Here is a 57,671-nt window from a genome sequence, read left to right as displayed (position 1 = left end):
TCTTGACACAGGAAAGCACGATCACAGCATTCCAAGTATAGTTGCACATAGTTTAAGTGAAGATATAGAGGCTTTCTCAGCAAAAGCTTTAATAACGATCCATAAAAAGTTAACGCAAAGACTATTTCAAGAAAAGCTTTTTACAATCTACGAACGCTTCGATAAGCCACTTGTGAAAGTGATACTCAACATGGAAAAAAATGGAATATTGCTAGATACTCAAAAGCTACAGGAGCTATCCGGTAAATTTCAACAATCACTAACTGTGCTTGAGAGTAACATATATAACTTAGCAGGAGAAAGATTTAATATTGCTTCGCCAAAACAATTAAGTGACATTTTGTTTGATAAGATGGGGCTTAGTAAAAAGAAAAAGTTAAAGTCTGGATCGTATAGCACAAGCTCTGAAGTATTAGAAGAACTTGAAATAGAAGGAGTTAAAATTGCAAGTAAGATCTTAGGTTGGCGACATTTAAGTAAACTAAAGGGTACATACACTGACGCACTAGTAAAGCGGGTAGATCCCCTTGATGGTAGAGTACATACAATTTTCTCAACAACTGCAACAGGTAGGCTCAGCTCCAGTAATCCTAATTTGCAGAATATTCCTATCAGGAGCAAAGAGGGAAATCTTATCAGGCAAGCATTTATTGCTCCAAAAGGATGTAAGATAATTTCTGCTGATTATTCACAAATAGAATTAAGACTCTTGGCACATATTGCAAATATTACAGCATTTAAAGAAGCTTTTGTGAATAAACAAGATATTCACAATATCACTGCAAGACAGGTTTTTAGAGTGCAAGAAGGTGCAAATGTGGATAAGCAGCTAAGACAAAAAGCAAAATCTGTTAATTTTGGAATTATATATGGCATTAGCCCATTTGGCCTTGCGAGAAGGTTTAAAATTACCGTTCGAGAAGCTGCTGAATATATTGACTATTACTTCTCCTGTTATCCAGAGATAAAGATCTATATGGAAGAAAAGGTATCTGCTGCAAGGCAGCACGGCTATGTAGAAACCTTATTCGGTAGAAGATGCTTTCTAAAAGACATAAACAACACAATCCCTTATCTAAGGCAATTTGCAGAAAGGGCAGCAATAAACGCACCCGTGCAAGGAACTGCTGCTGACATAATAAAACTTGCAATGGTTCAACTTCATGATCAGTTAAAGTCAGGTAAAATAATTCTCCAAGTTCATGACGAGCTACTGGTTGAGGTGGAGAACAGTAAAGTACAAGAAACAGCAAAACTTATGAAAAACGTGATGGAAAATGCAGTAAAAATTTCTGTACCGCTTGAAGTGGAGATAAAAATTAGCGACAACTGGGGCTCAAATTCTCTTAATTATGACTTAAACGCTGTAAATTCTAAAAATAAACCATTTGAATTAATATGAAAGATACATTATAATTAAAGTATAGGCAAATGCAAATAGGTCAGTCATGATACCTCTGCAAACGAAGGATTTAAATCTTTCAAAGTCATCTACTCAGATAATAAAGGGTGAAGTAATTTTCGAAGAGAAACATAGAGTGATCTATGATACCTTTATAGAGTCGCTAAAAAATAAAGTACAATCTGAAGAGTTAAAGGAAGATGACAAGGCAACACTTACTTTTATGCTAGATCAAAATCAGGCTATATTTAAAAATGTCAGACCAAAAGATATAAAACAACTTAGTGAAGAGAATTTCCTTCAATTTTTACTTTCTGTACTTGAGAAAATCAGGAAAAAAAATTTAGCGAATAAAAAAAATTCAAATAAGGATAAAATAGGAAAAGTAGTTAATGAGTGCATATCTGATATATGCAACACAGAAGCTAAAGACTCTCTTATAAAGTTTGCTGGACGATTATTTGGAGTTAAGATAGATCCTAAGAACTTCTTTAGTTCTTTTAAGAATGGATTGCTATTTTCCGACAAAGGTAAAAAAGAAGATGATAAACTACCATTTAGCGATGAAGAAATGGTAATAACGTTCTTACGTAAACTTTTATTTCCTATTATTCTTTTTTCTTTTTCAGTACTAATATTTGGCACTGGCCCAATCACATCAACAATCAATGGTATTCTTCTTATATTGCCCATATCAGGTGCAATAAAGAGCCTTTTTTTTAATGACAAAAAAGGTACCTTATATAATCCTCATTCGTCAAGTAAGAAAAAGTGGAGTAATGAAATTAGTGGGGGCATTAGTAAAATTTTAGAAACCCAAATTGAGAAAAGTAAACAATCTGTTCAAGCAAGAGAAAATAGTAAGCCATCTACTGTACCTAAGCAAGTTAAGGCAAACCAAAATCAGCCCTTCCAAGAAAAAGAAAATAAACGGCGAAAAGTAACAGAAAGTCAGCATAGCTTATAACTCAGTTCCGCCTACTGTGATTGAGTTAACCTTAAGTGTCGGTTGACCAACTCCAATGGGTATACTTTGCCCATCTTTTAAGCATGTACCAACACCTGGATCTAATCTTAAATCGTTACCAACCATAGATACTTTTTTCAACACTGTTGGACCATCACCAATCAATGTCGCCCCTTTGATTGGCTGTATAACTTTACCATTTTCTATCAAATAAGCCTCTGAGGATGAAAAAACAAATTTTCCTGACGTTATATCAACTTGCCCACCACTGAAGTTCACTGCATATATACCCCTTTTTACGCTAGATATTATCTCTTCTGGTGTATACTTCCCTGGTAACATATAAGTGTTTGTCATGCGTGGCATAGTAATTTCCTTATAGCTTTCCCTTCTACCATTACCAGTTGAATTCATACCCATAAGTTTAGCGTTCATATGATCTTGCATATATCCTTTAAGAATTCCATCTTCTATCAATACATTGCAACAAGGTGCAGTACCTTCATCATCTATTCTAATAGAACCACGTAAATTAGGTAGAGTTCCATCATCAACTACTGTAATACCACCAGCTGCTACTTGCTTACCAATAGAGTTTGAAAATGCTGAAACTCCCTTACGATTAAAGTCACCCTCAAGCCCATGACCCACAGCTTCATGTAATAATATTCCCGGCCAACCTGGACCCAAGACAACTATCATCTCTCCAGCTGGAGTCGGAATTGCCTCAAGGTTTACCAATGCTTGTTCTAATGCTTGATTTGCAACTTTTTTCCACATTTTCTCAGAAATAAATTTACTATAAGAGTCTCTCCCACCATGTCCTGCAAAACCCCTTTCAGTGCGACCATTTTTCTCTACAATAACTAACACATTAAAACACACTAGAGGCCTGATATCACTTAATCTGTGATCATCTTTTATTATTTGCACAACTTGCCATTCTCCACTCAGAGTTATTTTTACTTGTTTCACGAAGGTATTTTTGGACCTTACATATTCGTTAACTTCATCGAGTAGTCTCATTTTTGAGATCAGGTCTATTTCATTTATGGGGTTAATCCTTGGATACAGATTTTTTGTCTCTTTTTTCAAGCTTGTTGAACTTGTTTTATCTAAAGATATTGAACTTCTTACTATGGAAGCAGCATGACTAATTTCTCTTTCACTAATCTCAGAAGAACAGATAAAAGACGTACTACTCTCACAAAAAACCCTTAAACTAAACCCCCTTCTGGTATTCAAATCTATATGTTTCAGTACATTATTATCAAAAATCAAGGACTCTGATTGGCAAAATTCTAAAAATAGCTCACCACAATTACTATTGCTCAAAACACTGTTAACTATTTTATATATATTATTAATATTAACATTATTATGAGCAAAAAATATCTGATCTAAATTTACATTATCTGGCATTACCTTTAAACTAAAAATTGCTTAAGTATATTATTTAATTTTAACATAGTAAACTATAAAAAGCCCGGGTGGCGAAATTGGTAGACGCGCTAGCTTCAGGTGCTAGTAACTTTTAAAGTTATGGAAGTTCAAGTCTTCTCTCGGGCACTCTTAATTTTTATATTGTTTCTTAAACAAATCAACTCCGTAATATACTTACTTGTATCTAAGCTCACAAGTTTTGTTAAGAGGAAAGGCTTACTTACAAAAAAAGCGTTTAACTATTGTACTATCTATTATTTCTTTTATCGAGTATACAGCAAGTATCAGCTTTGATATATCTTTCCTGCCTACAGGTCAGCATTTCAGTATTGTTGACACTACATTAAATACACTTTCATCTGCCTTAAATATATGGTTACTAAAAGATCATTTTTGAAATATTATCTTAATAATTAGCTTAGCGTAGAAAGTACTCTTGTCTTAGATAAAAAAAATTAATAAAAATTTGTTTTGATATCGCATTTAGTATCTAATTTCCTAATAAAAGAAGTCACACCTATACTTGCTAGAACCTTTTACCATCCCTTTCATTTCTACTACTTCTCCATCTTAGGCCATGTTATTATGACAACCAACATTGGTCGAGCTTATGATTAATGATTAGCAAGTTATAGAAGAAACCAATAGGTAAATTGCTGATGTGCATTAACAAGTTAACTTGTTTAATTTATATAGGAGTACAGTCATTATATTAATGATTTATTAACGTAATTAGTTGATATTATAATAGCTTTTATAAGCTCTTCTACAGAGTTCTCTGAAGAAAATATTAGTTTAATTGAGTCTAACTACACAAATTACATAGTTGAATACAATAGCCTTTCTGATAATTACTTCAACTTTTTTTGAGAAAGATATAAATTATATAGTATCTAAGTTTAATAAGAATAATCAAAAATTCATAGATGATATATATACAGTAATTAAGTATAGTGAAAACAGTTTGATATATAGAACATAGGAGCTGTAGAAAGATGGATAATATTATATCTAAAATCTTTAATAATGAAAAAGTGGATAAAAGTCAGCAACAAATATAGATGTTACATAAGTAGTTGCTATAAGATGAATAAGGCAACTCTAGATGAAAAAGAATTAACCTTTATGCTTAAAACTGAAGATAATTCATAAAAAGTAATGAAAATTAGAAAACTTTAAATCAGTAAGAGTACTAGTACTCCTTACCATTGCTGTAGCTCAAAAATTTTTATTCAGCAATTCGTTTATAGAGGTATTATTTTCACCTATAGTAAAGCAAATGAGAATGAAGTCTATTTTATTAACGAGGCCTTTATTAGATTCACTAAACACAAGAAATGCACTGAAAAAACATGGATATAAAGTATATATAGAACCAGTATTCACAATAAAGCATTTACAGCCTGACATATCTGCATATAAATTTGACGTAGTAATATCCACAAGCAAGAACAGTGTAAAGGCATTTAGTCAGATATGTAAGATAGGTGATCTTCCAATCATTACTGTTGGCAATTCAACGATGCAAACTGCAAAGGATTTAGGATTTTCTGATATTGTATCAGCAGATAGTAATGTTGATGGGTTGATATCGTTCATAAAAAATCACTATTCAATAGCAGTGAAGTTCTTGTACATAAGAGGACAAGAGGTATCATGCGATTTAAAAAAAAGGTTATCTGAAGAAGGTTTTTGTGTAAGAGAAGTTATACTCTACAAAACAATCGTTAAAAAAAGTTTAACTAACAGGTGCAAAAACTTGTTATCGGGTAATAAAATTAATGGTGTTGTTTTTTTTTCTTCACAGACAGCGAGAGTATTTTGTTCTTTAGTTCTAAAAAGTGGTTTATCTCACACAATAAGCAATATAATTGCATATACTATGAGTAAAAATATCGCTGACAGTTTAAAGTCGATCAAATGGAAAAAAATTATAACATCGAGGTTACCTACTAGGGAAAGTTTAATTAATATAATTAATAAGAATTACTGATGTTAAAAATTGCAACTTGGAATGTGAACTCTATACGTAAAAGAATTGACCAAATCTGCAATCTCATAATTGATAATCAAATAGATATAATTTTGCTACAAGAGACAAAATGCACAGAAAAACAGTTTCCTTACGAAGAAATAAAAAAGCTTGGATATAAATGTGCTGTTTATGGGCAAGTTGCGAGAAACGGTGTTTGTGTTTTATCTAAATACCTAATACTAGAGAAATTTAAAATTGACATTGTAGAAGGTTACCAAGAAGCACGTTATATAGAATGTGTAGTAAAGTACGATAATCAAAAGATAAGAGTAGTGAGTATATACGTCCCAAATGGCCAGAGCCCAGATTCTAATGCATTTGCATATAAGCTTAAGTTTTTTGACAATTTATATGAAAAAATAATCAATTTATTGAAAAATGAAGAGCTAACTATTGTAGCTGGTGATTATAATGTTGCACTAGATGGAATTGACGTTTTTGACCCAATTTTATTGAATGGCAAAGTGTGTTTCCATATAAGAGAACGTGAAAAATTGAGAGCAATTTTGAATCTTGGGTTTAAAGACGCATTTAGAATATCTAATCCAGATTTACAGCAGTTTACTTGGTGGCATTACCAAGATAATTCATTCCGAAATAATCAAGGAATGCGAATAGATTATATACTATTATCACCCCAAGCTGCCGATAGGTTAGAAACATGCTATATAGATGACAAATTGCGCAAGTTGAAAAATCCATCTGATCATACGCCAGTTATATGTGTTATAGGGTAAAAAGATCTTTTGAAGAAAGGAACATAATGGCTGTATAATATCATATCAAAAGCTATGATAGCCCTATATTAAACACTTTATACAACAAAGGTAAAAGACAGTTAAAGCAAAGTCCGTAAAATTAATTCTGTGAAGCAGGTGTTGAAGTACATTGAAAATCTAAAGTTTGAAGAAATAGCAGAAATTGCACTAAAAAGCTATATGGTGTATAGTATAATATGTATAGCATACAAGTTTAGAAAAGTTTATTGGCAACTTTAGGATTAATAATTATTAAATATTCAGTACTGTAAAATTGAAGTATATACTTTAATTATGTCGGGAGGCAACATGATAAACAATTTTTCTAATAATAACTCAAGCGATAGTTCAATTTATCTTGGAAAAATTATAGCAGAAAACTTATCTGCAAAAGAAAAAACTAACCAATTTAAAACTGCTGCAGAAGAAATTGAGAAGCGTGTTGCTACTAAACGCATTGAATTGCAAAATCAGGCATTGAGTCATGTTGACAGCCTGCTATCCAAAAAACTAAATCTTGAAAAAGACTCTAATAGTGATAGAGTATCTGGTTCAAAGGTACATTCTAATGAGGAAGATAACTATTTTATAATCGGTATAAATACTTTACTGGAGAAACTTTTTAGATTTTTTAACTTCACAGACAGCGAGCTTGGAGTAGATATAGATCCACAAATCTACCGTATAATAAAGGAAAAAGAAGAAAAAAACCACGTTGCTACAATTATAAAACTTATTCATGACAAACTTAAGGGATTAATCAAAAGGTCTTTTTCACAAGACTTAAGTTTCAATGAAAGATTGAACAAAGAAATGAAAGAATTACAGAAAAAATTAGGCAGTAGTGAGTTATCTCCAGAAGAGTTTGTAAAAGTGCTCGATCGTTTGGAGTTATTACAAAATTTGAAACTAAAAATTCAAATATTCCTAGTTGGATGGTTAACCTCATCAGTTGCAGAGCTACTTTCAGGTGGAATTATATCTCCAACAGAAACAACCGAAAAAGAAGATAAAAAAACGGAAGAAACATTGCCAAAAGAAGAAGTAACTAAAAAAGCTTACGAAAAGGTAGAAATTAAAGTTGATGGAAGAAAAAAGCTCCAATTCACACATGGTATTATTTCAGTGTCAAGCACTGGAATATGGTTGAAAAAGCCAATCCTTCTGACCAAAGAAGAACAAAAATTTTTACCAAAATCTTTAAAGATTACGAAGCCCACTACATACAAGGATGATATGAATAAGAATAAATCCAAGGTACTAAAACATGACAAGCAAAAAACAAAACAGGTAGAAAAAAAAGAAGAACTGAAGTTAGCTATGTGTTCATCAAAACTTATAGAGGAAAAATTTGTGGCTGGTGGAATAGCGTTTGATTCTAAAAGCCAAGGAATATCTACTGGTTACAACATAAATTTCGATGAAGATATTATTGAAACAAGGGCTACATCTATCAATAAATACAGTACTGCTAGTAGTATTAGTAGCAAAGAATCTGAGTTTACTAGTAGGTACGAAATGAATGACCTTGCTGATGAGCTTAAAGAAAAAGTAGCTGAGAGGAGTTCACAAAGAGAAAAGTCTACTGCTGTTAATAATTACCAACCAACAGGTGAATTTAGAGGTGTAAAAGTCAATAATTATGTATCCTTAATAAAGGCACTAGAAGAAGCATCATCGAAAAGTAGATAACATAAAGAGTAGGGCTTAATAGCAAATTAGATTTTGTGATTATAGGATTTATGTTTTAATAAGGTATTTTAATGAAATTGTCAAAAAACTAGATTTTAGTGTTGATTACTTTAGTAATAAAGAAAAGTACCATTTTAGTACATGACGCTAGAGTTTAGAAGTACAAAAAAAAAGAACAAAGTTTTTTAAAAGGAAAATATAAAAAAGTGTTTACACTCAAATTTATTTCTAGCATACTAGTTACCTAATGTTCTTACTAGGGGCAACATGCATGGCAATAATGGTGAAAAAGATAATTGGGGACCTCAACCTGATGGTACATGGATTCCAAGCGATAAGTATGAAAAAGTTGATATTAACAAATATAGGTTAGAAAAACGAAAATGCGAAAGTGACAAACCTAACACACAACTAGGTAGTAGCACTTCTACTAGTGCCAGTGGTAGTAAAAGTAAAAATAGTAATGTTATTTCATAACAATTTTAACAAGAGGAATTATGGGTAATTCTATAAAAGAGCTGGTTAATGTGTTTAACTTAAACAATTATTTTTGTGATAGGATTAATACTAATTTAACTGTAGAAGGCAAAAAAATTGTTGGTTCATTTGCTCATGGCACTAATGTAGCAGAATACCTACATAGAATAGGAAAGGAGATAATAAAACAGCAATATCTTGACAGAGAGGTAGTGGCAGGTAGATATTATAACTTAAACTGTTTTCCATTTGTTTTAAGTGCCAATACTAATAAAAAATATTTAGATGAAAACGTTATAGCAGTGGAACTTGCAGATTCCACAAATAAAGAAGTAATACGCAATTTAAAGATACATTTAGTTAATGAACTTGATAGAGCTGTGACATTGAAATTGATTGCACGCTTAGTGGTAAAAACAGGGATAACAGAAGAAGAAGGCCATGAATGGGTAAGAGGTACTGTTAAAATAGGAGCATTTTATGGACCTAACCCTTTGAAAAAGCATTATCTATATTGTATAGCTTTTGACGGCGAATACTTTGAAAGGGAAGGATATGATTCAGAAACTCTTGAATTGTTTAAAAAGATGTATATTCAAGAACTTAACTTAAGGTTAAGAGAATGCAGTCTTGAAAGTTTTGACTTTTATCACTATAAAGATGACATGTTATACATTAAAAATGTGAGCGATAAAGTAGTTGAAAATGTAGTAAAATATGTTAAAGGGCGAATAGCACTTAGCTTTAAAACTCCAGGCGAAAAATATTCTAAAATTGAGAATCTCAAAGGTATTCTTGGTGGTTTAATTTCTAAATGGGCAGGGAAATTTATTGATGGTTATGATTATGATATTTTTACGGATGAAAAGGAAAGAGAAGGTGGTAATTATTTTGCCCTTATACCTTTAATAAAAAGGCATGATGGTCAGCTTGAACCCCTAAATGGTGACGATGTGTATGAAATTAATGCAGCAGTGTGCAAAACCCTCATGAGCGATATTAGAGGCAAGACTACAAGACTAAGTGTTACTAATTGTAAAAGCCCAGTTCACGCTATCTCTAATAAAAAAATTGCTCAGGTGCTTCCTGAAATTATGCAATCTCCAATTGCATATAATGAAAGAACTGGATATTTTGAATTTACAGCTGATTTTGGATCTCCTAAGTCTGATTTAGAGGTGATTACTACATCTCAATATCATGGTGAGAGTGTTAGCTGTTTAGGTACTCCTGAGGTAGCTGATATACAACTTAGTTCAACATTGAGCCAGAGCAGCGATTATTTTTCTAAATCAGATTCACTACAACCTGCGAGTATTATAGAAAGTTCAAGTAGGCTATTGGACAGTAGTTCTCACTATGCACCGGCTACATTGAATCTCAAGAGTAAAAATAATTCAGATAATAGTAGTGTATGGTTTAGTAATGAATCTCATAACAATATAGACAAGAAATATTATACTAATGAGAGCAGCTCAAATCTAGCGTTACCAAAGAAAGTGTCTAATAAACATTTAAGTTCTGACGATAAGGGTGAATCACTAAAGCCATTGTTCAAACAAGCAAGGGTACAACAGCTGCTCAACCAAAGATCAGGACAAGAAGCAGAAAAAGGGAAGCCGTGTTATAATATAAATTCATCTGGGATAAGTGGTAAATCTTTAAGGGAGAGATATTCTGAGTATTCTCTAAGTAATGATATTCCAGCATGCAGGCCTATGCCCCACAGTAATCAAAAAGTACCACTGTTCCCTTCCTCTTCAGCTTCTGATAAAAATAGCGATGAGCGTTCTAAAGCAGGGTATGTAAAGAACAGAGCAAACAGTGAACCTGGAAGTGAATTTTTAAAGAAACATAGAGTTAGTTCGCTCTGTAGCAAAGAAAGAGAATCAAATAGCAGCACTCCATTAGAGTTACAGAAATTCAATACACTAAATACTGATGATAAATCCTTCATAACAAAGATGTTATCTCCCCTTAAGCAAAAAATTCCTAAGATTGCAATTACTGGAGTTCCACGTATATCATTAATGTTATACAGAAAGCATAGTCAAGAATTTAAACCTCAGGAGTTGCTTTCTGTACGCACTCCTCTTAGTGTACTATATAAAGAAATCACAAAATCACCAAAGTCAAAACTTGATCTGCCGCCAGGAAAGATAGATTTACCGAAGGCTAAAAAACATGTGCAGAAGCAAAAAGAGCAAAGTACCTGGAATATTGGTTAAGCCGCACTACTTTTTTTGATTAGCTAATTTATAATTGACTCCATCCAGCTAGAATCGTGGTCAAAATTCTTTGACGTTGGAGGGTATTACTAACTTTGCTTATCCGCTATAGGTATAGTATTGTGTAACGATACTATCGACTGAATCATCGTTCGGCAAGTCTCCAAGAACATCAAAATTTCATATCTGAAAATTATCCAGCTATCACCCGCTACAGTAAAATTCTTTTTACTGACTTTATAATATTAAATCAACTTAAAAAAAGTGAGTAAGCTCGCTACTATAATAGGCGTATAAGCACATATTATCACTACTTATCCTTACCTCGGTGCTAATTGCTGTTTTTCAGATTCTCTTTTCAACAACAAAGATATCATATCTATCTAAGAAAAATAATCCCGAAGACTGGAATTGAAAACGTTCTGATAGGTACTCTTATAGTTATCCCTGACGCATTACAGTATTCATTACAACTTATTCAAAAAATTATACAAGAATTTAGTAGTGAATCTCCTGTAATTGAGATTCACTACTATAGTTTAGTCAATGCTCAGAAATTTTCATATAAAGTAAGCAGGCCACGGTCATAATTCCTGTTTTTTAGTGCTATGTATATGGATTGATGTTATGCAGAAAATATAACCAAGAATCTAAATCTCAAAAATTTTCTATATCTACTCCACATTTAGTGCGCTACATGCTAGAGTTGCATAGCCATTGAAATCAAAGCCTTAACCTACCTAGAAAAGTTGGATTTCTCGAAGGTTAAAAACACGCGTACATATTAGTTAAGTTATACCGTTCATTTTTGTTTAGCCAACTTATTATTATCTACCAGAAGCAGAGCTGAAAACTTTAGGCACTGGCTATATGTAAAAGTCATCCAGTAAACATTACTTGCTATAGCAAAACCATGCTTTACAAGCAGAAAATTTAATAAAATTAAGCAGCTTACTATGCTAGATCTTATGCTAATTGTTAACCACTTGTTTTTACCCTAATTAAAATTGCTATTGTGTCCATCTTGCTACCAAGAGTAAAACTTGCTCTTTATAAACTTGGATACTCTTCAAGATCCACATAAATGCAATTGAGCAAATAAAAACTCGGTCAACTTGCTTTATCCAGGCAGAGTAGACGCTAAAGCAACTAGCATAGCTTTTATTGAATCCATAATGTCCAGCTTTGAGTTCATGTAAGAAATCACTAGAAAAATTTTCATAACGACTCAGCCACTCTTTTTAATATTATACTCACTCAAAAGCAACAAAAGGTTTGTTAATATTAATTAACAAAAGCGTACCTCCAAGTTTAGCATTTACCATCTTAACTTTTTCTTTTTCCTTCATCTACAGCAACTAATCCCTTTTCAAGTAGGCAAATAATGTCGTTCCAGCGATCAATACTAAAATCCAATTTTTATTATGCAACTGCTTCCTACCAAAGGAAAACTATGCATCGTAAAAACAATCACCTCTTTTTTTCTTGTTGAATTCAATTACTAACGTTTGATCGAACCAGTTTATAGGACATTTTCTAAACATCTCACTCAAAGCTTAAGCGGAGGAATCATTGTTCTTTGCCCGTTAGCCAACATTTCCCTCAATTATGTTGCAACCTTGCATTCTCTCTAGAAAATAGCCATTTATGCTAGTGGGTCATATTTATTAAACGTATAAGCATTAAATATATCTTGCCTAACTTCATGGCACTTGCCGTTTCAGTATATCTGCTACAACTTTTATATACTAATAATCATCATATTCACATTCCGGCACTTATTTGTCTCAAAAGTATAGCTCAACAAATTTTAGGAAGTTGATTTATTTATGACTCATTACATTTTAGCAAAATAATATAGACCTTAACTTACTTATAAAGCTAAAGTGTTATAGCGGCAAAATGATGACACCACTGTTTTGTAAACTTAGTAAAAAATTTACTTTTTTAACTTTATTAAAGTAAAAAATTGATTACCATTACGATAAACAAGCAGCATTATTGCTTTTTTACTATCTTGTTTTTTTGCTAAATTTACTTGATTTTGAAAACTTTCAACGTTTTCTATATCAGCATCATTTATTTGTGTAATAATATCTCCTCTTTTAAGGTCACGTAATGTAGGATTCTTATAAATATCCACACTAGTAATTACTACACCTTTTATAGATGCATTACCTTCCTTTAATTCCCTTGATAAATTTGAAATAGTTAAGCCAGTTATATAATCAGATGTCGATGCATTTTCTTTTTGATTGATATCTTGGTTATCATTCGTAGATTCTCCAACAATAACCTTGATATTAACTTCTTTACCTTTTCTTAATAATTTAATTTGTACTTTCTTTCCAGGTTCAGTTCTTGAAACTATTTGAGGTAATTGTGCCATTCTATCAACTATTTTACCATCAAACTCTAATAACACATCACCTACTTTAATCCCACCTTTTTCTGCAGGACTATCTTTTACTATACTTGCAACTAATGCGCCTTTTGTATCTTTTAAACCTAAGGACTCTGCAAATTCTACTGTTATACGCTGAACTTGTACACCTAGCCAACCATGTTTCACCTTTTTACCGTTTTTTAACTTATCAATTACCGGTATAGCTAAGTTAGATGGTATAGCAAAGCCTATACCTACATTGCCTCCAGACTCAGACGGAGAATAAATAGCAGTATTAATACCTATAACCTTTCCATTTAAATCAAATAACGGTCCTCCGGAGTTTCCCCTATTGATTGCAGCATCAGTTTGAATAAATTCATTCATGGTACCAATGCTAATGTCCCTAGACCTTGCAGATATAATTCCTGTACTTACAGAACCACCTAAGCCAAATGGGTTACCTATTGCCATAACCATATCACCAACTCTTGCTTCATCAGAATTACCGAGTGTTACAAAAGAGAAGTCCTTATCAGCCTTAATCTTAAGTACAGCAAGATCAGTTTTTGCATCATAGCCTAAAACCTCTGCTTTAAAATAAGTATCATCGTTCATAGTGACCGTGATATGTTGGGCATCTTTAATAACATGGTAATTAGTTACTATAATTCCACTTTTATCTATAATAAACCCAGACCCAAGTAGCACTGCCTCTCTGTTAATGCTAGGACTTTTGTCCATAAAAAACTGATCAAAGTACTCAAAGAATTCTCTAAAACCGTCAAAAAAATCATTTCTTGGCAAGGGAACTCTAGTTCTGTTGCTATTTCCTTGCTTGATAACCTGCTCGCTCGAAATACTTACGAATGCAGGGAGAAGTTCTTCTACCAGATCAGCAAGCCCTTGATTACAATTATATATAGAAGTATTGATATCTGCAGCTTTTTCTGTGCTCCAGTTAAATACCCTAGCATATAAAGAGAATGAAATTAAAAAACATAAAAATATAGATAAAACCTTACTTCTCATAAACTATTTCCATCCCTTATTTAAAATATCTAAGAAACTATTATTTGGTGAAAGTACGAATTTAGTGTTATTTCCAGTAAACGATTTACTATAAGCATTCATAGAACGGTAAAAATTAAAAAACTCTTCATCGGCCTTAAACACCTCATTATAAATCCTGGTTGCTTCAGCATAGCCACGCCCCCTTATTTCATAGGCTTCTTTTACTGCACTAGCAATAATTTCCCTTTTTTGTTTATCAGCTTTTGACCTAATTTCTTGCCCTATTTGTTCTCCTTTTGCTCTTATTTCTTTTGCTTCTTTTTCTCTCTCAGTTTGCATACGGCGGAATATTGCAGAACTATTCTCTTCTGGTAAATCTGCTCTTTTAATTCTCACGTCTATTATTTCTATACCAAACTTTCCAGCTTCAGAGTAAACTCCACGCTGGATTAATTGCATAACTTCCGACCTCTTTTCATTCAATAAACTAATCAGTGAAAATCTGACTATATTTTCTCTTAAGTGAGCTTCTATGATTGGATACAATCTTCTAATCAATCCTAACTCATTTTTCACAGTTTGGTAAAAAGTAACAGGATCAACTATTTTATATTTTGCATAAGCATCTACTATGATGCGCTTCTGATCTGCAGTTATGACTTCTCTTGCAGTTGTATCTGGGCTTAAATCTAAAACTCTCTTATCAAAAAATTCTACATTATTTATAAATGGCAACTTAAAATACAAACCACTTTTTTTAATATCCCTTACAACTCTACCCAATTGCATAACTATTGCTTGCTCTGCTTCCTGTACTACAAATATCGAATTAAATAAGAAAACTAGCAAAACAGCAAATATAAAAACAAAAGCAATTTTAACGTTACTAAGCATAACTATTTCCCTAAGCTTGTAAGAGGTAGATAAGAAAACACACCCTTCAAATCATCAGTGATAACAATTTTATCTACTTGATTAAAAATATTTTCCATAGTTTCGAGATAAATACGGCTCTTAACAAGAGAAGGATTATGCTTATATTCTTTATAAAGAGAAAAAAAACGATTTGCATTACCTTTTGCTTCGCTTATTATCTCATTCTCATATGCTTCCGCATCTAGCTTTATCTTTATTGCTTCACCTTTTGCTCGAGGTATAATATCATTACCATAAGCATATGCTTCATTTATAATACGCTCTTTATCTGCACGAGCACTTTGTACATCTCTGAACGAACTAATTACTTTTTCTGGTGGATCAATTTTTTTCATTTGAATAGATAAAATCTCTATACCCATTTGGTACCCATCAAGAATCTGTTGCAGTAAAGTTTTAGTATCTATAGGAATTTCTTGTCTACCTTGACCAAGTGCAAAAGAGATTGTGTTTTTACCTATTATTTCTCTCATAGCACTTTCAGCAGCATTTTTAACACTAAAACCAGGTTTATAGTCCCGCACTTTGAACAAATAATCCTTAGCATCTTTAACGCGCCATTGAACCTCAAAATTAACGTTAACTATGTTTTCATCCCCAGTAAGCATCACACCTTCACCACGATCTGCATCTCTCCCATAGGAACTACTTACCCCAATTTCTTCACGATTTACTTCTTTAACATTTACTTTAAAAACCTTACCAATGGGGTAAGGAAAGTGATAACGCAAACCAGGTGTTTCTGTATTAGAATATTTACCAAAAATAAGTTCTATACCTTCTTCACTTGGGTGAACAATATAGAAACCAGTACAAGCGTAGAAAAATAAAATAACAAAAATAATTAAATAAGGTTTTCTGCTGCCATTTCTTGTTAAACTAAGAAAAAAATACCTTACCTCAGACACAGCCTTACTGAAAGCATCTTCATTATTAGAGATTTTACTCCTTATCGGTTTCTTCCCTAAATTCCAAGGATTGTTCTCATCAAACACAATAACTAACTCTATAATTAATACACTAATATTACCCCTTTAATAGGAAATTGCAAATCTATTTTATTCACGGGTTAATCACCGGAATAGAAACTGATTGTATACTTTTCTCTATGTGATATGGTTGACTCTATAAAATTTTCTGGCTTTATTTTAAATTCCTTGTTGTCGTTTTTGAGATGCACTATGTTTCCGTAAAGATCAGTATAGTAACAAAATGATAAAATCATTGCTATTACAACTGTGATACCTAAAAGTATAAATATTCCTTTTTGTTACCTAATAAGCGCTTTAACTCAAAAAGCTTTCAGTTTCATTTTTTTATGCTTCCAGAAAACACTTTAAGTAGAGCTATTTATAGGTAAGTTAACACTAACTTAAGAATTGAAGTGTACAATATAAACATATTTCATTAATAATGAGGTTTAAAATGTTAAATCACAGCAGAACAAATCCAGGTATTATTAACGCACAACTTCAGCAAAATCAACAATACAGCAGCTCTACACCTTCTTCAAGTGACCTATTGCAACAGATGCAATTCTTAGAGAAGAGAGTAAAGTCATTAGAAGTAACAAACAAAGTGATACTTGGTTTGCTAATAGGTACGGCTATAACGGTGGGTGCTAGTTTTGCTATCGCAGCTGCTCCAGTAATTGCCAGTAGTATAGTAAGTGGGATATTTGCAACTGTAGCATTTGTGATACTTGGTACAGCTGTACATAAACACAGGGTAAAAATAAAAAATAGCTTCAAATATGCTGCAGACAAAACTAAAGATGGTGCTGTGTGCGCTAAGGACTCAGTAAAAGAAGCTGTAAGTTATATAGGGCAAGCAGCAAGAGAGGAAACTAGTTCTGCACTGAAAATAATAGGGAATAAGATGAATAATTTTGGTAAAAATATATCTAATCTAGATGAAATTTCATATTCAGTAGATCACCAATGTCAAACTGTTGTTTTAAAAACAGAAGAAAAAACGAAAAATTTCAACAGTATAAAGGAAATGTTCATTAAGGAGGTTTTTGAGGATAAAGCTGTAGGCAACTCTGTTTTAACCAAAAAGATATTCTCCGAGCTGAAGGGAAAAATATTAGAAAAAGCTTATTCTGTTGATGGTCAGCAAGGTTTCAAAAAGGATCAGTTAATTAATCAATTAGGACAGCAAGCAGATTTTGTTAGTGGGTTAAACGCTAAGAAATTACAAAATTTGTTAGCTCAAGATGACAACAATCTTTATGAAATTTTCTCTGAACATCATGATGAGATTAAGAGAGTCGTTAAAGGATGCAAAATAGAACACAAACTTTCTAATGTTATGGAAAAGCTTAATGGAACGGCAAAAAAGCATAGAAGTAGAAAAGGTTCAATACAATCTATTGACAGCTCATTAGAAAATAGTTTATCAGATGTTGGTTCTATGAAAACTGCCAGTACTACTATTGGCTCTAGTTTAGATTCTAAAAGCTTTGTAACAGTCAATTCTAATCTTCTTAAAAGATGCCCTTCATCTAGTAGCTTAAGCAGTAGTTCTGCTGATAGAAGAATCAATCTACTTGGTTCTTCTTCAAAATCAATCGTGATTACCGAATCAGATTGCAAGGTAAAAAAACAAGCTGACCTTAAAAAAACAAGCTATCTGGATAGACTAGCAAAACAACAACCTTCTACAAATATGGCTGTTAAAACTGACGTTCAATTACATACATCTATGCAAGCAGTTGCAGCTGGTAAATAAAGACAAACAAAACTAACTACTTTTTCTAAAAGGATGTTACTCAACGAGTAACATCCTCTTTTGTTTTTTTCTAACCGAAAGTTTAATTTAAAACATTCCATCTTCGCGTATTTTGGTGGATGAACATTTCAATTTTTACAGGTAATTTGAGTAATAGGTGATTTCGCATAAATAGTTTAGACGCTTTTCTGGCAGGGAATTGCTTTTAAACTAAATGGAGGTTCTGAAAGAAGCTCTGCCTATTTTCTCTTGATGAATTAAGCTAAGTAAAGTATAGTAAAAATACGTTTATGTAGGTTTCTAATGGATAGTATAGTTTTAGTTTATACAACTTTTTCAAATCTAGAAGAAGCTAGAGCTATTTCTGAGGAATTATTAAACAAAAAGTTAATTATATGTGTCAACATATTTCCTAAAGTAAATTCTCTATATTTATGGAAAGGTGAAATTCACAACAGTTATGAAATAGTGACAATTATGAAAAGCAGAAGCGATCAAGTAGATGGAATCATAAAAAAAATTGAGGCAATGCATTCTTATGATCAGCCAGCTGTTATAGTAATACCAATAGAAAAGACAAATAAATCTTTTACTAATTGGGTTAATAATGTTTTGATATAAACAAGTATTGGGGTGTAGCCAAGTGGTAAGGTAGCGGTTTTTGGTACCGCCATGCGAAGGTTCGAGTCCTTCCACCCCAGCCATATTGAAGAGGATGTAAGTGATACCACTTTTCTATAAATTGAGGCTATTAAATTACATACTAAGCAGCCTAAAAGACATAACTGTAAAGTTATTCTTACTTATAATCTACCTTTATGCATCCAGTATTGTACTCATGTTTCTTAGCAACGGCTTTTGGTATACTGCAAAATGCGGCTCTTTTAAAAGAGCATTTTATCATTTATTTCAATATTGCAAATGGTACTCCAACAATAGAGGAAACCTGAATTATGGAATTTCTTTTAGGATGTTGATAGCATTTCTTGCTCCGCATTTTCTTTATAAGTTATTTCTAAGCACAGGATGGAAACTCTTTTTAAAGGAAAAGGTAAAAAAGATACTTAAATTCATGATCAAAGGCAAAAAGAATAGTAAAGCAAACGACAGCAGTTATAAAAGCAAAGATCATTGTGGTTACAACAATGAACGTCATGCTCAAGAAAAACAAAAAATAGCCATGATAAAGCAGCTTTTAATTGAAGATATAGAAAAAATTATAGACAAAAGACTAAACGATATCTTCCTTAGTGAAAGGAGGAAATCCCATTAGTATATACAGAAACCTTTACCTGTTTTTTAGTTTGGCTGCATTTTATTTTTGCATATATCAGATTATAACCAACTAATGTACATGCGTGTACAGAGAAATCTCGGCTAAAGCCTAATAATCAAAAAAAAATAGCTTTTTGTCTTTTTATAGTGCTTATTGTATTAATTATACTACCTTGTGCTACTTTAACTCCCACAGTGTACGATACCATTCATTATATACTACCTGATGTACTGTACTATTTATCTCATAATGATAAAAAACTCTTTGAAATTGAAACCATTTGATATATGTAGTACTTCTTTAAGTTAAAAGTTCAAATTTTAAGTAATTTAAGTTTGACTATGTAATACTGTAATTCATCTGTTACATTTTAGCATAGATTAACACTAACATACAGAATAACAGTTCCCAAATCATCAATCAGGTATCATTGTTCCTCTATATTTTATTGTCCTAAAAGTTTTTTTTGGTGCCCTTAGTATATGATTGTGTATCACGCACTTGAAAGTAACAACTTGCTGATTATCTTAAAAATATCATTTTGAAGAAGGATAATACTATATCTTTTTATGCTATTACTGATAAAAATATTATTCTTACTGCTTCATCCATACACTCTTACGAGTAGGTACCAATGGATATATATTTTTAACGTGTTACCTTAATAATTGATAGAAGTGGAAAAGACCATAACCCTTAAGCCCCTCATTATAACCTTTATTATACCTTACCAAAACAAGTCAAATTTTGCAATTTTTCTTACCAGATTGCAGTTAAGTACAAGTAAAAAGATAATTTTATCCTTTACATATAAAGAGATAATTCAGATTACAGTTATTATAATAAACAACACTACATAAAACTGCTTATTAATATACACCAACATAAGTAACAACTACCTTAAGGTTACCAACTTCTATATTACCTATTCATTATAAGGAAGCAAATAAAGCGAAAAAAATAAAACAAAATGTTAACCTTTAGAGAATAAAAAACATTACCTTGGAGCAAGCAGACCCTGCCCCAAAGTTTCATTTATTTAAAAGTCATTCATTCTGCCCATGCCACCTGCTCCCATAGGAGATGAAGCATTTTCATCCTTATTTGGTATATCAACTATCATAGATTCAGTAGTAATCAGCACGCTTGCAACAGATATCGCTGTTTCAAAAGCAATACGAACAACTTTTGCCGGGTCAATAACACCAGCAGCGAACGCATTAGCATAACTCATAGCTTCAACGTTATATATAAGCTCTTTATTATTCTGCTTAATTAAATAGTCAATTATAACAGCAGACTCAAGACCAGCATTTTTGACTAACCTCTTAATAGGGACACTGAGAACTTTCTTGATAATATTTATACCTATTTGCTCTTCATCATCTGCACCTTTCAGCTTATCAAGAGCAGATGAGGCATAAAGAAGCGCAACTCCACCACCCGGAACTATACCTTCCTCAATTGCAGCTCTTGTTGCGTGCAACGCATCCTCGACCCTATCTCTACGTTCTTTAACTTCTAATTCAGTTGCTCCACCAACTTTTAGTACAGCAACACCACCTGATAATTTTGCTAAACGCTCTCTTAATTTCTCTTTATCATAATCAGAAGTTGAAGACTCAATTTGAGATTTAATCTGCTCAATTCTAGCTTTTACTCTGTCAGTAACTCTATTTTCGCTAACAATTGTAGTATTATCTTTAGTGATTTTAACATTTTTAGCAATGCCAAGGTCTTCAAGAGTTAGGTCTTCCATTTTAATCCCAAGTTCATCTTTTATGACATACTTAGCATTAGTTAAAGCTGCTATATCTTCAAGCATCTCCTTTCTTCTATCACCAAAACCTGGAGCTTTCACTGCAGCAACTTTTAGACCACCACGCAACTTATTAATAACTAAAGTACTTAATGCTTCACCCTCAATGTCTTCTGCAATGATAAGTAAAGGTTTACCAGATTTAACAACAGCTTCAAGAATAGAAAGCAAAGGCTGAATAATATTAAGTTTTTTCTCTGTAATTAAGAGATATGGATCATCAAGCTCCACAATCATTTTCTCATTATTTGTAATAAAATAAGGAGAAAGATAGCCACGATCAAACTGCATACCAGTAGTAAGCTCAACCTCTAGTTCTTTTGAACCTTTACTTTCTTCAACAGTAATCACACCTTCTTTTCCAACCTTTTTAACAGCATCAGCAATATTACTACCAATACTTCTATCACCGTTCGCAGAAATTATAGCAACTTGCGCTACTTCATCTATCTTTTCCAAAGAAATTGTACGAGCCATTGAAGCAACTTCTTTTAATACTACATCTTTTGCTTTCTGCATTCCATTCTTGATACTGATACGATCATTTCCAGCAGCAATTGACTTTGAAGCCTCCACTATCATACCACTAGTTAGTATTGAACATGTTGTTGTACCATCACCAACTTTATCATTACATTGAGAGCAACTTTGAGCAAAGATACTTGTTATTGCAGCGTTCAATGGTTTTTCAGGCTTGATACCCTTCATTACCTTATAACCATCTTTTGTAATTTCTGGTGCCCCATAAGGCTTATTAATCCCTACTGTTTTTCCTCTAGGTCCTGCAGTTACTGCTACTGTTGAGTCTATTACTGCTGCAACTTCACGAAAAGCTTGCTGTAACTGCTCACCTGATACTACTACATTAGTCATCTTTATAACCCCTTACTAATAAAAAAACTCAGAAAACTATAATAAAATTACTCGTAATACACTATATTGTGCTTTATTCTAATTTAATAAAATTAAAGACTGCTACTTAACGATAGCAAGTATATCGGACTCCTTCATTACGATAAACTTTTCATCACTATGCTCTATCTCCGTACCAGCCCATTGACGATAAAACACTTTATCACCAACTTTTACAGTTAAGGACATACGCTCACCACTTGGACTACGTGAACCCTGACCAATTGCTATAACTTCACCTTTAGTAGGTTTCTTTTCAGCACTTGACGGAAGCATAATTCCACCCTGTTTCTCTTCGCTGATAGGCTTGATTAGAACACTATCATCTAATACACTTAAGTTTATGCTTGACATTTGTTTTCCCTCATCAACAAATTAACCTACAAGCTTATATATGTACTAGCAAATTAGATTTCAAGGGCTCGAACTCTTAAAATGTTGAAAGAGAAGAAACATCTAGTATTGTATAGTAAGATTTAGACTTATTAACAGAAATTGCATGAGTTATATACCATTAGAAAATCGTAGTGTAGTAGTCCTATATGGCCCAGATACAAAGAATTTCCTGCAGGGCATTATAACAAACGATATCAATAATCTGAGTAGCCAAAAAGCTATTTATTCTTTATTGCTTAATTCTCAAGGAAAGTACTTATACGATTTTTTTCTCATTAAATGTGGTAAATATACTTTACTGGAATGTGAAAACACGTACCTGCAACAAATTATTGAGAAATTAAATTTGCTTAAAACCTACCTAAGAGTGAAAGTTAAGAATGTTAGTACACTATATAGAGTTGGAGTTTTGTTTAATACTAAATCAATAGAGTATAGTAATGAATCGCAGATTATTTTTCAGGATCCAAGGCACAAGTCTTTAGGAATGAGAATAATACACAAAGATGAAATAAGTCAACCAATTGGAGATTTTATTCAATATGAAAGAGTTAGAATTGAAAACCTTATTCCAGATGGAACGAAAGATATGGTGCAAAATTCGTCGTTTCCGCTGCAATATTTAATCGATAAAATAAATGGTATAAGCTTTAATAAGGGATGTTATATAGGTCAGGAAGTTGTAAACCGAATGAGTAGACAAGAAACACTCAGAAGAAAACTTTATCCTGTTGAAGGGAATAATACGCTTCCGAATATTGGAACTAAAATAATAAATGAAAGTAATGAGGAAATAGGAGAGCTGCGCTCTACTATAGATAAGATCGGACTTGCATTGCTTAACACTGGAAAAAGTTATACAAATTTGTATGCCAATGGAGTTAAAATATATGTGCGCTAAGATGTGGGATTTACAGCTAAAGCTCTAAGACAACACATAATACTGATTGTAAAAAACAGACCTAAAAGCTACTCGACAAGTTTCAGTAACTGCATCAGCATAGTCTGCTTCTAACCTCAAAACTTATTTTTGATCTACAAATTCAATAATAAAATTCAGTAAAAAATTAAAGGTGTTTTTTATAAGTTACATAAAATTATAGTAGCCATCTATTTTTTGAATTTTTTCTACATTTAACCAAATCGTACTTTAATTAAGCACCAGTAAAGAATTACTACCACCAATTTAGAGGGTAAAGAGTTAAAACCAGCCTACAAGTTCTCTCTGCCTTTTTTGATTTAGTAATTTTCCTAAGTATTTGTAATTAAAAGAATCCAAAAGGAGATGTTACTCCAGTAGTTAACATGTAACCATATAAACATTAAGCTTTGCAAGCGAATGGTATCATCCAAATCATTAATACCGTAGATGATCAAAGAGAAAAAGAACTAAACTACTTTCTTATACCATGCATTTTCCCTTCAAAGTACAAAATATTTAACATATCAAATTCTATACTTAATAATTAAGTTAACTCTTTATTAATTTAAAGAATAAGGTATGTAAAAAGCATAAAAAAGTTTTCTAAGTAGATTGCTAATCACACAGAAGTTTTACACATTTTTTTGGAAATTTAAGCTGCAAAAACCATTTTAGTAACTTATCGAATCTAATTTGTTCTTTAAAGCTTATCAATAGTAAACAAAATTGCTACATCAACTACTAATTACAATACATTCCAAGCACAATTCTAAACTAAAATAGGAATAATACTACAATTAATAATTAAAAGAATTTTATTTAGATATTTTGAGAACCAGAAAAGAACTCTATATCACTGGTAGTCATAATCTCAAAAGAAGAAATAGAGGATGATTATATAACCTACCATAAATTCAGCTGAATGCAAGATAGCAGTAAACGACTTTACGGGTAATAATAAACCAAAAAAAATAAAAGAGTTATTACATTTAGCAAAATAATAAAAAATCAAGATATACGCTCAACTTCCAATTGTAGCTAAAGTTACAAGTCCTGTATCTAAAGTGTCTGACAAGCGGCAACACATCAAGTTTAAAAACTACCAAGTTAAAAGCAAAACAACACACTGCTAGTGCTTGGTTAAGCTATTAACTTATAATCATGTAGCAAACCATTTACATAAACAGTATCTCTTAAATGCTCTTTTTTTCTTTTCCTATATACACAAAAATTAGATAGCATTATAAGTAAGATTTTTTCGTGTTTTGATGCTTTCGAGTTCTATATTTCTTGGGTTAAATTTTCTTTCTTTATTATTATTTTGCTATATTAGTATAAAAAAGAGCAAGGAACTGAGTGAAAAAAAAATAAATGCAGCAAATCTTGAAGACAACTTATATAAGTTAGAGCGTGAGCTTCAAGAAACAAAAGAGATTTTACTATGTAAAAATGAGGAAATAATAAATTTAAAAGTAAGCAATGCAGAACTTGAAATAACCTTGCAAAAAGAACGCGAGGAGAAGAAGAGAGAAATAAGGCTATTAACAGAAGCAGAAGAAAGGCTTACAAACACTTTTAAGGCATTGTCTCTCGATGCTTTACAGATAAATAATAATAATTTTCTGAGCTTAGCAAAGGAAGCAATTAACAATAAATTAAAAGAAACAGAAAGTGATTTTAAAAAAGGAAAGACAACACTTAATGAAGTTGTAGCTCCAATAAAAGAAAGATTGGAAAAATTTGATAGTGAAATACGTGAGCTAGAAAAGGAAAGGATAGGAGCTTATGAAGGCTTAAAAGAGCAAATTGGAGTGTTAATAAACCAAACTTCCAGTCTTGCTAATGCTTTAAGAAAACCTCACATTAAGGGAAAATGGGGCGAAATACAGTTAAAAAGAGTAGTGGAGATGGCGGGAATGATTGAATACTGTGATTTTTTTATTCAGCCGTCAATAGTTGATAAAAATGAGGATAATTTATTACGCCCTGATTTAATAATCAAGATGCCCTCTGGAAAACAAGTAATAATAGATGCTAAAGTGCCGCTTGATTCTTACCTCGATGCTATATCGCAAAATGATTTAAAAATACAAAGAGAGAAATTAAAAAATCATTCCTTGGCAATAAAAAAACATATAAGCTACTTGAGCAAAAAAGAGTATTGGAATCAGTTTGAAAATACGCCAGAGTTTGTGGTGCTTTTCTTAACAGGGGAGGGAGCTTTTAGTGCAGCATTAGAGCATGATCCTACTTTAATAGAGATTGGAATAGAAAAAAAAGTGATTATTGCAACACCGATTACTTTAATTGCACTACTAAGAACAATAGCATATGGGTGGAAACAAGAAATGATAGCCGAGAGTTCAAAAAAAATTAGTGAATTGGGCCATATTTTATATGAACGCATCTGTACAATGGGCAAAAATTTTAATAATTTAAGAAAAAGCTTAAAAAGTGCTGTTGATGATTATAATAAAACCACTGGTTCGCTTGAAGCAAGAGTGTTCCCTGTTGCTCGGAAATTTAATAAGCTTGGCATACACACAAAAAATAAAGAATTAAGTGTTGCAAAGGAACTCGAATTTTTACCACACAACTTACATGCTAAGGAGCTGAAAGTAGATTAGGTTTCTTACTCCGTCATTTAGGCATTATCTTAACCGCTATTTTTTCAATTTAAGAAACCTCTTCTTAACTCTTCAATTTCACTAACGGAAAGCTGATTCTCTTTGATATCTTTACCCGAATAATGCAATTAGATTTACATCTAAGCTTATCAAAATAATATATAATAATCTGATTAAGATTTTAGCATTACCACCTTCCTTTGAAAAGGTAGCATACAGATCCTCCAGTATGCTCAAGCTTTTTATTTAAATTCTTATTTTTCATGATCACTAAGAAACAGCATTCTCAGTATTAACATCAATAATAGAAAACCCTCTTCTCTTAAAAGAAAAGCTTCACTAAGACTTTTGTTCATTTCACTCTTCATTAAAAGAGTTTTCCCACTTAAAATAAATTTATGTTTACCATAATTTCAACATAACATCTGATCAGGAACATCGCTTAATTTGAGTAAGCTATTCATAAACCTTGTTTTCTTAGTTTGTTTCTGCATAAAGAAGTAATAAATGCCTATTAAAAATGATCTATTACTTTAAAGTAGTAGTGATTCTTTATCCAATGTAACTCCTCTACATGAATGTCTTTTCCTTTTCTATTTCCATGAAATAAACTATGTCAAATTTCATCGCCGATCTTACTAAACGTTTTTTAGCATATACATAACAGTAATTGGTTTTCTCATCCTCTTATTTAATTATTACAGCTTATTGTGTTCAAGATTAAGTTGAAAATTTATGTAGTAGCAACTCTAACCACTTAAAATTCTCAGTTTTTCTATAGACCTTTTTATTGTGCATTCTACTGCATTGAAGAGAAAACATACCAGAACTATTTCTCCATTTTTGTTGATAAATTTGAATTACAGCGTATCAACTAGATTAGACTCCAGCAAATTAACACCTTGAGAATAAAATAACATTGTGAAAATGGTTCTTAACCCTTTAGCAAGCAAAACGCGAGACTTTTATACATTGTTATGTACAATGTTTTTAAGTTTATGGCAAACTTATCTTGTACTACAGTTGCTATATTTATGTCCTTTTATCAAACTCTTTCAGATTTTTTCTCACTCTTAAAGTTACTTACAAAAGTCCTAATACTTATCCAACTTAGCTACTATAATAATAAACTACTGAAGCAAAAATTTATTCTGCAACATGCTAATGCATAATTTACAAATATTTTACTAAATTCTAACTTCACGAGTTAAAATGATATCCTCCTCCTGTCATCATAAATAGCCAATAATGGAGCCTAAAATATTGCTTTAATCACAAAAACTTAAAAGACTACGAAGTAAAAGAAACTATGTGATTGCTGGTTTCAATCCTACTAATCCTTAAAACTGGCGCTGACAATTCTTTCGCCTGATTTAAGCGCAATTTAGAACTGAATGCAGAAAAAACTTACAAGACATGTAAGCTACCATAATTTTATACAATTTATAAAAATACCTTAAGTTTTTACTATATTTTTGTCATTGAACCTACAGATCAAAAACAAGTTTTAGAGTTAGAGATAACCTTAATGGTGCACAAAATGGTTGTTAAAACTTGTCAAGCAGTTTTTACATTTGTGATCTATCTAACTTTTGAATAAATTTCATTTGCATCTCTTGTACACTACTTTCTATTTGCTTTATTTGCTCTATTAACCTTCCCTCTAAGCCAAAATTACCACTGAGCCTTGCCTTGATTTTTTCTTTTTGTAATATATTCAATTCTTTCAGTAGCACTATGTTATTCCACACAATCTCTGCTGATTTTCTCTCGTTTAATTGACTGTTCAGTACACTAGTTTTTTTAAATATAAACTTTACAACCTCAATATCATCAGACTGTTCAAACCTCTGTAATAAAGTCTCTTTATTAAATATACTTCCATTATTTACAGCATTAATCACACGCCGTTGTAATATTTTCATTTTTATATTAGTAAATTCAAAATGAGAAAACTGTTCAAAAAATATAGGATAATGTAAGATCTTAGGAAATTCTATTGCTATACGTAGAATTATAGCCTGATTTTGTTCCGCTTCAATTAGCTCTGGAGATTTATTGTAAAAATACTCACTTTTTGCTATTCTAATTTTACTATTGAAAATGTGCTTTTTAAAGCCTCTTCTTAATTCACTGGTTTTATCATAAAAGTAATCTCTGTAGTATCTTTTAATACTACTGTTACCTATAGCATTGATATATCTCATGAACTTGTGCTCAAGAATTGAATATTTTTCCGGAGTAGGTTTTTCATAGCCTCGGAGATTACTATTGACTATGTGACGCCATAGATATTCAGAATGCAGTTCTGTTGAATGATCAAGTGCAGAAAGCACATCTTCTTTTTTATATTTCAGTTCGTTACATATATCATATGGATCTTTATTTTTTGATAAAGTCACAAACTTTAATGTGTATCCAGGTTTAAGAACTGATAGAGCAAATTCTGCAATTCTAATTGCAGCATTACATCCAGCACCATCGCCATCCATGCATATGGAAATTTCTTTAGCAAACCTCCATAGATTTTTTATCTGCTCTATAGAAGTTGCAGTGCCAAGCGTGGCAACTGTATTGCTAATTCCTGCTTGATGAAGTGCTATCACATCGATATACCCTTCAACAACAAATACGTGTTGTTTTTTGAGTATTTCGCTCAAAGCAAAGTTTAATCCATATAAGTTTTCCCTTTTCTTAAATAGCTGGCTCTCTGGACTGTTTAAATATTTTGGCTTCTGCCCAGAACTTAACGCACGCCCACCAAAACCAATAACTTTGCCTGTGATATTGCATATAGGAAACATCAGCCGATTACAAAAATAATCACGAAAACTTTTATTTACTAAACCAATATCAGCCAAAATTTTATCTTCAATACCGGAAGAGTTCAAATATTCTTTCAAACCAGAGCTTGGTGCATAACCTATTTTAAATCTATCTATAATTTTAGGTAAAATCTTACGCTCTTTTAGATAAGCTACAACACCCTGATTCCTCTTCTGTACAAACCAATTTGCAGCTAAACTTAGCACTGAAAACAGTTTGTCACTTTCCTTAAACTTAGCAGCACTGAAGTTTTTATGCAACTCAACACTTGTAACTGACGCCAGTCTTTCTAATACTTCTTTAAAGCTCAAGCCCTCAGTCTGTGAAATAAACTCAAATGCATCACCACGAGCTGAACAGCCAAAACAATAATATAATCCTTTAATATTGCTCACAAAAAAAGATGGAGTTTTTTCGTTATGAAACGGACAGAGTCCAACAAAACTGTCTCCTCTTTTTATTAGCCTAACTTTCTTACCTACTATGTCAGATAATAATAACCTTGACTTTATAATATCTATGCAATCCATTCTATTAAGTTAGTAGTAGGATAAGAATTATATAGTACTTATACATATTTAACTGAAAATTTATTTCAAATTTTAAGACTAATAAAAGATCATTAGCACTAGACAACTTGACAAAAAAACAAAATAAATTATTTATATCAAATACCTTTAAGCCATTATTCTTAATATGTCAAATATAATATCAATTGCCTCAGATCATGCTGGTTATGAATTAAAATCAGAGATAAAACCTTATCTGAAAACACTAGGTTATACAGTGACAGATCACGGCTGCACTGCTGAACAAAAGAGTGTAGATTATCCAGACTATGCTATTAAGGTTGTAAAAGATATAATAAACAGAAAAGCAGATTATGGAATATTAATTTGCGGCACAGGGTTAGGCATGAGTACTGTAGCGAATCGCTTTGAAGGAATTTATGCTGCTTTATGTGATAGTGTTGAAATTACAAAATTGGCTCGCGAACACGGTAATGCAAATGTACTGTGTCTTGGCGCAGGGTTCACTAACAATGAGTTAGCAAAAGACATAGTTAAACAATTTCTCGAAACAGAGTTTTCAAAAGAAAGCAGGCATAAAAAACGTCTTGATAAGCTTAGCAATATCAGTAGAAAAAAAAACACACAAACTTATAATGAAGACGAGGTGTCAAAATTTGCTAAAATAGCAAGTGAATGGTGGAATGAGGACGGCAAATTCAAGCTATTACACATGATGAACCCTGTGAGAGGATCTTACATTATAGAGAAAATAAAAGAGTTTAAAAAATGCGACTTAAATGAAATATCACTTCTTGATGTTGGATGCGGTGGTGGTATTTTATCAGAGTCAATGGCACGCATTGGTATTAATGTCGTAGGAATAGATATATGCGAAGAAAACATAAAAGCAGCACAATCATATACAAAAAAAGTAGGGTCAAATATAGAATATATACACACTAGTATTGAAGAATTAAGCAACAGCAAAAAATATGATGTAGTTCTACTTATGGAAGTAGTTGAACATGTGAATAACTTAGAGTTTTTTATGAAAAAAGCGGTAGAGCTACTAAAACCAGAGGGGCTGATATTTATATCCACAATAAATAGAAACATTAAGTCCTTCTGTTTTGCAATAATTGGTGCAGAGTACATATTAAACTGGCTGCCAAAAGGTACACATAATTGGAATAAATTTCTCAAACCATCAGAAATTGCAAATCACCTAAGAGAAAATAACGTAACGTTACAAAGTATGACTGGTATGACATATAATGTGATAAAGCGTGAGTGGAATTTGACTCAAGACGTGAGCATCAATTATATACTGTGTGGCTTAGCGAATGGTTAACCTATTGATTTTTATTACTAGTGCAGGTACGATTAAACTTTAAGCATTACATAATGAAACAATTCGAGAATTTTTACATCACCACACCAATATATTATGTAAACGACAAACCACACATTGGCCATGCGTATACTTCTCTTTTGTGCGACGCGGCAGCAAGGTTCATAAAACTAGCTGGAAAATACGTTAAATTTACTACTGGCACAGACGAACATGGACAAAAAATTGAAAAAGCAGCCAAAATAAAAGGAATGCAGCCAAAAGAATTTACAGATAAAGTAAGCGTCTCATTTAAAAAACTAGCTGAATCCATAAATTTTCAATATGATGATTTTATTCGCACCACGGAAAGACGTCACGAGAAAGTAGTTATAGCTTTATGGAATAGACTTGAAGAAAGAGGACAAATATACTTAGATTACTACTCAGGTTGGTATTCAGTACGCGATGAAGCATTTTATCAAGAATCGGAGCTGATAGATGGTAAAACACCAACAGGTGGTGAAGTTCAATGGATAAAAGAAGAAAGTTACTTTTTTCGTCTGTCGGATTGGCAGAATAAATTACTAGAGTTATATAAAAATCAGCCAAATTTTATCTTTCCTGAGAGCAGAAAAAATGAAGTGATATCATTTGCAAGATCAGGATTAACTGACCTTTCGATCTCTCGCACTAGTTTAAATTGGGGAATAAAAGTACCAGGTAATAATAAACATATAATCTACGTCTGGATAGATGCGTTAACTAATTACCTCACATCGATAGGTTTCCCTAACATTGAAAGCAAGGAATATAAAAAGCTTTGGGCAAACGATAACTCTTTCAATGTTCATGTAATTGGTAAAGATATATTGCGTTTTCACGCTGTATATTGGCCAGCAATTCTCCTTGCAGCAGATTTACCGCTGCCAAAACAAATCGCAGTTCATGGTTGGTGGCTAAACGAAGGAGAAAAAATATCCAAGTCACTTGGCAATATTATAGATCCAATCAGATTAGCTGAAGAGTTTGGTGTTGATCAGTTACGCTATTTTCTCCTTAGAGAAATAAGCTTCGGTCAAGACGGCAACTTTAATAAGAAAAATATGGTTAATCGAATAAACTCAGAATTGACAAACAACATAGGTAATTTAGTGCAAAGAACAATTTCATTTTTACACAAGCAATGTTCGGGGGTTGTACCAACAATCAACCGGAACTTACTCAAAGATGCTGAGGGTTTACCCAATTGCAAAGCTATACTCAATCAAGTGGTGAATCATCTATCAAAGTATGAATTTAACCATATCATACTTCTGATCACCAATATCTCATCTGAAGCTAATGCTTATATAGATAGAAGCACACCCTGGACACTGAGCAAAACCAATAGAGAGCGTATGAATTTAATAATCCACAAACTATTGGAGTATATTAGAATAATCGGTATTTTATTGCAACCAATCGTTCCAAAGTCAGCAGAGATAATACTTGACCAATTGCAAATTCCAAAGAAGCAACGCAATTTAAAATCCCTATGCGGCGCATGCATAACCTCAGGCGTAACATTACCTAAACCTACACCAGTCTTTTTAAAGATTAACAATCAAGCAGAGGGCACATAGTATTACTCTTTACCATTTTGTTTTAAAATATTGAGCTTGTTATTATACCTTGATTAGTAACAGATAATTCAGTAATTTCAACATTATCAAACGGTGCTGACACAGAAGCAGTAAAATAATTATAGGAAACATAAGGTAAGTAAGGTGCGAATTTTGCTACTTAACGAGCAAGCCAACTAACTACTGCACTTACTGTTTTAATTTAAATAACCGTTAACTTTAGTTTCTTTTTTAGCTGGCTAATTTTCTAAGCCAGAAAATCTTATCTCCTTTTTTAAAATTTTCGCCAGACAGACTGCTAAAAATTATAGATTCTAAAAGTCACCCTGTTTTCTTTCTTTAAATGGATTCCTGAGATCTGTACAGTCCAAAGTCTTTTCTTGCTTTCTTCTTCTATGCCCTTGACGTTTCAGCTTATCAAGATAAGCAACAACTTCATTATTAACCTCCATATTGCTTTCTCTTTACTAACCAATTGCTTCTCAAAGTGCGTTGATTTTATTAAACATACTTTCCATTACATACCTCGCTAAAATTATTTAGCACTTAAATTCTAGCACAAATAAAAAGAAGAGTTAATTTTACTAACAAATTAGTAAATCATAGTAAAGATAGGTATTAACAAAAGACCGCTAAAGACTATAAACTGTATCTTTCCGTGTAATCTTTGAATGCACCTCGATTAGAGTCAAAATATAGCTTTACACTGCCAACTGGCCCGTTTCTTTGTTTTGCAATAATAAGCTCTGCAATGTTTCTAATTTTTTCCATTTTCTCTTGCCACTCTCGATGTTTATTGCTTCCTTCACTTGGCTGTTTTCTAAGCTCATAATATTCTTCTCTATAAAGGAACATTACTATATCTGCATCTTGTTCTATACTTCCCGAATCACGCAAATCAGCAAGTTGTGGTTTTTTGTCATCCCTCTGCTCAACAGAACGTGAAAGTTGGGATAGTGCAACAACGGGAATATTTAGTTCTTTTGCAATTGCTTTCAAACCCTGAGTTACTTCTGAAATTTCTTGTACTCTGTTCTCGTTACTTCTTTTTGTTGTTCCTCTGATTAATTGCAGATAATCGACAAATACTACTTTTACATTATACAATTGATACAGCAAACGTATTCTGGTGCGAAGAGCACTGATTGATAATGCAGGAGTATCGTCTATTATAAAAGATAGTTCAGATAATTTTGTACTAGCATTGATAAATTCATGTAATTCAAAATCACTAATTCTTCCGGTTAACGCTCTATAATAGCTAACTCCTGAATCTATGGTAATCAGTCTCGCAGCTAACTGCTCTGCCGACATTTCAAGCGAAAAAAATACTATATAGTGTTCCTTATCTCCTCTTTTTTGCAAAATCTTACAAGCGTTAAGTGCGATATTTAGCGCCAATGCTGTCTTACCCATAGAAGGTCTTGCAGCCAGAACTAATAGATCAGATTTCTGCAGACCACCAAGAAGCTGGTTTAAATCTTGAAGCCCAGTTGTAATACCTAGCGCTTCTGGATTATTTTTCAGTGTGCTTATTCTTTCGACTACATTTCTAACCGAACTTGCAAGCTTTACATACGTCTTCTCGCCCTGCTTTTTTACTGCTAAGTTAAACAACTTGGTCATCGCCTGTTCAACCTGCACTTGTGCAGGGTTTTCAATGTCATAACTATAACTATCATCAATTATTTCCTGTCCGAGCTTAATTAAATACCTTCTTAAATAAGTATCACGGATTATTCTAGTCAAACTATGGATATCAAGCGCAATACTTGCTTTTGCTGCAAGCTTTGCAAGATATTCGACTCCACCGCACTTAGCAAATGCTTCATCGTTCTCAAAAAACATTTTGAGGGTCAGCTCATTAGCAACCATACCATGTTTTCTAGTTTTAGATATCTGAGTAAAAATACTTTGATGCAATGGATCATAGAAATTATCTGCTGCGATTACATCTTCAACCGCATCGCAAATTCTATTATCACGAATCATTGCGCCAATAAGCATTTGCTCTGCTTCTAAGTTATGTGGTAATTTACATATTTCCTTGCCTATATTTCCCGAATCGACGAAATTAGCTGATTCAATCATTTTAAATTTCTAGAGTAACTAGTAACTATTTACTTATAGTAGAATATTTAATCTCCGTTTGAAAGTAAAAAAATTTGACTAATTCCGTGTTGCTTATAGCATTAAAACTTAAGCTCCTGTGGTGGAATGGTAGACACAGCAGACTCAAAATCTGTTACCCGAAAAGGTATGCTGGTTCAAGTCCGGCCAGGAGTACTTAAATATTGGGGAATACCATTATGTTACACAAAATTTTTAATCATTTATTCTCTATTTTTTTTCCTATAAATACTATTCAAAAAACAAAAAATGATAAAAATAATATATGTTATGTGATGGGGCTTAAGCGCTACACATCAATATTACTTGATTTAATTATTATTATCTTATTCTTACAGCTCTGCGGCCAAACCCTAAACCAGTTCTTTATAAACTCAGAAAATGGCAAAGTACTAAGTCAAATTGCTACAAAATATCAAATGCAAGTATCACTTTCTACAGAAGAAAAGGTAGTACAAAGTAGATTTATTAAATTATTAATCTTAAATCAAATAGCCCAATTCATTATACTCTTTAGTTATGTCACATACATGTGGATAAGGTTTGCTGCTACACCCGGAAAACTACTACTTGGACTCAAAGTCGTAGACGCACAGACTTTTAAAAAGGTGACCCTAAAACAAGCAACAAAGAGATTTTTTTCTATGATATTATCAGCTTCACCATTATTTCTGGGCTTTTTATTATCAAGCTTTAACAAACGCTGCCAAACTTGGCACGACAAGATTGCAAATACAGTAGTTGTTACTAATAAAAGTCTCAAGAAATATAAAAGCTAGAAGTGTTTTAGATCCACTTAGTTTCCATAAATGTTATCCAACTAGCTGACACTAAGATCTATTCTCTTTTCCCGTACTTCACCATCAAGTGCTAGAATGACAAAGAGGAAAGAAGCACCATAAAACATGGACTCACTTTCAGATGCTATTTATGCAGTTATTTAGATACTAGAATAATAGAAGCTGCTAGGCCTATAGTTTACATTCAAATTTTATTTAATATTATAATAGGTATTACATAATTTTAAAGAACAATCATGTCAGTCATGCCGGATAAATGGATAAAAGAAAAAGCTGAAAACTTTGGAATGATAGAACCCTTTATAGGTCACAAAAGTAGTAAAGGCGTTATATCTTTTGGGCTATCATCTTACGGATATGATGCAAGAGTAAGTAATAAATTTAAGATTTTTACTAATGTTAATTCAGCTGTCATAGACCCTAAAAATTTCCCCGAGAATAGCTTCATAGACAAAGAAATAGATGTATGTATAGTTCCACCAAATAGTTTTGTACTTGCAAGTACAGTTGAATATTTCCGTATACCAAGAAATGTACTGGGTATTTGCGTTGGGAAATCAACTTATGCAAGGTGTGGAATTATAGTAAATGTTACTCCTCTAGAGCCTGGATGGGAAGGCTATGTCACATTAGAGTTTTCCAACACCACTCCACTTCCTGCAAAAATTTATGCTAATGAAGGTGCATGCCAATTTGTGTTCTTAAATAGCAAAAGCGAGTGTGAAAAATCATATGATGACATGAAAGGAAAATATATGAAGCAGTACGGTATTACTTTACCGCTAGTAAAATAAATTACTATAAAAATAATAGCTTCCACCTAAATTACCATTGCAGAAAGAAAAGCTCACATTAACTAACTTTGGTCATTAACTTTTTTTTGCGTTTCGTTTACTATCTCCTTTGCTCACTTAAAATTAAAGTCTATTCCTATTCCACCAACCATAGCGTATAATAACTCCATAGCAGCAGCAAAATTTTCTTTATACCATATTATTTACACTCTTTGTTACAATAATTTAGTCTACAACCTGCTTATCATCCATTTTTCCAGATATTACTTTTACAGTTAGCGGTCATGTCTAATTAATGATTAGCATGAATCAGTATTTAATTGATCCGTATCGTCTCATTGCTCCAGTTTATAACTTCTTTTTTAATATGCTCTTTATACCATTCATTATCAACTTTATTCACCATTTGATCTTGATTGTCTTCTATATTTACTCACGCTTTTCAGTTAGATATATCTTTACTAATAGCCTAAAAAATGAGAAATGGTACAAGTAAAACTAGTCAGATTAACGTAACACAAGGAATCAAAATCACAGCAACTGTAATTATAGACAAGCACCCTAGTAGAAACCCTTTAGATAATTTAGAATAATGCATAGTGAAACCAAGAGATGATGCTGTTACAACAGTGATTACAATGATTAGAGTAAGTAAAAAGCGTTTATTAATTTTTTAAAATTAGTTAAATTAGTATTACTATTCAGTAACACAAGATAGTTTTGATCAACACCAGTAATCCATTTCACTCTAGATAAAGCTCTTGCTATTTTCTTCTGACATTTCAAATTTCACTTTTACTATCAAGCCTCTATAATAAATACTAAGCTATACTAGCATTTAACATAAAGTTAAGCAAAACTTTTACCTTTGCATTTTTCTATGTCTAGTTATCACAAATCTATGCAACATAGTTTACTGCACGCTTTCCTAAAAAAGCTCGAGTTACTCATTATAAACAACTGGATTTATCATATTAGGTATTATTTCTTCTACCAAGAAAGATACTCAAAAAAGAATGTACTCCTATGTCCTATTATAATTACCTACTTATACTCTACAACACTTTTCAAGCTTACAGCATAATGATTCACTAAGATTTTAATTGAGTTATAACTGTAAAACGTCCTTTTAATAGCCCCTCTAATTCAATTCTTTTAGAAAGATTTAAAAACCTTTCTAATAACTATATTTTCTTTATAACAGACTAAATATTTACCCATAGTTAATCTCTTTATGCCTAATCAATTCAGCATTCCCGATGCTACATCAGGTAAGTAAGTTTAACCATCGCCGCCCTTCTTCTTAAATTTTCAATTGCTTCTTGCATTAACTACTTGTTAGTTCTTAAACAGGTTATTTTTTCACTTTAACCAAGCCAATAAAGATACTTTAAAATTTATTTACCGAGAGATATGCTAGATTCCTGAACCTATCATGAGTTTTATCGAAGTTTATTATTCAGTTAGAATATAACATTTTAATTTTTTAAATAAAAAAAGTTGTTACTATATAGAATAATTACGTGGAATACGGTAACTGTTCTTAGTTGTACTCGTAATCGTAAAGTTAAAAGCTGTAATACTTGAGAATATGGTTGAATAATTACTAGTAATAGTTTGTAATTGTTAGTTTTTATAGACTTTATTAACTAATATCCTCTTTAAAAAATCTCCTATCATTTTTACTAAATTATCTCCCTAAAATAGACTTTAGCTGCACCTTAAAACTCCCCCGGTATTTTCATATACTAAATTAACTATAGCACCTGATTCCTTTTGAATTTCTTCTTCGGTTAAAGTGTGAGTTGAAGAGCAAAAAGTAACTGATAATGCTATAGATAGCTTATTCGGCTCCATATTATTTCCATGGTATATATCGAATATATAAACTTCTGTAATGAGCTCTGAGCTTTTTTTTATCATATTGACTATATTACCTGCTGCTATATCTTTATTTATAATAAATGCAAAATCGCGCTTTACACTTTGATACTTATAATCAGTAAACTTTTTTTTATTTATAGGTATATTATTAATATTTTCTAGTACCATCTCAAAACCCACAACTCTTTGTTTGATACCAAAAAGATCTAATACATTAGGGTGTAACTCTCCAAAATAACCCAATATTTTACCTTCAAAAGAAAAAGTGCCTGACTTTCCTGGATGGTAATATTCTTTTCCTACTTTTTCTATAGTCAAGCTATCGCAATTGACATTAAAAAATTCTAAAGCTACTATTAAATCAGCCTTTGCATCAAAAATATCTACCTTTCTATCGGAATTATAATGGTTCCGCGGCAAATTATTTCCTGACCTAATTTCACTTAAAACATGCTTAGGATAATCGAGACTATCATAAACTGGCCCAATTTCAAAAATCGCAAGATCAGATGTCCCATGGGCAATATTATCTGCAGTAACTTGCAATAAATTCGGCATAATACTTGGTCTCATTATATTAAAGTTATTATTAAATGGATTATCGATAGTAACTAACTTATTCGAGTAACCAAATTTTTCAGCTGTTGATTTACTCATAAATGACCAAGTGAGCACTTCATGAAATCCTCTACTCACCATTAAAATACGCAAGCCATCTTGCACATTGGTTTCTATCGTAGCGTTACTTGTTAATGGTTCTTCCTTTATTTTATCATAGCCATATATTCTCACTACTTCCTCAATCAGATCAGCAGGTATGGCAACATCTGACCTCCAGCTTGGTACTTGTACATTCCAATTACTTCCAGTTCTCTTATCAATACTAAACCCAAGTTTTGTCAAGATATCAAATATCTCATCAGGTGATGCAGATACACCTCCAAATTTATTTACATCTCGATAATCAAAGTTTACTTCGGTATCAACCTTATCTAATCTACCGGCAGATACCACACTTGACATCTCTCCACCACACAAATCTAAAACCATCCGAATTGCAAAGCTTAGTCCATCAAATTTATGATCAACTGAACGTGCAAATCTGTAACTTGAGTCTGTAGAGATGCCCAACTGCCTTGAAGATTTAGCGATAGAAATAGGATCAAACCAAGCAGATTCTAAAAAGATATCAGTAGTTTCAAGAGTACATTCACTACATTTACCACCTATAATCCCAGCAATTGCATGAATATTTTTACTATCAGCAATAACACTTATGTCTTTATTTAATAAATATTCTTTACCATTTAAACCAGTAAATTTCTCTTCACTGTTTGCTTTGCGTACCACGAGTTCTCCCTCTATCTTTTTCGCATCATATACATGTATTGGGCGACCAAAAGACATCATGATGTAATTAGCAATATCAACTATTATAGAAACAGAATGCATCCCTATCGATTGCAACCTATCTTTTAGCCATTTTGGGCTCTCTCTATTTTTTACATTGACAATATGTATTCCACTAATGAAGCTCTCCCCATCAGTGACCTTAACATATATAGAAGAATTCCCTTTCATTAAGGTAGTTAGAAACTGAGGTTTATCTTGGATTTCATCTCCATGTCCTGGAATGACATCAAAGTGAGTTAAAGCTCTTAATGTTCCTATTCCAGTTGCTGCCAAATCACGTGCTATTCCATAAACACTTAGACAATCTCCACGATTTGGAGTAACATTTATATCAATAACAGGGCTGCAATCGAAAAATTTATCTCCTACTTTATAATCATCAGAAACCTCAGTTATTTCTTCAATTTCTCCTTGAATCAGCGCACGTTCAGAAGCAGAACAGAACATCTCTTCACTTGACATTCCTCGTATTTTTGCAGATCCGGCCATAAAATCATCTTCCGGCAATGGACTACCAAAAGGTGTGAACATAGTTCTCATACCTTCTCTAACATTTTTTCTTCTGCAAACTACCTGCAGAACTTTACTGTTATCATCTATTTTACATAACTTTAATTTATTAGTATCTAGATGAGGCACGACTTCTGACACTTTTTCAATAGCAAACTCAGCTAACTTGGCACTATTAATCACATCTTCTACTTCCAACCCTATATAGGTTAACTTATTAACAATTTCTTCTAAACCAGCACTGGTTTTTAAATATTCCAGTAACCAAGACAACGTAAATTTCATCATGTAAAAAGAAACAAAAAAGCTATTGTAATATAAAATCAAGTGGTTTTAAAACTTATGATTCTTAATTCTTTTTTCTGACAACTTATGTCTTTCTCATTTTTTCAATAAAAAAGTAGTTCATATATTATATAAGAAAAATTTTACGCCTTATACATTTTCATACTTCTTAAGCTTTAAAATAAAATCCTAAAAAATTTTTCTATATAGTTTAATTCCTGTACATCATTTACTGTATAAAGTGGTGTAGTTTGCTGCTCGATACCTGGTATTTTTATGAAAATCTTACCTACTTCTTGCCCTTTTTTAATTGGAGCAGGTATCATATCTTTATACTCAATGTGCACTTTAATTTTGTCATGCAAATTACGACTATAGGTTATGATAACGTCTCTTGCAACCGTGATAGGCACTTTCCTATCTTTTCCATACAGGACATTTACTTCCTCAACTACATCATCTTTAGCGAATATTTTTTTAGTATAAAAATGGTCTAAAGAATATTGAATCAGTCTTTTTGCTTCTTCTATCCTCTCTTTTCCAGTACTCAACCCATTCACGACAACAAAAACTCTCCTATCATTTTGTTTTGCAGATGCTACAATTCCATACGCACCAGCACTCGTATAACCAGTTTTTAACCCATCAACCCCGATTCCATGAAAAAGTAAAAGATTTTTATTTCTTTGCAAAACATCATTGTACATTAGATATTGTTCAGAAAACAAATCATAATACTCAGGAAAATCAGTGAAAATTCTCTTTGCTAATACTACTAAGTCTCTCGCGCTCATAAAATGAGCTTCATCCGGCCACCCACTTGAGTTGACAAAGTGACTATTATTTAAACCAAGTTTTTGTGCGATCTCATTCATTTCAATCACAAAATTCTCCTCTGATCCAGCAATGCCTTCAGCTAGTGTTATACAAGCATCATTACCTGAAACTATTATGATTCCTTCGAGTAATTCTTTTACTGTAACAAACTGACCTTCTCTTAAAAACATAGAAGAGCCTTTCCTTTCCCACGCTTTCCTACTTACTTGAAATTTATCTTCCATATTCATTATCCCAGCTTTCAAATAAGCAAAAGCTATATATAAAGTCATTAATTTGCTCATTGAAGATGGTGCCATTTTTTCATCAGAGTTATGCTCAAAAATAAACAAATCTGATGCTAAATCCAAAATCACTGCTTGTTTTGCTTTAGTTCTAAATTGATATGAATATGAAGAAAAAGGAAATAAAAAGACTAACAGCAAAATTGCTAATTTACCCAATAAGTTCATAATCTTAAGCTTATAGTGTACTAATTAATAGTACAATTATGCGGACATTTCAATAAAATTGCATACATATACTGGAATTTGCTGTAGTGTAATATTATAGGCTCAAACATTTTAAAATTCAACAAAAACTATGAATCAAAGATAAATAAAAGTGCTCCTATCGCAGATGGTCTACATGTTATAAAGACAAAGTTGAAATAGAAAGAGATACAAACAAACGGTCTGGTTTAGTTGAGCAATCAGAAGAGGTGTTAGGCTAACAAAATAAGTGATGAAATAAATATTTAAGACAGCACCGTAATTCATGTAAATAGAAACTCATGTGACAATATAACTTTGGCATACAGTGATATAAGATAATAAATAGTATAATACTTTTGCGTACTACACACATGCATAGTATATAATAGAGCATTTATTGGCATAGTTTTACTGCAATAAGTCATGTAATTGCGGAATCTGAAGCTATGTTAGCTACTACTAGCAACATATAGAAAAATGATAAGAAATGAAGAAATTCCGGTTAGAAGACAGCAAAACTTTTCAAAAAAAACACTACATAAAAAATTAAATACATTATATAACTAATAATATAGATCATGTTAAACAAATGAAGGAATATAAAAATTAAAAGCAAACACATTATGCCATTCAATTCAACCCTTTAACTTTTTGATTCCACTGATGGAAAGATCAGTAAAACTTAACAACAGTGTTGATATCAATGCTATTAGTTCAGCATTGTTTCTGTAGCCAATCTTTTCTTCTTCTCTACTTTTTTCCTATCTTCTTCTTTACTAAGTTTAATTTTCATTAAATTCTTGATCAATTCTTAGTTTGACTATAAGCAAAATGTTTTCTCTACTCCAATAGCATTAATTTAACATATAAATTTTACCAATCATTACACCACCTCTTATTATTTTTTAGAAATCTCCTTCTCGCTAATTTCATTGATGTGCTTAAAAAACAAAGTTATTTTAACTATACTTAAAAAGTAACCATTTAATCATAGTAAGTAAACCTCACCAAAGGCAATGTGTGTATTAGTTTTACAAGCCAGCTCTTATTAGAAAATAAGACAAGTCGAACAATAGCATAAATAACCATCCCATCTTAAGATCTTGATATTGCTCACTATTATGAGCTTAACTTAGATAAGCTTTCGCAACACAACACTAAGCATATTTTTCAAAGCCTTGTAGTTTTAGTAACTTACACCTTAATTATCATAGCTAGATTACACTAGAATCAGTACAGAAAAGATTAAACTATTCTCTGCTTTTAAGAAGCAATAATAGAATCTTGGGTGGAACTGAGAAAACAAGTAACATCTTTATTGTTGTTTACAGAGCCAAAAATACAGTAAAAACCATTTTTAGAAGTAAGAAACTATATAATCTTGAGCTTAACTTAACAAAACTATATTAAGATAACACTTTATAATAGCCCTCTTTATTTATTTTTTGTGATTGTGCTTCACTCGCTTGAGTACTAGGTTCAAGTACAAAATATGTCACACCACTAACCGCTAATGTAGATGCTACTACTATACTAACCACTACCCACATATCTAATCTAACTGTACGTCCAAGAGCAGTAAACACTGCTAATCCAGCAACGAGACCAGAGCAAACAGAAGCAGTATACATCGAAGCTTTTGATTGCTTAATGAATTTACTTTTAGCTTCTAATTCTGTATTCTTCTTTGACTGTTGAACTGTATCCTTTTGAACTTCTAAGCTTGCTTCTAGCTGCTTAAGATCATTTACCTTTTGTTTTGTTCTACCTAATAGTTCATTTCTAGCTTCACCTTTTAGGTTTTGATCTTGTTTTAGTTCACTTCTAACAGCTGTTTTTATCGCCTTATCTGCTAGAACTATTTGTGCTACTTGAGTAGTTTGCCTCTCTTTAATATCTTTCCCCTCTAACACTCTCTGTATTTCCTGTTCTAATGGCATAATAAACCTCAATTAAATAATACTTAAAACAGTATAATAACTTCAAAATTTAATGTCAAGTAATACTTATCACAAGATACTTGCAAAATTTTAGCGTAAAACTGCCATAACTATGTTAACTTATAGCTTAAGACTAAGAAATATTTATGCTAGAAGAAAAATACAGTTTTAAAGAAATTGAAGCCAAATACAATACATTATGGGAAGTAAGCCAAATTTATCAATGGAACGGTGAAAAGGATAACACTTTTACTATAGATACACCCCCACCAACGATATCAGGAAAATTGCATATCGGACATATATTCAGTTATTGTCATACAGACTTTATTTCAAGGTTTCAGCGTATGCTTGGAAAAGATGTATTTTATCCAATTGGGTTTGACGATAATGGACTTCCTACTGAAAGATTGGTAGAACAAACCTATAAGACTAGTGCAAAAGAAGTTGGTAGAGAGAAATTTATAGAGATGTGCTGCGAAGTTATTGAAAAGTCAAAGCAAGAATTCAAAGAATTATTTAAATCAGTGGGCATTAGTTATGACTGGAGTTTAGAATATCACACGATCAGCAAAGAAACTGTAGCACTTTCCCAAATGTCGTTTATTGATCTATACAATAAAGGGTATGTATATAGAAAAATGCAACCCATTATTTGGGATCCGGTTGATAAAACGGCAATTGCACAAGCAGAAATAGAAAATAAAGTCTTCAAGTCATCCCTAAATACAATAGTTTTTTTCACTGAGAAAAATGAGCAAATTAAGATTACAACAACACGGCCTGAGCTACTTCTAGCATGCGTTGCAGTTTTCTGCCACCCAGAGGATATACGCTACACTCATTTAATTGGAAAAATAGCTGTAACACCAATAACAGGAGTAAAAATTCCAATAATAGCTGATGATAAGGTAAAAATAGACAAAGGTACCGGACTTGTTATGTGCTGTACATTTGGTGATGAACTTGATATATACTGGCAGCAGAAGTACAACTTACCGATGAAAATCATCATTGATCAGGATGGAAGAGTAAATTTAGGTTCAGTGTATCATAATAATATATCCCAATATCAAGGTACTAGAATAATAGAGGAAAGGACTACTTGGATGACAAAGGAGGATATCACGTACGATACTGAAATCTATAATGAAGTAAATGGACTAAAGGTCAAAGGAGCAAGAAGGAGAATAATTGAGATTCTAACTAAAAAGGGGCTTTTGACAGAAAGCACTAATATATTTCATTCTGTAAAGTGTGCAGAAAGATCTGGTGCACCGCTTGAGATATTGCCCACCTATCAATGGTTCATCAAGATTTTAGATCAAAAATCTCAAATATTGGATAAAGTAAAAGAATGCAATTGGTATCCAAACACTATGCGTAAACGCATGGAAGTGTGGATAGAAGGATTGAATTGGGATTGGTGTATTTCAAGACAGCGTTATTTTGGCGTGCCATTCCCAGTGTGGTATTCAAAACGTAAAGGCGAAGAAGGTAAAATTATTTTAGCTGAAGTAAAGGACTTACCAATGGATCCACTCAAAGATTTGCCAAAAGGGTATAGTAAAGAAGAGGTTTTTTCAGATCAAGATGTCATGGATACCTGGTCCACAAGTGCAATTACTCCCCAGTTAAATGCACTAGCAGTAAACAATGAGTTTCACTTGCCAGGTCATCGATACGACAAGATATTTCCTGCAGATCTGCACAGTCAAAGTCATGAAATAATAAGAACTTGGGCATTTTATACGATTTTGAAAGCACACTATCATGCAAATTCACTGCCGTGGAAAAATATTATGATCAGCGGCTGGTGTTTAGCTGATAACAAAAAAAAGATGAGTAAATCAAAAGGTAATGTTATCACTCCTCATATAATACTTGATACCTATGGAGCTGATGTAGTACGTTACTGGGCAGCAAATTCAAGACTTGGAACTGATACAGTCTACTCTGAGAATATATTTAGAATCGGTAAGCGCCTCGTTACAAAACTTTGGAATGCAAGTAAATTTGTTTCCATATTCATGGAGAAGCACCAAGCTATGAATATAAACTCCGTCAGTGAGGTAATGGACAAGTGGATATTGTCTAAGCTATATAAAATTATAGAAAAAGCAACAAGTAACCTATTACAGTTCAAGTACTGCGAAGCTTTAAATGCAGTAGAGGAATTCTTCTGGGAGGATTTTTGTGATAATTACTTAGAGCTGGTGAAAAAACGTGCATATGGCGATATGGTTAGCAATAAGGCAAGCTTAAGCGCGAAACAAAGTTTAGCGTATGCATTAAATATTATTTTGCGGTTATTTGCACCTTTTTTGCCATACATCACAGAAGAAATATACTACCAGTTGTATAGCTACAATTCCGTACATACCCAAAGCAATTGGCCAAACAAAAAAGAACTTATTTATGATAAACATTCTGAAAAAATGGGAAATAATTTCGTACAGATATTAAACCTTGTGAGAGAAATAAAAGCAGATAACAATGTATCAGTGAAGCATCCGATAAAGAAATTGATGATAAAAACTAACTTACAGGAGGATAAGTTGAACCGATCTGCACAGAACGATTTGCAAACAGTATGTAATGCTGAAGTGATACAATGGAGTAAGGATATACAACTAGGATTTGAAACTGAAAATAGAAGATTTATCGTAAAAGCAAATTTATATTGATTCTTATATAAAGTAATCTCGACTTCTTTCATGCTCATTCTACTACAACTATTCTTGTATGTGTAAGGAAATGACAATGAAAAATTTATATAACAGGTTAACTCGCCATATCCTACACCAGGTTTTTTACTACTTTAACATCGATTACATCCTTTAACATAATTTTTCTGTTGCCTTGGGTTTACCTATGCTTTCTATTTTGGTGCTTTCACTTCCATATAAGTTAATTGGTAACAATAAGAAAATGAAGATTGAGAGAAGTAAATTTACTCAATAAAAGCAAGGAATTGGAAAATAAAATGATTCTTTAAAGAAAGAAGATAAAAAATCTATAAATGAACAAGTGAAGAAATTAAATACTCAATTACATTGATCAGCACAAGAGAAGTAAGATTTAACCAAGAGAGCAAAAAGATTAGATGAAAAAGCAATTCAACTGAAGCTGAAAAGAATAATCTTTCTCAAGAAAAAGAATCTTTAAAATAAAAATTAGAAGGTAAAAACGAATTGTATAGCTGAATTATATAGAGTGTGGTAGACGAATAGAAAAGATAATGAATGGCTTCCTATAAACAAGAAATAAAAGGGTTACATTGCAACAGTTACAAGAAGCAGAAAGTAGCAATAGCCAAAAAATGAATACATAGCAGAACTAAAAAGTAAAATAAGCAATATTAAGAGTATAAAGAACTAAAAAAATAAAGAATTAGCAAGGCAGAAGAATTAGATAACTACAACGTAAAGTTGTAAAACTCAACTAAGAAAATTTTAATCTATCTAAAGAGACAGAAAAGAAATTTAAAGAATCAAATGATGCAAATAATTTCCTCAAAAGTCAGTCTATTAAGACCTATGGAAGAAAGAAATGTTACAGCAGTAAGGAAAAAGATTCAGAAGATTCATTTTTAGATAAATTTTCTGAAAGAAGCCAACGTGAGAAAATTTATTAAAAAAAAGAGATGCGTTTTGCGCAACAGATAATAGAATATATGCTAAGCAGGTAAAGGAATTAGTAAAAGAAAAAGTTGAAAGGCTGATGTAATGCTAAAAAGATAATATTATACAAGTAATTCAAGAAATAAGGTCTTGTTAAAAGAAGTTGTTCAATATTTGCTAAATAAAGCTTAATATGTAAAAGATCTCAAAATATATAGTAGAAAGTGTTTACCCGGTTGGATCTACTAAAATGATTTACATAGTATTGTAGATTAAACTATATATAGAACTTTAATTAGACCTAGCTAGTACCTTGTAGGTTTTATGATTTTCCTAAGGTAAAAGAGTTGCAAAATACAATAATTATCTTATAAATTACAAAAGAATTATCTAAAAAGACATGTAATGAATCCAATAGTGTGTGCGCTAGACACGCAAGATTTAAATGAGGCTATATATTTGATTAATGTTCTACGCGATAAAGTTGGTATGATAAAACTTGGATTAGAGTTTTTCGCTGCCCATGGTCCTTCTGGAGTGAAAAAAGTTGCAAAATGTAACGTACCAATTTTTTTAGATCTGAAATTATACGACATTCCAAACACTGTAACTAAAACGGTTGAAGCAATAAAAGCTTTGGGTGTTGAAATATTGACATTACATGTCAGCGGTGGAACAAAAATGCTAAAGGAAGCTTTAAACGTAGTGAAAGACACAAAAATAGAACTGATTGGGGTAACCGTATTAACTAGCATGAGTAACAAAGATCTAAGTAAGCTTGGAATAGCAAGAAGGACAAAATCACAGGTAATTTTATTGGCAAAGCTTGCAAAAAAAATTGGTCTACATGGAATAGTCTGCTCTGCAATGGAAGCTCAGGAAGTGCGTAAAGAGTGCGGCAAAGGCTTTAAAATTATTACTCCAGGAATTCGCATAGATCCCAACCATGATGACCAAAAAAGAACAGCAACACCAAAAGAAGCGATAGATTCAGGAGCCGATTATATTATAATTGGTAGACCCATCACAAAGAGTGGCAGTCCTACAAATAGTGTAGAATTAATACTAAAATCATTGACTTGATTGAGCCTGAAAAATTTTTAAAAAAGTGCTTAATACGAACAAACAGATATTGTACAATGTTATTGTTTTTATGTTTTTTCTCGTTGAACTTAGTTAAGTATTATACATAATGTGTAGTGCTGCTTGAAGAGTAGCCACTCACTGATGTTACTCACTCCGTTAATGAATCAGTTTGTATCATAAGAGTAACTTAAAATGATAAATGATCTCGCAGACTTAAAGAAATTAAGAGCAAAGGGTACGTTGATTCTACAATAATTGAACAATTATATAAAACAAATAGTAATATCAACAATTGCAAAGAACGCTTGAATTCGATAGAAACTGTAGCTCAATATCCAGAAGGAAGTATAGATTTTAGCATAAGTAATAAGTATCTTCCTGATTATATCTACAAGAAAGTGGAAAGTGGTTTTCAAACAAAATTCTCAATATTGTCAAATATATAAACGTATAAGCAATTCGCCTCCGATACGACAGTATTTTCTAATCAAAGAACCTTTATGAAACATTGGATTACATTATAGAAAACTGTAAGACTATGCTGCTAATGTAGGTTAAAGTAGTGAAACAGTAGATGACAAAGATTACAGTACTAAATTTAAATATGATTTTATAAAAAACATAAATACACCTAAGATTCAAAAAGTTTCTACCATAACTTATAAGTTACACGCTTATCCTTAAATACTAAAAAGCTACTTAGCAAAATGCATTTGTTAATGTTGAGAGCTGGTAGTGGAAAAGATTCTGAGACTTTTAGTAAGAAAGAAAATAAAGCCTTCATTGAAAGTGAATAAATAATGTTTGTATTATTCCTTGGATGAATATCATTCCAAAAAATAAATCACTTTCGATAAACAGAAGTAAATTAAAAAACACTAAACTACTAAAATCTCATAAGCCAACATTTTTGACCTAAGCTTATTGCTTGAAGCTAAAGATACCTTAATAAAAGTACCAACATATCAATCTACCAACATGCTACCTACACTGAACAAAGGAGGATAAAATACTGAAAGACCCTTACATGAATAATAAACCTTATATAAAGTTTTTTACCATTAAACGCATCAATGGAGTAGTTGTGAACACTACAGCTATCAAACAGTTGAAGGTTACAATCTTAAACAAAGAATTAAAAACTTCTGTAGCACATCTTCAGAAATGCCTTACTTCTATACCTTTTAACCCTCGTATTTTCTCCTGTACGTTCCAATGTCATACACACTGAAATAATATCGTTTATCGTCAGAAACTGCCAGTAATATCACGTTATTTAGTCTGTAACCCCTATAACCACTTAACTAGAGGTGGCATTGACATCATAATTGCATCTGGATCACCATCAGTCATTAAACCAAACCTTGTACCACGATCATAAAGCAAATTGAACTCTACATACCTACCACGTTTTATCAATTGATCCTCCCGCTGCTCCTTCGTCCAAGGTTTTTGCATATGCTGATGTATGATATGCAAATAAATTTTTAAAAAGGTTTCGCCTATTGCTTTTATAAATTTGAAATCACTCTCCCAGCTACCAGAATCAAGATTATCATAAAAAATTCCACCAATACCACGTGGTTCTTTTCTATGTTGTAAGAAAAAGTAGTTGTCACATTGTTCTTTGAACTTTGGATAATATGCAGTATCAAACTCATCACATGTTTTCTTAATTGACTCATGAACATACCGATAATCTTCGCTATCTTTATACGTCGGAGTAAAATCCATTCCTCCACCGAACCACCGCTTTGATGTATATATTAGTCTTGTATTCATATGTGCCGCAGGAACAAGAGGGGACTGCATGTGAGACACTAAAGATATGCCACTCGCCCAAAACTTTCCATTACTTTCATTTGCACCAGGAATTTCATTTATAATCGAATCTGTAAACTTTCCATATACCTTTGAAACATTTACTCCTACTTTCTCAAAAACACTACCGTAAACAATTATAGATTCACCACCTCCACCACCTGGACGATTCCATTTTCTTTTTTTAATCTTCGGATTTGTAAATAACCGTTCTTCAACCAACAAGAAAGATTTTACAATTTTATCTCTTAGCACACAGAACCACTTAAAAGCTTGCATTTTTTGTTCTTTCATAACGTTTTACCAATAGTGCCAAAAATTCTAATAGCAATTATATACCAAAGATGTTAATAAGTCTATAGTAATTAAATAGATATAATAAAGAATTGTTGTACGTAAAATGAGCAAAAGGTACATAGATAGCAAGAAGGAAAACAGGGTTGACTTCATATTAAGAAATCATGGAGTATCAATCATCTTTATTACAGCCATTATGACCTTACCTCCAATAATAATATCAGCACTTTACTTTCTTGATAAATACGATTGGCATATTAATATAAAGGTCAATATGCTAGTTAGCACCCTCATGACTCTCTTTATAATATATAACGCAAAGCGTCATAGATACCTGCTTAGTATCACAGAATTCCAAAATGCAATATTTGCAAGTGCACTCAATCATAATACAGAGTTTTGTCTCATTTTGCACAAAGATGAGGGTGTCATTTATGCTGACGCAAGATTCTACGAAAGGTTCAAGGAATACATAGATAATAATGTTACACTAGATAAGCTTCTCGAAGCAGGAAATATTTCAGAGAAAGACAAAAAAGCATTATATAATGCGCTAAAAAATAACTCTTCTACACAAGTACGCATTGCTTTAAGCAAGAAAAATAAGATATCTAATTTTCTCTTACTTTTTGACCCGATATCAGATAATCCCCAAGTTGCTCTAAATAACAATAAGGTATTAAACTTGTCATTAGCACCAATAGCAAGACCGCGTGGGTATTTTGTGCTAAAAGCAACACAGATGAACAAAGAACAGGTGTATGAAGAATTAATAGAAAAGCACAATATAGGAACTTACATTGCAAATACTAAAGGAGTGATTCTATATGTAAATAAAAGGTTCTTAGACATATTTGAATTAAGAAAATTTGAAAAAGGCAGTTTAATCAATGATTTTATATTTCAATCTAATTATAATAATACAGCAACTAGCAATGAGATTTCGTTTTGTACCGTAAACGGTGTTCCATTTAAAGCTTATATGAGCACTGCTATGTTTTGTGATAAACACAGTCATAATTATATATATGGCTTAATTACACCAGTTGAATCAAACATAGCTGACTATCAACTACACCCATGTTTTACAAATTCATCAATTGCTATTGCACAGTGTGATTCAAGTGGCAACTTCATAAAGAAAAACACAGCGTTAATAAAACTTGCAGGTCCAGATACTAACTCAATCTTTACATTAATATCAGATGACTATCATATAAAAATACATGAATATTTTTCGAGTAACAGAATAAATAATGCATCCTTTGATGTACAGCTCAGCAACAACGATAATATGAAAATATACTTCAATAAGTTTCTTCATAATAGGGCAATGTTTATACTTTGCTATTTTGTTGACAACACCGAGCATAAAAATCTAGAAGTAAAGCTCGAACATTATCAAAAAATGCAGGCTATAGGACAGCTAGCAGGTGGTATTGCACATGATTTTAACAATATTCTGACTGGAATAATAGGATTTTGTGATTTGCTTTTACTTCAGCACTCAGTTAGTGATCCATCTTTTAGAGATATAATACAGATACAGCAAAATGCAAAACGTGGGTCAAATTTAGTTAAGCAATTACTTGCCTTCTCAAGAAGACAGACTATGCAACCAAAGATTATTGATGTAAATAGTACGATAGCCAACCTTTACGAAATGATAAAAAGATTAATAGGCGAAAATATAAAATTCACTGCTTATTATGGTGAAGACTTAGGTATGGTTAGGGCTGACCAAGGACAATTAGAGCAAGTTATTATTAACTTAGTAGTCAATGCTAACGCTGCAATGGAAAAAGGGGGAGAACTCACCATACAAACTTTCAATAAAAAGATTCATTCACTCAATTCTACACCTAAAAATATGTTTTCTCCAGATAAAGAAAGAATTGAACATGGAAATTATGTTGTAATCGAAGTAATTGATACAGGATGTGGAATGACAAGTGACACAATTCAAAAAGCATTTGATCCATTCTTTTCTACTAAAGATATTGCTTCTGGTACTGGCCTTGGCCTCTCTACTGTATATGGTATTATCAAGCAAACTGAAGGATACATCTATGTTGCTAGTAAAGTAAACTGTGGAACTAAATTTAGCATATTTTTGCCTATGGTTTATATATCAGATGAAAATGATATAGAGAAAGATATCAAAGAAATAGAAAAACCTGTAGTCAATGAAGTTAAAAGTAATGGTACGATTTTATTAATTGAAGATGAAGACTCAGTAAGGGAATTTACTACTAAGACATTACAAAGAAAAGGATTTGATGTGATAGAAGCTAGCATAGGCAGTCAGGCACTAGAAATAATAAGTAAAAAAAGCCAACACATAGATCTAATAATCACTGATGTAATAATGCCAGAAGTTAGTGGTCCAGAGATAGTCAAAGAAGCCTTAATTCATAGACCAGATATAAATGTCATTTTTATCTCTGGATATGCAGAAGATGCATTTTTGAAAAACGACAACATTAATATAGAAGATTTCCACTTTTTACCGAAACCATTCACTTTAAGTGAATTGGAAAATAAAGTTCAAAGTGTACTACACAAAGTAGAAAAAACAGTTTAATTTTAAGTATTAAAAAAATCTTCTAATATAAAAATTACTAACATATGCATAATAGAGTATTTTATGCGTAAGATAAAAAACGTAAAATAGTGCTTTCAAAACACTATTTTTTACCCTTACTGTTTCAAAAATCCCTAAACACATTCTACCTTTTATCTACAGTACATTTTGTAACTCATGCATCATTAACTATTTCCTAATTACTAGAATAACTTATACAAGCTTCTGCCATATCTGGTACTACCACACTCACTATTTTTGGTGCACCAAAAAACACAACAGTAAATGCACCAAGCGCAAAAAGTATTAGCCAAAGGCACTTAATTATCTATTCTTTTTGAGATATATTTTACTATATTACATATCACTTTTAATGTTTCATCGCTTCTTCTATTCTGCTTAATAACACTTGCATCAAATATAAAAGAGAGAATTAAAGTTATAAATATAAGAATTTTTCTTACTTACACTTATTAAATTTAAGTTAAAAGCATTAGTAAATTTATTACACCATCAATTTAGCTTTGTACTCTATTTTAGCCAAATTAATTGAATTAAGCTGTAAAACCTGCTAAAGTTCACTTCATAGAAGGCACCCTTAGCTCAGTTGGATTAGAGCATTTGACTACGGATCAAAAGGTCGAGCGTTCGAGTCGTTCAGGGTGCATTCTGTTTTTAGTACACGCAGAAAACACAAGCCACACTTGAAATTGATGTATGAAATACTTACCTTTAGAGGTTAAATACTGAACTATCATATATGAGTACAAAAGATTACTATGAGCTGCTGGGAGTAAGCAGAAACGCTAGCATTGATGAGATAAAAAAAGCATACAAAAAATTAGCATTGAAGTATCATCCAGATAGAAATCCTGGTAACAAAGAAGCAGAGGAAAAATTTAAAGAAATAACAGCTGCATATGAGGTTTTATCTAACCCCGAAAAAAAAGCAAATTATGATAGTTATGGTCATGAAGGTGCTTCTGGTGGGTTTGACTTCAGTCAAGCTGCGGGAGACTTTAGCGACATATTCAATGACTTTTTTAGCGGAGGATTTGGGGAATCAGGAAGGTCAAAAGCAAAAAGAAGTACACCAGGAGTGCCTGGATCAGACTTACGTTATGATCTTGAAATTACTCTAGAGGATGCGTTTAAGGGAATACAAGCACCTATACATTACGTTACAAATGTAAAATGTGATACGTGTCGAGGTACAGGCAGTGAAGGCGCAATTAAGCCAATTCAGTGTCACACATGCCGAGGAAGTGGTAGGATCAGGGCTCAGCAAGGTTTTTTTACAATCGAAAGAACTTGTACTACATGTTACGGGGAAGGCGAAGTAGTACAGAACAAATGCAAAAAATGCGGTGGAAATGGGCGTAAAAGAGATGAAGTAAATATATCAGTTTCAATTCCAAAAGGCATAGAGGAAGGCGCTAAAGTAAGAGTAAGTGGCAAAGGAGAGGCTGGAGCAAAAGGTGGAAAAAACGGAGATTTATATGTATACGTTAAAATCGTTCCACATAAAATCTTTACTCGGAATAAAGCAGATTTACATTGCAAAGTACCTGTAAGGATGACACTAGCAGTACTCGGTGGTGAAATCGACGTACAGTCAATTGATGGAGTTAAAATAAAAGTAAAGGTTCCTGAAGGCACTCAAACCGGTACTAAACTACGTTGTAGAGAAAAGGGTATGCCATATATGAACTCAAACGTACGTGGCGATCTATATGTACAAGTAATAGTTGAAACTTTAAACCCAAAGCTTTTAACTAAAAAGCAAGTTGAGTTATTAAAAGCACTTGAAGAAGAGGAAAACATGCAACAGCAACCTGAAGGTTTTTTTAATAAAGTAAAAAAAAAGTAAAAAATTTACTAAACGACGTTAAAAGTAGTTTTAGGTTTTTTTAATTGTTCCCCATTACATAGCGCTTAGAACATAACTGTACAAACATTTCTATGCAAGCTTACTCAATTATTATTTTAGCTTTATCAAAAGAATTAGCATTTTCTTATAAAATCACTCATTTTCTTTTCTTATACAAGCAGTGCTAAAACATTGATCTTTTGAATACAACTATTAAAGCAGCATGTAATATCATTTAACCCATTTAGAGAGTAGTCTGACTCTCTTATATACCCATAAATAATAATAGGTACAGCTTTGCTCCGCAATATTTGATAAAATGCCACAGCCAAAACTTTTTGGCACTCAGTATATTTTGTACTGTGTTCTTTGATGTAAAAAGCTATGTGACAAGATTAATTAGTATTATAGGCAGTGCTAAAAAGATGCTTCCATTATGAATAAGTGTGAAGAAACAAAAAAAATAAATCCACATCATTTTTGTAAAACTGCACAGCAACAGTCCATAAACTGAAAGGAAAAGGTTGAAATATAAAGAGTTTGTAAAGGTGCTACAAGAAGCAAGTAAAAGCTTAAACAAGCAACAACATATTAAAAGAAAGAAGCAATAAAAAAGAACAGAATTCTTCACATATATAATGGTATGCAATACATTTAAATCTAACATCTTCTATAAAAAAAATAAGTTTAAGCTGTAAATCCTAGATGACGCTATAACAATAGACACGTTGCTGCTTTACAGTAGAGATAATACAATCATTAAGTAATGATCGAGTAAATCCTTCATTGTAAAGTAATAAAACTCCAAGAGATATGTTGGTGATTTGCTAAGCAGGAACACCATAATATAAATATTAAGAAAAGCAGAAAAAACTATTCACTAAAGAAAGTAAAAGATCTTAACATAAAGCTTCAAAATAAAGGTACTTATCATCACCCTCGGAGTAATCATAGAATTTCCAATTCAGAACTATACGATTCTGTATATAGTGATAAGAGTATTAGTGACGAAAGTGGTTCATGGTTCGAGGCAACTTGAAATTATATCCAACACTCTTCCCATTTTGAAATCAATCAATAATATTGAAGAAAATATTAATTCATGCTCTAAAAAATGTACTGCAACTTCAAAAAGAGAAGATTGGAAAACTTAAAGCTTAACCAGAAAAATTATATGTTCAGCTCAAGAATAAAGAGAAAAAAGAATCAATCACCAAAACAAAAAAACAAGATCTAGAAAATAAAAACACACTCACTTAATAGTGAACAAGGCAAAATAAAATTTCACTATTCTAAGATAAAAATAGCATCTAAAAAAGAAATGAGAAAAATTAAAAAGTAGAGCAAAATATTAATGCAACATCCCCAGAGAATGAACTCCTTCATATATTATACTACTATAATCAAAGCTTACATTAGGAAATGGGTAACACAAATCTTAACGTTAACAGATAAAAATGGATGGACTGTTTCATATCATGCTACGTACAGTGATTATTTGGATAAAGTAAAATACCCGCAAAGGAAAAAGCAAGTTTTGAAATAAAAGATAAAAAAACAGGAAAAGTCCTTTAGATCTTGCTACCACAACAAATTAATAAAATTATAGAATTCTTTGCAGGAAAAAATCAAGAGTAGAACAGATTTAAATAAAGGCGAATTAAGAAAACAGAGAAAAGGCAATTCTCCTCAAAAGTTGTTTATGTTGGTCTTGTAGTTATGTTAAAATAGGCGATGGGTACTATTCTTAGTATATTGCTTCTGGCTCACTTATTCTGTTAACAATTATAACTCTTATAACATCTACGTTAATAGCTAGCGGCTCACATATACAATGTTAGAACTATATTTACTATAGAAACTCAAAACTCAGGCTCAAGTAATGTTATTTATATAAAAACTTATAAGCAAGTTTTTTTCAGTGTAAGTTAAGCATAAAATATAAATAAATTTTAGCCTTTTCATACACCACTGCTGATTGACACAACAAGATCAAAACAAATATTTATCACCAATAAAAACCTTATGTTCACTACATAACACTCTATACAATGTAGTGTTTATATCCTGTAATGGTAATAACGATAAAGTGAAATATATATTGAGGCAAACAGATCTAGAAGACGAAGATTGGAAATGTTGTTTTAACCTATATTACTTGTACATTATAGTATAAACGGCAAAACATTTATAGATTTTTGAGAAAAAGACCAAGAAAAAAACAGCAAAATTAATAGATTATCTAACTGAAGATTTAATACCATCCAAGGCAAAAAGCAAAACAGGTCTTAACGTAACAAGCGGAAACATGAATGAACTCTTTTACATCATGCTACACACAATAATCTAATCATTCAGATGAAATAGAGTGTCTACTAAAAAAAAGAAGCAGACTTTAATAAGAAAAATTAGAAAAAATAAAAACTAAAATAAAAGATTAAGAAAAACAGATCTTTTGACCTTAACGAAGGTACAGATCAGAGCTACTGGCAAATGCATATCTAAATCGAGTTAAGTTCATATTGAAAAAATTACTAATAGAAGAAAAAGCTATAGCATAAAGAGTAAACTTGTTGTAAACACATGACCCATAGAGCAAAAATAGCACAAAACTCTTTCTCTATAGAAATATACTACTTTACTAGGCCCTGGTAATTTTGATATAGTCACCTTAGTAAAAGTCTACAAAAGTTTATAAATGGCAACTTTAAGCGTTAGAGAAGCTTTATGCACAGCAATCAGAGAAGAAATGCAAAACGATCATGATGTTTTTATCATAGGTGAAGAGATTGCAGAGTACGATGGTGCCTATAAAGTGACAAAAGGGTTGCTAAAAGAATTTGGAGAAAGTAGGGTAATTGATACACCTATTACTGAACATGGATTTGCTGGTCTTGCTGTTGGAGCAGCACTTGCTGGACTCAAGCCAATAGTTGAGTTTATGACTTTTAATTTTTCCATGCAGGCTATCGATCAAATCGTGAACTCTGCAGCAAAAACAAATTACA

General features: G+C 32.1%; 36 protein-coding genes and 4 tRNA genes (2 of these 40 cut by a window edge). 26 read left to right on the top strand and 14 right to left on the bottom strand.

Annotated elements, in window-relative coordinates; genetic code table 11:
• Together polA and WOO_RS02115 are read left to right on the top strand one after the other, a co-directional pair.
• On the top strand, positions 1 to 1,402 hold the 3' portion of the coding sequence (gene polA, locus WOO_RS02120; protein WP_014869037.1) for a DNA polymerase I. 1,187 nt of this gene lie to the left of the window's left edge; the window shows 1,402 of its 2,589 coding nt (coding positions 1,188-2,589); its start codon lies beyond the left edge, outside the window; the stop codon is at positions 1,400 to 1,402.
• 46 nt (positions 1,403 to 1,448) lie between these two features.
• Complete coding sequence (locus WOO_RS02115; RefSeq protein ID WP_014869036.1) at positions 1,449 to 2,369, top strand: hypothetical protein; 921 nt, start codon at positions 1,449 to 1,451, stop codon at positions 2,367 to 2,369.
• On the opposite strand, the gene tldD is transcribed toward WOO_RS02115, so the two are convergent.
• The gene (gene tldD / locus WOO_RS02110) at positions 2,364 to 3,791 is read right to left on the bottom strand and encodes a metalloprotease TldD (RefSeq protein WP_014869035.1); all 1,428 of its coding nucleotides are present in this window, start codon (positions 3,789 to 3,791) and stop codon (positions 2,364 to 2,366) included. The genes WOO_RS02115 and tldD overlap by 6 nt on opposite strands.
• A 62-nt stretch (positions 3,792 to 3,853) precedes the next feature.
• Between tldD and WOO_RS02105 the strand changes: the two genes are divergently transcribed.
• From WOO_RS02105 to WOO_RS02075, 6 genes are all read left to right on the top strand, one after another.
• Positions 3,854 to 3,938 (top strand) — tRNA-Leu (locus tag WOO_RS02105).
• A gap of 1,159 nt (positions 3,939 to 5,097) precedes the next feature.
• Positions 5,098 to 5,805 (top strand): uroporphyrinogen-III synthase, encoded by a 708-nt coding sequence (locus WOO_RS02095; RefSeq protein ID WP_025264015.1) that lies wholly within the window; start codon positions 5,098 to 5,100, stop codon positions 5,803 to 5,805.
• Positions 5,805 to 6,584 (top strand): exodeoxyribonuclease III, encoded by a 780-nt coding sequence (locus tag WOO_RS02090; RefSeq protein ID WP_014869033.1) that lies wholly within the window; start codon positions 5,805 to 5,807, stop codon positions 6,582 to 6,584. Before WOO_RS02095 ends, WOO_RS02090 begins: the two co-directional genes overlap by 1 nt.
• 330 nt (positions 6,585 to 6,914) lie before the next feature.
• Complete coding sequence (locus WOO_RS02085; protein WP_014869032.1) at positions 6,915 to 8,297, top strand: hypothetical protein; 1,383 nt, start codon at positions 6,915 to 6,917, stop codon at positions 8,295 to 8,297.
• Positions 8,298 to 8,564: 267 nt separating this feature from the next.
• Positions 8,565 to 8,774, top strand: a complete 210-nt coding sequence (locus tag WOO_RS02080) for a hypothetical protein (RefSeq protein ID WP_014869031.1) — start codon at positions 8,565 to 8,567, stop codon at positions 8,772 to 8,774.
• Positions 8,775 to 8,794: 20 nt separating this feature from the next.
• A complete protein-coding gene (locus tag WOO_RS02075; RefSeq protein ID WP_014869030.1) occupies positions 8,795 to 11,002 on the top strand; it encodes a hypothetical protein in 2,208 nt (735 codons plus the stop codon).
• 1,939 nt (positions 11,003 to 12,941) lie between these two features.
• Here WOO_RS02075 and WOO_RS02070 read toward each other — a convergent pair.
• From WOO_RS02070 to WOO_RS04050, 4 genes are all read right to left on the bottom strand, one after another.
• Positions 12,942 to 14,420, bottom strand: coding sequence for a DegQ family serine endoprotease (locus tag WOO_RS02070; protein ID WP_014869029.1), 1,479 nt, complete (start codon positions 14,418 to 14,420; stop codon positions 12,942 to 12,944).
• Positions 14,421 to 14,423: 3 nt separating this feature from the next.
• A complete protein-coding gene (gene hflC, locus WOO_RS02065) occupies positions 14,424 to 15,296 on the bottom strand; it encodes a protease modulator HflC (protein WP_014869028.1) in 873 nt (290 codons plus the stop codon).
• Positions 15,297 to 15,298: 2 nt separating this feature from the next.
• Positions 15,299 to 16,333, bottom strand: coding sequence for an FtsH protease activity modulator HflK (hflK, locus tag WOO_RS02060; RefSeq protein WP_014869027.1), 1,035 nt, complete (start codon positions 16,331 to 16,333; stop codon positions 15,299 to 15,301).
• Positions 16,334 to 16,407: 74 nt separating this feature from the next.
• Complete coding sequence (locus WOO_RS04050) at positions 16,408 to 16,563, bottom strand: hypothetical protein (protein WP_173362274.1); 156 nt, start codon at positions 16,561 to 16,563, stop codon at positions 16,408 to 16,410.
• Between the two features lie 200 nt (positions 16,564 to 16,763).
• Here WOO_RS04050 and WOO_RS02055 point away from each other — a divergent pair, with 200 nt between their 5' ends.
• The 4 genes from WOO_RS02055 to WOO_RS04185 all read left to right on the top strand — a co-directional run bounded on the left by WOO_RS02055 (position 16,764) and on the right by WOO_RS04185 (position 19,344).
• Complete coding sequence (locus WOO_RS02055; protein WP_014869026.1) at positions 16,764 to 18,071, top strand: actin-bundling T4SS effector WalE1 family protein; 1,308 nt, start codon at positions 16,764 to 16,766, stop codon at positions 18,069 to 18,071.
• 303 nt (positions 18,072 to 18,374) lie between these two features.
• Entirely contained in the window at positions 18,375 to 18,692 is a 318-nt protein-coding gene (cutA, locus tag WOO_RS02050; RefSeq protein WP_014869025.1) for a divalent-cation tolerance protein CutA, read from the top strand.
• 8 nt (positions 18,693 to 18,700) lie between these two features.
• A tRNA-Gln gene (locus WOO_RS02045) sits at positions 18,701 to 18,775 on the top strand.
• A gap of 266 nt (positions 18,776 to 19,041) precedes the next feature.
• Positions 19,042 to 19,344 (top strand): hypothetical protein, encoded by a 303-nt coding sequence (locus WOO_RS04185; RefSeq protein ID WP_232500357.1) that lies wholly within the window; start codon positions 19,042 to 19,044, stop codon positions 19,342 to 19,344.
• A 1,042-nt stretch (positions 19,345 to 20,386) separates the two neighbouring features.
• Here WOO_RS04185 and groL read toward each other — a convergent pair.
• On the bottom strand, positions 20,387 to 22,039 hold the full coding sequence (gene groL, locus WOO_RS02035) for a chaperonin GroEL (protein WP_014869024.1): 1,653 nt from the start codon (positions 22,037 to 22,039) through the stop codon (positions 20,387 to 20,389).
• A 102-nt stretch (positions 22,040 to 22,141) separates the two neighbouring features.
• The gene (locus WOO_RS02030; protein ID WP_025264008.1) at positions 22,142 to 22,423 is read right to left on the bottom strand and encodes a co-chaperone GroES; all 282 of its coding nucleotides are present in this window, start codon (positions 22,421 to 22,423) and stop codon (positions 22,142 to 22,144) included.
• A 154-nt stretch (positions 22,424 to 22,577) separates the two neighbouring features.
• Between WOO_RS02030 and ygfZ the strand changes: the two genes are divergently transcribed.
• Positions 22,578 to 23,375 (top strand): CAF17-like 4Fe-4S cluster assembly/insertion protein YgfZ, encoded by a 798-nt coding sequence (gene ygfZ, locus WOO_RS02025; RefSeq protein WP_014869022.1) that lies wholly within the window; start codon positions 22,578 to 22,580, stop codon positions 23,373 to 23,375.
• A 1,289-nt stretch (positions 23,376 to 24,664) separates the two neighbouring features.
• The gene (locus WOO_RS02020) at positions 24,665 to 26,023 is read left to right on the top strand and encodes a DNA recombination protein RmuC (RefSeq protein WP_014869021.1); all 1,359 of its coding nucleotides are present in this window, start codon (positions 24,665 to 24,667) and stop codon (positions 26,021 to 26,023) included.
• A gap of 1,568 nt (positions 26,024 to 27,591) precedes the next feature.
• Here WOO_RS02020 and dnaG read toward each other — a convergent pair.
• Positions 27,592 to 29,379, bottom strand: a complete 1,788-nt coding sequence (gene dnaG, locus WOO_RS02015) for a DNA primase (RefSeq protein WP_014869020.1) — start codon at positions 29,377 to 29,379, stop codon at positions 27,592 to 27,594.
• Positions 29,380 to 29,545: 166 nt separating this feature from the next.
• Between dnaG and ubiG the strand changes: the two genes are divergently transcribed.
• On the top strand, positions 29,546 to 30,712 hold the full coding sequence (ubiG, locus tag WOO_RS02010; protein WP_014869019.1) for a bifunctional 2-polyprenyl-6-hydroxyphenol methylase/3-demethylubiquinol 3-O-methyltransferase UbiG: 1,167 nt from the start codon (positions 29,546 to 29,548) through the stop codon (positions 30,710 to 30,712).
• Positions 30,713 to 30,765: 53 nt separating this feature from the next.
• Entirely contained in the window at positions 30,766 to 32,316 is a 1,551-nt protein-coding gene (gene metG, locus WOO_RS02005; protein ID WP_014869018.1) for a methionine--tRNA ligase, read from the top strand.
• A 314-nt stretch (positions 32,317 to 32,630) separates the two neighbouring features.
• Here metG and WOO_RS04025 read toward each other — a convergent pair whose 3' ends face one another.
• Both WOO_RS04025 and WOO_RS02000 read right to left on the bottom strand, forming a co-directional pair.
• A complete protein-coding gene (locus WOO_RS04025; RefSeq protein ID WP_155981143.1) occupies positions 32,631 to 32,768 on the bottom strand; it encodes a hypothetical protein in 138 nt (45 codons plus the stop codon).
• A 187-nt stretch (positions 32,769 to 32,955) separates the two neighbouring features.
• Entirely contained in the window at positions 32,956 to 34,407 is a 1,452-nt protein-coding gene (locus tag WOO_RS02000) for a replicative DNA helicase (protein WP_014869017.1), read from the bottom strand.
• A 112-nt stretch (positions 34,408 to 34,519) separates the two neighbouring features.
• On the opposite strand from WOO_RS02000, the gene WOO_RS01995 reads away from it, so the two are divergent.
• The 3 genes from WOO_RS01995 to dcd all read left to right on the top strand — a co-directional run bounded on the left by WOO_RS01995 (position 34,520) and on the right by dcd (position 36,040).
• Positions 34,520 to 34,602, top strand: a tRNA-Leu gene (locus tag WOO_RS01995).
• Positions 34,603 to 34,625: 23 nt separating this feature from the next.
• Positions 34,626 to 35,225 carry an RDD family protein gene (locus WOO_RS01990; protein ID WP_014869016.1) on the top strand — a complete coding sequence of 200 codons (600 nt, stop codon included), beginning with the start codon at positions 34,626 to 34,628 and terminating at the stop codon, positions 35,223 to 35,225.
• 257 nt (positions 35,226 to 35,482) lie between these two features.
• The gene (dcd, locus tag WOO_RS01985) at positions 35,483 to 36,040 is read left to right on the top strand and encodes a dCTP deaminase (RefSeq protein ID WP_014869015.1); all 558 of its coding nucleotides are present in this window, start codon (positions 35,483 to 35,485) and stop codon (positions 36,038 to 36,040) included.
• Between the two features lie 1,710 nt (positions 36,041 to 37,750).
• Here the strand turns inward: dcd and pheT are convergent.
• The 3 genes from pheT to WOO_RS01970 all read right to left on the bottom strand — a co-directional run bounded on the left by pheT (position 37,751) and on the right by WOO_RS01970 (position 43,382).
• Positions 37,751 to 40,132, bottom strand: a complete 2,382-nt coding sequence (pheT, locus tag WOO_RS01980; protein WP_014869014.1) for a phenylalanine--tRNA ligase subunit beta — start codon at positions 40,130 to 40,132, stop codon at positions 37,751 to 37,753.
• A gap of 176 nt (positions 40,133 to 40,308) precedes the next feature.
• On the bottom strand, positions 40,309 to 41,421 hold the full coding sequence (locus tag WOO_RS01975; protein WP_014869013.1) for a D-alanyl-D-alanine carboxypeptidase family protein: 1,113 nt from the start codon (positions 41,419 to 41,421) through the stop codon (positions 40,309 to 40,311).
• 1,427 nt (positions 41,422 to 42,848) lie between these two features.
• Entirely contained in the window at positions 42,849 to 43,382 is a 534-nt protein-coding gene (locus tag WOO_RS01970; RefSeq protein ID WP_014869012.1) for a glycyl-tRNA synthetase subunit alpha, read from the bottom strand.
• A gap of 146 nt (positions 43,383 to 43,528) precedes the next feature.
• Between WOO_RS01970 and WOO_RS01965 the strand changes: the two genes are divergently transcribed.
• Entirely contained in the window at positions 43,529 to 46,069 is a 2,541-nt protein-coding gene (locus WOO_RS01965; RefSeq protein WP_014869011.1) for a valine--tRNA ligase, read from the top strand.
• Positions 46,070 to 47,410: 1,341 nt separating this feature from the next.
• Entirely contained in the window at positions 47,411 to 48,088 is a 678-nt protein-coding gene (gene pyrF / locus WOO_RS01960; RefSeq protein WP_014869010.1) for an orotidine-5'-phosphate decarboxylase, read from the top strand.
• A 1,293-nt stretch (positions 48,089 to 49,381) separates the two neighbouring features.
• Here the strand turns inward: pyrF and hemF are convergent.
• On the bottom strand, positions 49,382 to 50,206 hold the full coding sequence (hemF, locus tag WOO_RS01955) for an oxygen-dependent coproporphyrinogen oxidase (RefSeq protein WP_014869009.1): 825 nt from the start codon (positions 50,204 to 50,206) through the stop codon (positions 49,382 to 49,384).
• 106 nt (positions 50,207 to 50,312) lie between these two features.
• Here hemF and WOO_RS01950 point away from each other — a divergent pair, with 106 nt between their 5' ends.
• The 5 genes from WOO_RS01950 to WOO_RS01935 all read left to right on the top strand — a co-directional run.
• Entirely contained in the window at positions 50,313 to 52,793 is a 2,481-nt protein-coding gene (locus WOO_RS01950; RefSeq protein ID WP_014869008.1) for a response regulator, read from the top strand.
• Between the two features lie 592 nt (positions 52,794 to 53,385).
• Positions 53,386 to 53,460, top strand: a tRNA-Arg gene (locus tag WOO_RS01945).
• A gap of 93 nt (positions 53,461 to 53,553) precedes the next feature.
• Complete coding sequence (gene dnaJ, locus WOO_RS01940; RefSeq protein WP_014869007.1) at positions 53,554 to 54,663, top strand: molecular chaperone DnaJ; 1,110 nt, start codon at positions 53,554 to 53,556, stop codon at positions 54,661 to 54,663.
• 1,004 nt (positions 54,664 to 55,667) lie between these two features.
• A complete protein-coding gene (locus WOO_RS04020) occupies positions 55,668 to 55,817 on the top strand; it encodes a hypothetical protein (protein ID WP_158309952.1) in 150 nt (49 codons plus the stop codon).
• A gap of 1,544 nt (positions 55,818 to 57,361) precedes the next feature.
• Positions 57,362 to 57,671, top strand: the beginning of a protein-coding gene (locus tag WOO_RS01935; RefSeq protein ID WP_014869005.1) for a pyruvate dehydrogenase complex E1 component subunit beta. The gene runs 689 nt beyond the window's last position; the window shows 310 of its 999 coding nt (coding positions 1-310); its start codon is at positions 57,362 to 57,364; the stop codon falls past the right edge of the window.

Origin of the sequence: Wolbachia endosymbiont of Onchocerca ochengi, from assembly GCF_000306885.1 — a bacterium.
Lineage (GTDB): Bacteria > Pseudomonadota > Alphaproteobacteria > Rickettsiales > Anaplasmataceae > Wolbachia.
This window is presented reverse-complemented; position numbering and strand designations above follow the sequence as displayed.

Coding starts and splice junctions, on each gene's coding strand:
- cutA (WP_014869025.1), top strand. CDS start 18,375: ATGGATAGTATAGTTTTAGTTTATACAACTTTTTCAAATCTAGAAGAA.
- WOO_RS02075 (WP_014869030.1), top strand. CDS start 8,795: ATGGGTAATTCTATAAAAGAGCTGGTTAATGTGTTTAACTTAAACAAT.
- ygfZ (WP_014869022.1), top strand. CDS start 22,578: ATGAGTTATATACCATTAGAAAATCGTAGTGTAGTAGTCCTATATGGC.
- WOO_RS02070 (WP_014869029.1), bottom strand. CDS start 14,420: ATGAGAAGTAAGGTTTTATCTATATTTTTATGTTTTTTAATTTCATTC.
- ubiG (WP_014869019.1), top strand. CDS start 29,546: ATGTCAAATATAATATCAATTGCCTCAGATCATGCTGGTTATGAATTA.
- hflC (WP_014869028.1), bottom strand. CDS start 15,296: ATGCTTAGTAACGTTAAAATTGCTTTTGTTTTTATATTTGCTGTTTTG.
- WOO_RS02095 (WP_025264015.1), top strand. CDS start 5,098: ATGAAGTCTATTTTATTAACGAGGCCTTTATTAGATTCACTAAACACA.
- pheT (WP_014869014.1), bottom strand. CDS start 40,132: ATGAAATTTACGTTGTCTTGGTTACTGGAATATTTAAAAACCAGTGCT.
- WOO_RS01970 (WP_014869012.1), bottom strand. CDS start 43,382: ATGCCATTAGAACAGGAAATACAGAGAGTGTTAGAGGGGAAAGATATT.
- pyrF (WP_014869010.1), top strand. CDS start 47,411: ATGAATCCAATAGTGTGTGCGCTAGACACGCAAGATTTAAATGAGGCT.
- WOO_RS02080 (WP_014869031.1), top strand. CDS start 8,565: ATGCATGGCAATAATGGTGAAAAAGATAATTGGGGACCTCAACCTGAT.
- dnaG (WP_014869020.1), bottom strand. CDS start 29,379: ATGGATTGCATAGATATTATAAAGTCAAGGTTATTATTATCTGACATA.
- tldD (WP_014869035.1), bottom strand. CDS start 3,791: ATGCCAGATAATGTAAATTTAGATCAGATATTTTTTGCTCATAATAAT.
- WOO_RS02115 (WP_014869036.1), top strand. CDS start 1,449: ATGATACCTCTGCAAACGAAGGATTTAAATCTTTCAAAGTCATCTACT.
- metG (WP_014869018.1), top strand. CDS start 30,766: ATGAAACAATTCGAGAATTTTTACATCACCACACCAATATATTATGTA.
- WOO_RS02085 (WP_014869032.1), top strand. CDS start 6,915: ATGATAAACAATTTTTCTAATAATAACTCAAGCGATAGTTCAATTTAT.
- WOO_RS02000 (WP_014869017.1), bottom strand. CDS start 34,407: ATGATTGAATCAGCTAATTTCGTCGATTCGGGAAATATAGGCAAGGAA.
- dcd (WP_014869015.1), top strand. CDS start 35,483: ATGTCAGTCATGCCGGATAAATGGATAAAAGAAAAAGCTGAAAACTTT.
- WOO_RS02020 (WP_014869021.1), top strand. CDS start 24,665: ATGCTTTCGAGTTCTATATTTCTTGGGTTAAATTTTCTTTCTTTATTA.
- hemF (WP_014869009.1), bottom strand. CDS start 50,206: ATGAAAGAACAAAAAATGCAAGCTTTTAAGTGGTTCTGTGTGCTAAGA.
- WOO_RS01950 (WP_014869008.1), top strand. CDS start 50,313: ATGAGCAAAAGGTACATAGATAGCAAGAAGGAAAACAGGGTTGACTTC.
- WOO_RS01990 (WP_014869016.1), top strand. CDS start 34,626: ATGTTACACAAAATTTTTAATCATTTATTCTCTATTTTTTTTCCTATA.
- WOO_RS04025 (WP_155981143.1), bottom strand. CDS start 32,768: ATGGAGGTTAATAATGAAGTTGTTGCTTATCTTGATAAGCTGAAACGT.
- dnaJ (WP_014869007.1), top strand. CDS start 53,554: ATGAGTACAAAAGATTACTATGAGCTGCTGGGAGTAAGCAGAAACGCT.
- WOO_RS01965 (WP_014869011.1), top strand. CDS start 43,529: ATGCTAGAAGAAAAATACAGTTTTAAAGAAATTGAAGCCAAATACAAT.
- WOO_RS02055 (WP_014869026.1), top strand. CDS start 16,764: ATGTTAAATCACAGCAGAACAAATCCAGGTATTATTAACGCACAACTT.
- groL (WP_014869024.1), bottom strand. CDS start 22,039: ATGACTAATGTAGTAGTATCAGGTGAGCAGTTACAGCAAGCTTTTCGT.
- WOO_RS02090 (WP_014869033.1), top strand. CDS start 5,805: ATGTTAAAAATTGCAACTTGGAATGTGAACTCTATACGTAAAAGAATT.
- WOO_RS04050 (WP_173362274.1), bottom strand. CDS start 16,563: ATGATTTTATCATTTTGTTACTATACTGATCTTTACGGAAACATAGTG.
- WOO_RS04185 (WP_232500357.1), top strand. CDS start 19,042: ATGTTGATAGCATTTCTTGCTCCGCATTTTCTTTATAAGTTATTTCTA.
- WOO_RS01975 (WP_014869013.1), bottom strand. CDS start 41,421: ATGAACTTATTGGGTAAATTAGCAATTTTGCTGTTAGTCTTTTTATTT.